Consider the following 56433-nt stretch of genomic DNA (forward strand, 5'->3'; position numbering starts at 1 on the left):
ATACTCTTGCGAGTAGGGGGCTTTTTTTTCTATCTTGATAATCCATAATATGTTTGAACTTAAATGAGTTGGGTGATTTATTTAGGGGTATTTTTACTAATCAAACGTGACACATGGCTCATCAATTCTTTAACAAAATCCTTTTTGTTAATATTAATATTCACAGTCTTAAATTCATCGTAATTGTTTGTAGAATAGCCGTAAGAAGTAGAGTGTTCTTTAAATGTAATATTAATTATAAGTGTATCATCATTAACGTCCACTAAGTTTTTATACTTAGTATTTATTTTTTTCTCTACAGTCCGATGCAAAATACTTCCTTGGTGGAATAATTTACATCTGATATTGTATATAATGAATCCATCAAATTGATTTATGTTTTGAATAACATCATCGTCAATATCTTTAATAGGAAGATTCTGATATTTAAATACATTTTCGTCATACCACTTTATATATCTTTTGCCTACAACACCTTTTATTTTTTTTGTTTCTTTTCGAAGGTAGGAATAGTGATACTGTCCCATTAGATCTGGTATTGAAAGACTGCAAAAGAAAGCTGCGTCAATTGCTCCTTTTGCAAGAGCATCTTCAATAATGGATGCTAAATTTTTTATAGATTCTAATATCTCAATGTCTGTAGAAGTCTTGGCTTTTTTCATAATAGTCTCCTTATTTTACTCTCAAAGTATCACCAGGATAAAGCATAAAATTATTTGGATCAATGCCATTTAGTTCATAAAGCTCTTCGACAGAAATCCCAACACGTGCAGCTATTTGGGGAGGCCCTTCGCCTTTTTGAACGGTCGTGTATTTTTCAACAGGTTGAGCCGGAACGCTGCTTTCAGGCACTGTTTCTTCAGAGCTTGCAGGAACCTCAACAGGTTGGACACTTTCTTCTGAATAAGCAGCCACACTTTCAGATGAAAAAACTTCGGATTCTGTAGAATTAGAAGCGAAAGGTGATTTGGTTAATTCAAGAGATGCTGCCTTTGCGTATTTCTCAACTAGGTCTTGAGAGAGCTGGCCATTAAACTGCATCAGGACCAATTCATCCTCATTAACTGCAGTATAGGAGAATAGCATTGCTGAGTCTTTTCCAAGGTCATCATAATACTGTTTAGTCGCTTTCAAGTCATCTAAATTATCAAAAGTCAGCAAGCGAGCATTACGTTGATCATCTTCATTGTCAGTTTCAACTAATGAAAATATCTTTGCACTTGTGGCTGACATAGGCGCAATACCAAAGTCGTCCTTCGTCATGTCCCGTGGATTGTAAACCACAAGCGATTGCTGCGTGAATGCTTCAATTATATCGTCTAAATTTGCAGCAGCTGATTCTGATGAGACGGTGGTTTGTTCTGTAGATGATGAACTTGATTCAACTTCTTTCTTTTTCGTGTAAGGTTTCAAAACAAGTTTTTCTGCTCCTGAATCGTCATCATTCTTTTTTTCATCAGGAGTAAAGATTATATTCTCATCCTCTTTTGAAACAGTATAATAAACAAAATCTTCATCATCTACTGAATCTTGTATTCTGATTGTGTCTTCTTCTAAAACATATTCAAGCTTATAATCCAAATGATCTATGATTTGTTTCGCAAATTCTTCACCTAATTTTTCCCATTCATCTTTAGCACTAGATGACATGCTATCAGTATCAACAGATACAGACATTACATGATCAGAGAAAGATACGATCATATTTGGATATTCTTTGTTTGAAGATTCTGTAATCCAATCATTTGCCTTAAAGTCTTCAGTGGTGATTTTTTGGCCACAAGCGGTCAGCAACAAAAACGTAAATAAAACCCAAATTCCCACACTAATCTTTTTCATGTTTATCCCCCTAAACCTATTTGAAAATATCCCATATACTAAACGTTGTTTTTTTATAAATCTTTGCTTTTGTTGATTTTATAGGTGATTTAGCAAATCCCATTCCTTTCTTTCCATAACCGGGGATTACCGCTTTTTTGATTTTCCGTTTGGCTTTCCCAGTAGTTCTAGCCTTAAAACTTTTCTTAACGCTTGGTTTTCTAAGACCTACTTTCATTTTTTACCCTCTTTTCATATTTTTATTTTATTGTATCAAAAAAGCCCTATCATAAGATAGAACTTTTTTTCTGTGGAGGCTATACTGTTCTTGCACGATATAAGGTAGTCAATTATTTTGAAGAGCTAGGCCCGACCACCGAGTTATTATTTAGTGATTCAAATTCTATCATGATTTTTGTCTTACCAATCACTGAATATTTCCGAATTACGAATTGTTTCCTACTATTATATTCACCAGCAACCACAATTCTCATTCCCTCATCGACATCTGCCAGAAAGTTCAAGCTGTGAACAGCAATCAAACAATTTGCGCCATCAAGGGAGAAACGCAATAAAGGGGTCTTGCTCATCTTCAATACTCGTATCTTTGATACAGTTCCTTTCAACGACTCCATAAAAATCGCCTCCATAACGTTGTATATAATAGTGACAATCCATCTTTCTTAAAGCAACAGCAACATAAAACTCGATACATTTTGCGCCAAATAAACACTCTTGCGACTCAGAGATAGAGTCAGGAAATTCGTTTATAAAATCAGAATAGGATAGGTATCCTTGTTCGTACTGGTTGATCACATTCACTGAACATCAAACCATTTCTTCTCATAGTAAAATTCAATATTTCTGATTTCTTCGTACTCGATCAGCGTAGTATCAATGTAGATCCCTAATTCATTATGACCAGATAGGAAACCTATCACGTCCGGCATGAACTTGCCTAATTGAGTGTAGTTAAGTTGCACAGCAAGTCGCTTTCTCTTCAAAAGAGCCTCTTGTAAGAACTCACCGATTTGTTGTTCGTCCATTTCAGGTTTAGGTGGGCAATTATATGCCAGCTCTTTGTTGACTCGATCGATATCAGCTACATGCTCTGAAAGGAAGAAGCCTACCCATTTTAATTTTTTACGATCCTCATAAGGTTTAATCATCCCCATAAATATCACTCCTCACGAAAATTATACGAACGTTTGTTCGATTTGTAAAGCGAACAGAAATATAAAATTGTTGATCCGGAAAATAGTTTTCATTTTCCTCGCCTTTATTCCGCCCAGCATATAAGTAACGATACACATTATTAATGAAGCATAGGTATTTATGGGGATTTAGTGAATTGATGAAAGCAATAAGATTAAGGATAAATAGGGAATAGGAAGGAAGTATAGATACTATTAAATAACGCAATGATATAAGAAGCCTTCATGGCAGTTCTGAAAATGGATGAGGACGAACCGAAGAAATAATCTGTTTTGACGGATGTCAGTAAGAGGAATAAAATGAAAGTACCTTCGAGAGAAGGTGCTTTTTTTGAATAAAAGGAAAATCTAAAATGACCGAAGGGACATTCATCGGTTGTTTAGTAGATAGTTTCAATCGATTGATGCGTGGCTTTTGATAGATTGAAGATCGGAGATGATTTGCGCATGAAGGTGTTGTATTTTAATGAATTCGGTGATTCAACTGTTTTAACATATGGGGATTTGCCTGATCCCATCATTCACGAAAATGAGCTAATGGTAGAGATGATGTATATTGGGTTGAATTATGCTGATATTTATCGGAGAAAGGGTAACTATCATATTGAATCCCGAGACCCTCTTATTAATGGCTATGAAGGGGTAGGGAGGATTATTCAAAAAGGAACATCTGTCTCCAAGTTTCAGCTAGGGGAAACGATTCTTTTTGTGGATGTTCATTTTGCTAATGCAGAATTGGTGGCTGTTCCTGAGGAAAATGCTATCCGTATTCCATCAGGCATACCACCTAAATTAGCAGCCAGTATTGGTCTGCAAGGGTTGACAGCTGATTTTTTAGCTCATGATCTTGGCAATAATGTGAATCATAGTAAGGTCTTCGTCCATGGGATAAGTGGTGGCGTCGGACAAATTTTATCGCAATTATTAACCGCAGATGGTCTAGAAGTGTATGGCGTCACTTCTACGGAAGAAAAGCGGCAACTGGCTTTAGACCAAGGCGCAAAACAAGTTTTTTTAAGAAATACAGAATGGCAAGATACCTACACTTCTTTCTTTGATACCGTTTATGATGGCATTGGGCATACATTAGCCGAAAGTGTCGACTTGCTCAAAAATAGAGGGAATGTTGTCTTTTTTGGCATGGCCGGCGGAAATCCGCCAGCGATCGACTTTATTCCCTTGCTATCTAAATCAAAAAGTATTTTGACAGGAGATCTCTGGGATTACTTGACAAGTTTTCAAGAGCGGGAGAGAAGAAGCTCTCGATTGTTTGACTACTTTAGCAAGGATCAAATGAAAATCAGTCAACCAACCATTTTTTCATTAGCTGACGGAAAAGCTGCCCATGATTATTTAGAATCTGGAAAAAGTATCGGTAAAATTCTGCTGCAACCATAAGAAGGTAAAAAACTAGATTTTTTATTGCAAACGATACACCGAATGTTTGATGTTTCACTAAGGCATTTTTTTATATAATCTATAGTTCTCTTTTGATACATCTTTAAGGATAAAAATAAATGTAAAATGAATAGAATATTGCAAGAAACTAATAGTTTCTATCTATTCAGTGAGAATAAGATAAAACTTTGTGATACACAGTACATTTAATTTGAAAATATTTAATTACAGCAGTAAGATAAATATATCAAATACTTAAGGAGTGATATCTATGACAAACTATGAAGAAAAGGAAGCAAAAGCATTGGTAAAGATTGCAGAGGTTCTTGATAAGTTAGATGAAAATTTAGCTGAATTAGACACACTAGATGCAGACGCCAAAAAACATAGTATGAAGAAATGGATCGTTGAGAAAAAAGCGATTCATGAAATCAAAAAGATCGCACACGAAGCCGGTAAGTATGAAAAGTACGATGAAAAAGCACTTCAAAAAGAAATTGATGAAGTTGAGAAGTATATGTAATTGAAGAAAAATAAGAAGTTGTCACCATTATTCAGCAATTGAAATCTGAATTGATAAAAGCCAGATTTCAATTGAAGATTTAGAATTGACAATGATCTCACTAAGCCCATGCTCTTATGAGTGCGGGCTTGTTTGCTGTACATATGATTAACTGATTAACCACGCCAAGGTGAATAGGCATGAAAGATCATGATCTACAACGACAAGATAAAACATTAGTTAAAGGGGGACGGGGAAAAATCCAAAAACAAAGAAAGTCTGTTTTTTCGTATTTTTCATCGACTTTCTCTATTTTTTTAGATAAGCTTTTGGCTTATTCTAAATTTATGAGCGGTATCATAGTAAGAAGTTAACAAAACGTTTAGACCATCTGAAAAACATCTTTGCAGAAAATAGTGACGAGAGGTTTATGGCTGATGAGCAATTCGATTGTCTATTACAACATAGTAGAAAGTTCTTTATTGAAGATAAAATGATAAACTATACAAAAGAAACGGGTGATTACATGGAACCAACATTTTTCATTTCGAAAAATACTTCTGTCACGTCAAAACAGCTGGAAAATGAAGTGATTGGACATGCTTGCGAGATCTTGCAACGTGACATTTTAACCGTTGTGACAGACACGAGGAAGGCAAATAAAATTGAATTGGTTTTACTTGATGAAAAAAATGAAACGGATGCTTTTCATATACTTTTCGTATCGCCAGATAAAGTAAAAGTGTGTGCTGAAACACCGTTAGGATTAATGTATGGGGTTCTTGAAATCTCACATAAAATTTTAGATGTTCAACCTTTTTGGTATTTCATGGAGATTCCCCCAATAAAAAAACCGTTTATTGAATGGACAGATTTTGACTTAACATTGCCTGATTTTGCAACGGACTATCGGGGCTGGTTCGTCAATGATGAGTTGCTGCTGGATCAATGGGAAGATAATGGTTCAAATGAATATGTATGGGAACGGATTTATGAAACATTGTTACGTTTAGGCGGAAATGTCATCATCCCTGGAACAGATAAGAACAGTCATAGACATCGAGAAAGTGCGCAAGCGATGGGGTTGATCTATACACATCATCATGCCGAGCCACTAGGCGCAGAGATGTTTGCTAGAAGGTATCCTGGTTTGAAGGCTTCATACGAGGAACATTTTGAGTTATTTCAGGAATTATGGAAAAAAGCCTTACACGAGCAAAAGGGTACCAACGTTATTTACACACTCGGTTTTCGTGGACAAGGGGATTGTCCTTTTTGGGCAGAAGATCTTGATCGACAGTGGTCAGCAGCGGAAAAAGCAGCAGTGATCAACGAAATCGTTCATCTGCAATATCATATGGTTAAAGAAGACGATCCTCATGCAGTATGTTCAATGAACATTTATGGGGAGATGACGGAATTATTTAATCTTGGATTACTTGAGCTTCCAGATGATGTGATTGAGATTTGGGCGGATAATGGTTATGGCAAAATGGTTTCTCGTAGACAAGAAAATCACGATCCACGAGATGAAGTGTTAACAAACACATCAAAACCAAATCAATCAAGAGGAATCTATTATCACGTTGCCTTTCATGATTTACAAGCATCTAATTTTTTGACGATCTTGCCTAATAGCCCAGAATTTGTTTCTAGAGAGTTAATGGCGGTTAGAGAAGTCAAGATGGATAAGTTTGTCTTAGTCAATACAGGCAACATAAAACCGCATATTTTATTCTTACAAGAAATAGCGAATTTCTGGCGAGCAGATTATCAGTTACGAACCAATCAAGAGATAATTTCAGAGCATGTAACACAATATTATCAAAATCAGCAAGAAGAGATCCAAGCTGTCTATGAAGCTTACTTTGAAGCGGTTATCCGCTATGGAACATATGAGGATCAAACCGCTGGGGACGAGTTTGCCTGTTATTTGATCCGAAAAATTATTCAATCCTGGCTCAAGCAAGAAACAAAAATTCCGAGGATAGAATGGTTGACGGGTGATAAAAAAATCAAGGAGCAAGTCACAGAAATTTTCTCTATGGTAGGAGAAAAGATAGCAGCCTGGGAGAATCTATTGCTGAGATGTCAGCAAATTACATTATCCCTTCAGGATAAACATGCGCAAAATGCTCGCTTTTTTAATGATATTTACCTCTCAGTAGCCGTTCAATGCAAAACGTTAAAAGCACTGCTCCATTTGTTAGACGCTTATCAGATGCTTGATCGGGAAGAAATGGTCTTTGTATTTGTAAAAGTTTTCGATGTGTTAGAAGAAATTCATCAACTAATTCAAATACTAAAGGAAAATCCAAGTGATACATGGTATGATTTTTATGAAAACGACGGCTATACTAATCTAACATTGACAAAAGAGATGATCAAAAGTCTGTTGTCTTACATTCGCATCATTGGCGATGGTCCAGATCAAGATCAGTGGGAGAGAAAATATATTATGGATCCCACTGAATCAAGAGTTATGTTGCTTTCAAATACTAAAAAAGCGTTGACGGATGAAAAGTTAGCAAGAAAAATCAGAGTAAATTTTAGAAAAGATCCTAATTAATATTAAAATGAGATGAAACGCCATTCAAAAGTAAGACTAAATATCTTACGTTTGAATGGCGTTTCATCTAGTATGCAGTTTTTATTAGAATTCACTAGGCGTATCGTCCAATTCCAGCACCATATTATACCAAGCAACATTTGCATGTTGGGAATCTGACAGTCCTTCTAGTTGATAGCCATGCTTTTTGTAATATGGAATCAATGATTCTAAACAAGTTAAGGTGATTCCTTTTCTGTTTTGAAGACGACATTGTTCTTCGAGGACTGACAGTAGTTTACTGCCAATCTGACAGTTTCTATAATCAGGAGCGACAGATAAGCTCAGAATACTTTGGTAGCCACCAAAAGGCTGATTAGGACAAGTACTTTCAAAGAGATCGTCAGAGAGATAACGTTTAGAAATAATGGGCCCTACAACGTAGCCGATCGGACAATTCTTTTCATTTATAGCAACAATAAAACTGTCACTTATTGTATGTATTCGATTCATCATCGCAGTTTTGGATGCTGCTTCATCAGCTGTAAATCCTGCATTTTCAATCTGCATGATTCGATCAATATCCTCTTCTTTTGGTGGTCTGAAGAAAACGTTCATTCAATCACTCCCATCTTTATTCAAAAATAGTTTATCACATAATGATATATGAAGTTTATATTTGATAGCGATAAAAATTTAGAGACTTAAAATTCCTAGTACAGAATCGTTGTCACACTTTCAATCAAATGAAACAAAAATAAGAATTAGTAGTTGTTAACTGAATGGGTTCTTATAAGAAAAAGTCAAATTAATGATAATAAATCGCAATTCTTCATTTTATTCTAACAAAATGACAATTTTCTTAGGTATTCATCACAAATCTATCACATTTCCAAGCTAAAGTTTGTTATTATCTGAAAATTTTCATCATTCAGATAAAAGCTTCTTCATTATGAGCAAATTTTTTATAGTTAGTTGATAGAAAACAGGACGAGCGTATGTGTTTTCGATCCAAGTTACACGTCAATGCGTCTAATTTCTATAATTGCTGGTATGAAGAAGAGCGCAAAAAAAAATCCTTAAGTTACAGGGGACGAAATGGAGGATAACATGAAAAAAAGGAAAACAAGCTGGGCTCTCTTATTGTTAACAAGTCTGATGGTATTAGGTGCTTGTGGTAGTGGAGGCCAAGACCCAACAGATAGTTCGGGAGGGAATGTGTCAGGGGGAGCTAGTTCTGATTCTAATGTATTAGTGGTCGCATCAGGTGCAGATCCAGTGACATTAGATATCCATCAAACGAACGACCAAGCAACTACCAGGGTAGCAAGACAGATTTACGAAACACTGATCAAACAGACCAACGATCTTGAGTTAGTGCCAGGGTTAGCAACAGAGTGGGAAGAAATTGAAGAGAACCTTTATGAGTTCAAGTTGCGAGAAGATGTTGTCTTTCATAATGGGGAAGCGATGACAGCTTCTGATGTTGCCTACACCCTTCGACGGGCGGTTGACTCACCTTCGATCAGTCATATCATTGGTTCGATCGATCCTGATACGATCGAAGTGATCGATGATCATACGATCCATATCGGGACAAATGGTGCCTTCGGGCCTTTCTTGACTCATTTAGCACATCCTGCGGTTGGAATTTTGAGTGAGAAAGCTGTGGAAGAAGCTGGTGAAGATTATGGTATCAGCAGCGTTGTGGGAACAGGTCCCTTTGAATTTGTTGAATGGGCAACCGGTAGTCACGTGACGTTGGATCGATTTGACGATCACTGGGATGAGCCAGCGGGAATGGAAAGAATTGAGTTCCGGACAATTACAGATTCAAGTGTTCGTTTGATTGAACTAGAGTCAGGAACCGTCGATATTGTTTATGATATCGCTCCTTCTGATAATGAAAAGGTTGAAGAAAACGATGAATTGACTTTATTAGCGACAGAAAATTTAGGAACGGAATACTTAGGTTTCAACGTTCGAAATGATACACCATTGCAAGAAGTAGGGGTACGTCGCGCGATTGCCCATGCTATCGATGTCGAATCGATTATCCAAACGGTTCATATGGGGATCGGGACTCAAATGAGTGGACCGATCAACGAATTGGTTTTTGGATATAATGAAAACTTGGAAGCTACTCCTTATGACGTTGAATTAGCAAAAGAACTATTAGCAGAAGCTGGTTATCCAGATGGCGGGTTCTCCCTTTCGTTGTATGTCGGTGATAACAATCAAGAACGAATCCGTGTCTCGCAGGTTGTTTCCGCTGCTTTAGAAGAATTAGGTATCACTGTTGAGGTCAACCAAATGGAGTGGGGAGCATTTTTAGATGCTGCAGCAGCTGGTGAACCAGATATGTTCTTACTAGGTTGGACAACGATCACAACAGATGCTGACTATGGATTGTATCCACTGTTCCATTCAAGTAGCTTTGGCGAAGCTGGAAATCGTACGTTCTATCATAATGAACGGGTAGATGAATTACTTGATGCAGCTCGTAGCACTTCTGACCAAGAGGAACGCTTGGCCTATTATCACGAGGCGCAAGAGATTATCAATGATGAGATGCCATGGGTTTACTTACAAACCAGAGAAAATGTTTCAGGTATCCGCAACTGGGTGCAAGGGTTCGAACATCATCCAACTGGAAGTTACTTCTTAGATACGGTGTCAAAAAACTAAATTGGATTGAGAGTATAAAATAAAGAGCCGCAATGGCTCTTTATTTTGAGGAGATGAATAGATGTTCCAATATATTGTAAAACGAATTCTGTGGTTGTTTCCTATCCTGCTAGGCGTCTCTTTTATTGTATTTACGATTATGTATCTATCACCTGGAGACCCTGTAACGATGGTGTTGGGGGAAGGAGCGACTCCTGAACAATATGAGGCCATGCGTGTGCAAATGGGGCTTGACCGTAGTTTTATCGAACAATTTTTTCATTATATAAAAAATGTTGTTGTCGAATTTGATCTTGGGAGATCGTATGTTTCTGGCCGGGTGGTCATGGATGAAATCCTAGTCCGTTTGCCCAACACAATCAAATTATCAGTATGGAGTGTGTTATTTGCCTCGCTGATTGGTATTCCACTGGGAGTGATCTCTGCTTCGAGACCTTATTCCAAGGTTGATAATTTCGTGATGTTTCTTTCACTAGTTGGGGTTTCTATGCCAACCTTTTGGCAGGCACTCCTTTTAATTATTCTTTTTACTTCTACCCTGGGCTGGTTGCCAGCATCTGGTTTTGATACTTGGCAGCAAATGATCATGCCAGTATTTGCATTGGCTTCCTCGTCAATTGGCACGATCGCCCGGATCACAAGGTCGAGTATGATGGACGTTTTAGACCAAGATTATATTCGCACGGCAAAAGCCAAAGGAGTAAATGGTTCAAAGGTGACGTTCCATCATGCCTTAAGAAATGCCTTGATTCCCGTAGTGACAGTCATTGGTTTGCAGTTTGGGGCTTTATTAGGTGGGGCTGTATTGACCGAAACTGTTTTTAGTATCAATGGGATCGGGACATTGATGGTGAATGCGATCCGTACAAGAGACACAATGATCGTCCAAGGCGGCGTTTTATTTATTGCATTTATTTTTACGATGGTTAATCTATGTGTCGATATTCTCTATGCATATATCGATCCGCGAATTAAAACCTCATATGATTAAGGGAGGAACTCATGTTTTCTAGAAAAAAGGCTATAGCGAAAACGCAAGCACTTGCAGGCGTACCAGAAGGATCGAAACAAGAGATTTGGCTTTCCTTAAAAGCAAATCGCCGAGCAATGTTTGGGTTACTATTTATCACGTTACTGACGATTACTGCGATTTTTGCAGACTTTATAGCTCCCTATGGTATGCGGGAGCAAAATCTAGCCAATGCATTGCAATTTCCAAGTCGTTCTCATTGGTTTGGGACAGATGACTTGGGACGTGACGTATTGTCTCGTTTGATTTACGGCACGAGAATATCACTGACTGTAGGCGTTTGTGCGGTGTTACTGGCACTCTTTTTTGGTGGCATCTTAGGTGTCTTATCCGGTTATTTCAGAGGGTGGATCGATACGCTGATTATGCGTTTTTGTGACATCTTACTATCCATCCCTTCTATTTTATTGGCAATCGCCATCGTGGCTTCTTTGGGATCCAGCCTGCCGAACATGATCTTGGCGATCGGGTTGGCGAATATCCCCATTTTTGCTCGTATTATTCGGGCAAGTGTGATGGCGGTCAAAGAGAAGCAATTTATTGAAGCTGGAAAAGCGCTGGGCGCAAATAATGGATTGCTGATTTTCAAACACATCTTGCCAAATATCCTTTCACCAGTCATCGTGCATTCATCAATGGGCGTTGCCACAGCAATTTTATCTGCTGTTGGCTTAGGATTTATTGGCTTAGGTATGGAGGCTTCCGTTGCGGAATGGGGAACGATGTTAAATTTTGGACGAGGCTATATCCGAACACATCCCTACCTGACGATTTATCCAGGGATCGCGATCATGTTGACCATTTTATCCTTCAATTTGATCGGTGACGGAATCCGAGATGCCATCGATCCGAAGATGAGAGAGAGGTAAGCAGTTATGGACACGATCATGCGCGTCAAGAATCTAGAAAAGTATTTTCCTGTGAAGAAGAAAAACTTTTTTGGGGTGGGAAAAGACTATGTGAAAGCAAATAAAGATCTTACGATCGATATATATGAAGGAGAAACATTAGGCATCGTCGGTGAAAGTGGCTGTGGAAAATCGACCTTTGGACGCACGATTATTCAGCTCCAACGACAAACCGGAGGCTCGACCCTTTACTATGGAGAGACGATCGAAGATTTCATGCCTCGTTACGTAAAAAAAGTCTATCAACAACTGCCACAAATGATGAAACAGTTTACTGATTCTGTCAATGAGCTCCGGTCGATCGAATCAAAACTCGCTACCGATTCAGCTGCTGATGTAGAAGCAACAACGGAACGGTTGCGTCTAAAGAAAATCGCTTTTGAAAATGAATATGGCAATACTCTACGATTAGTCGGAGGCTTGATTTTGCATGATGATCTACAAAAGGTCAGTAAGCTTCTTTCGTCTCGTTACGAAGCTGCAGCAAAAGTTGCCGCTAGCAAGCGAGCGTTAACATTTAATCAGCAAAAACAAGCGATGAATGGGGCAGTGGATCAATCAGAGCTCATAAATTTGGAAAAAATGATCGCTGAACAACAAAATGACTTAGCAGCTATTGATAAGCAAGTCGCACAACTAAAAAAAGATGTCATGAACAAAAAAGATTTTTCATACTATGAAGAGCAGCTTGATTCTGGCATCGATCTAGCTGCTTTGACTCAAAAGGAATCAAGAGTTTTACGAAAAGACCTGCAAATTATCTTTCAGGACCCTTACTCCTCACTAGATCCACGGTTAACAGTGGGTGATATTATTGGAGAAGGTTTGTTGATACACAAATTTTTTGCTAGTAAAAAGGACCCAAACTATGAAACCTATATTCTTGATATCATGGAAAAATGTGGGTTAAGGAAAGAATTTATTCATCGCTATCCGCATCAATTTTCTGGTGGACAACGACAACGAATCGGGATTGCTCGTGCCTTAGCTTTAAAGCCCAGATTCATTGTTTGCGATGAAGCTGTTTCAGCGTTAGATGTTTCGATTCAGTCACAGATCATCAATTTGCTTCATGATTTGCGGGAAGAACTCAATTTGACTTACTTGTTTATCACCCATGATCTTGGAGTCGTAAAATTTATTTCTGATCGGATCGGTGTGATGTATTTTGGGCATCTTGTAGAATTAGCTTCAGCTGAGACGATTTTTTCTAACCCGATCCATCCGTACACACGGCAATTATTAAATGCCATTCCAACGCTAGACGAAGAGTATCGCCCATGGCCTATTGATGAAACCCATCCTGATTTGGCATTCAACTATTCAAAAGAAACTGATGCTGATCCAGATTGGGTAGAAGTCGAGCCGAATCATTTTGTGAAGTGTACGCGAAAATAGTTTTTTTAGAACATAGGAATTGAAACATGGTTGATGAGTCAATCACTCGAACCTTAAGCATGATACGATTGGTTTAATGGGAAAAAATCAAAAGGAGGTCCAGATGGATTTACTAGAAGTTGATAATCTGCATACGTATTTTGATACGAAACGGGGCACTGTCAAAGCTGTCAAAGGCGTTACTTTTTCATTAAAAAGAGGGAAGACATTAGGAATCGTTGGAGAAAGTGGGAGTGGCAAAAGCCAAACAGCCATGTCGATCCTTCAACTTTTTCAGCGAAATCAATATATAGCGGAAGGGCAGATCCGTTTTGATGGAAAAAATATCCTCGAATTAAGCAAAAAAGAGCTTTTAAAAATTCGTGGAAATGATATTTCAATGATCTTTCAAGAGCCTATGACAAGTTTGAATCCGGTATTTACAATCAAAGCACAACTGACAGAAGCCTTGAAACTTCATCAGCACGTCGACAATAAGACGGCGACTTTACGGGCATATGAGCTGTTAGAAGCTGTCAAGATCACAGATCCTAAACGAGTAGCCAAGCAATATCCTCATCAGTTATCTGGAGGAATGAGTCAGCGGGTAATGATCGCAATGGCATTAGCCTGCAATCCGAAGCTATTGATTGCCGATGAACCGACTACCGCACTCGATGTGATCATCCAAGCAGAAATCCTTAAGTTAATGAATGAGTTAAAAGACAAGCTGGATACAAGTATTTTATTTATTACCCATGATTTGGGTGTCATTAGTAAAATGGCCGATGATGTGATCGTGATGCATGGGGGAAAAATCGTCGAGAGTGCCCCAATCAATGAGATATTCAAAAATGCTTACCATCCGTACACAAGGCGCTTACTTGCTGCATTTTTAAGAACCGACATTCGAAACAAGAAAACAGCGCCTGATGACTTTTACAGTAAGGAAAACAATGTCTTTGATTTCACCACATTTAAAACAGAAGAAACAGCGGACCCGGATTGGGTTCAGGTAGGAACAAATCATTTTGTCGCTGCTAATTTGAGAAAAATCGATAACTAAATGAAAAAGTCGTAAAACAAAATGAATTAACTGCTTATCTCGGCTCTTCAGTATATAAGCTTGAAAGAGAATGATATAACTGAAAATTTAGATCTCTTCGACATTTAGTGTTGGTAGAGAAAGACACAACTGAAAATTTAGTAAAAACCAGTTAGGCATAGTGCTTAACTGGTTTTAACGTCGATACTAAAAAAGCTTTGAACGAAGTAAAATCTTGCTCGAAAATAAAACAGGAAATGATATCATGCGTATAGTAAATTTCTCTCTTAAAAGTTTGCAAAATTGAGTTCAACAAGAGAATATCTGTTTTAAATCATGTTTCAACACTAGAAAATATCTATTAAATAATTGCATTTCGGATATGTTTACCCAAGAGGCAAAATCAGAATCCGTATACTGATTAAACTCTCAAAGATTCTACTCAATTACAGTCTTTTCAACGATCTCAAATACTAGGTGCTGCTGGAGTATATTTATGTTCTATTACAAGTATCGAATGAGAAATAGTATTGACTAGAATCATACAGTGAGGCACATTTTGCTCATTGAGCTTTTATTAAGTTAGAAGGTAGTTTATTCAAAAGGCAGGCCTGTCTTTTTTACCTTCTCAATAACTTTTAGGACTTCTGCATGGGAAGAATCATTTTTGAAAAAATAGAATAGGTTGCTTTAGTGGTAACTTGACTTTATGTTGTATTAAAAATGCAGCTTTCTTCTTGTACCAGGAGTAATGCCATATGTTTCTTTAAATTTTTGGTAAAAGAAATTAATATTCTCAAAGCCGACTTGCTGCGAAATATCAACGATATCCATGTCGGTTGAAAGTAAAAAACGATCTGCTGCCAAGATACGTTGATTGATTACAAGTTTTTTGTAAGAATAGCCGGTATGTTTTTTTAAAAGATTGGACAGATAATTGGGATTAAGGTTGAATTGTTCCGATAATTCTGTCAAAGTCAAATTTGCGTAATTTTTCTCGATGTATTTCAAAATTGGAACAATCGGGCTCTTTCGATATTGATCGGAACGATCCGTATAAGAATCTTGATAGATATTCACAAGATCCGAAATGATCAAACTCAACAATCCTTCACAAATGTCGGTATATGCTGTGGAACGATCAAACCATTCGCATAACAACTCTTTAAAAAAGAACTGTAGACGTGTCCTTGTTTCTGAAGCAAAATGAATAAATCGATCATGTTTCATTCCATGAGTGATGGCTTCAATAAAGAATGAAGTCAAAACGCTGTCCGAGGAAAAACGGTTGAAGAAATTTGCAGTTAAATAGTACTTGGGAATAATCAAATTAATGAGAATATCATCTTCGCCAAGCGGTTCAATCTTGTGAACAGTATTTGCATCCATCAGCAAAATTTGCCCTTCATACAGAAAATGTGGTTCATTGTTAATGATCTGCTGACATTTTCCAGCATACATATAGTTAAATTCAATCCAATCATGACAGTGAATAGGATAATTCTGAAAACGAGAATGTCGTTTTATAAAAAACGGCTGATCTTTAGTAATCATCTGTGAATCTGTCAGTTCCATACAAAGAACTTCTTGATCGTTAACAACTACTTTTTTAAAATCTGAATAGTCGGGTTTTAAATTGCCGTCACGGTAAGCTTCTTCATGAGAAGAAACTTCACGGATCAAGTTGTCTAGCGCTAAATGGTCCATCGTTTTACTCCTTTTTTTCGATTTTAACAATCCGTTATCGTGTAGTCAAATCTGTGTTTTTGTTAAAAAGAAAACGTTTATTGATATTCGCGTCAGTAGAATAATTTGTTATATTGAAAACAAGTTGAAATTGAAGGCGCTATCAAATAAACAATAAATGATTGGAAGGAAATATTATGAAAGAAAAAATCACAGGTTATTTCGATAAATTAAGTCCTTTTTTTGATAAATTAGGCAACAATGCTTATTTAAAATCGATCTCCGGTGCGATGATGGGGACACTAGGTCCTATTTTGATCGGCTCGATCGCTGTTTTACTTCTAGTATTACCTAATAGTCTTCCAGCACTTTCATTTTTAGCTGGTTTCGCAAATGTTTTTAGCAAACTAAATCAAATAACTATTAGCTCGATGGCTGTTTATGTCGTGGTATTAATGGCTTATCATTTAGTGAAAAATCTACGTCCGTCAGAAGATGGTATTTCCGCTGCTATTATCGCATTGCTTAGTTTCTTTATCATTACCCCTCTAGGTACAACGACGGATGAAGTCAGCGCGATTCCAGCTACTTGGCTAAGTGCACAAGGAGTATTTTCCGCAATGATCGTTGGTTTGGTAAGTGGAAGAGTATATATTTGGCTGAAAGACAAAGGTTGGACGATCAAAATGCCAGCAGGTGTACCTCCTATGGTAACAAAAGTATTTGAATCAATTTTGCCTACGGTTCTTATCAGTGTGCTCTTCATTGTATTAAATTCACTCTTTGAAGCAACCAGCTTCGGCAACATGCATCAGTTTGTTTACAGTATCATACAAGAACCGCTTCAAGGGATCGGAGGATCAATCAGTGCAGTCATTCTGATCTCACTGATTCAACAGTTTTTGTGGTTTTTCGGTATTCATGGAACAAATGTCGTTATGCCGATCGTTCAAGCCCTGTGGATGGCAATGGACGTCGAGAACTTAAACGCTGTTGCGGCAGGCCAAACACCGCCAAACATTACTGGCTATGCATTCTTTATGATCATAACTTGGAGCGGTATGGGCTTAGGATTAGCATTATTAATGCTGCGAGCGAAAAGCAAGCAGTATCGAGAAACAGGGAAAGTCGCAATTGTTCCAGCTCTTTTCGGAATCACTGAACCATTGATTTTTGGTACGCCTTTGGTATTAAACTTTAAATTAGCGGTACCATTCATTACCAATAATAGCATTGCTTTAATTTTAGCTTATGTTTTAACACGTTTTGGATTTGTCGCTCGTTTTACTGGTGTTACTGCCATTTTCGGTTTACCAATTGGGTTCCATGCAGCTGTTCAAGGGAAACTATCGATTATCATTCTACAGTTGTTCATTCAACTGATTTTGTCACCGATATTATGGTATCCGTGGTTTAAAAAGCTGGATAAAGAAACCTATCAATTGGAACAAGCCGCATTGAAGGAGAAAGTGTAAACTCGATGAAGAAAGCGGTTAGTGTCGCTTTCTTCTTTTTACATGTGGCACTAAAAGAGAAAAGAGGAGCACAATGAAGTATACCAATCCAATTATCAAAGGATTTCATCCTGATCCGAGTATCTGTTTCGATGGGAAATCCTACTATATAGTCTGTTCAAGTTTTGAATTTTTTCCTTGTCTGCCGATTTTTGAAAGCCAGGATCTGCTCAATTGGCATTTTAAGCAGTATGCGATTGATTGTCCGGATCATATCAATCTGAAAGAAATCAGCAACTCGATGGGCCTTTTTACCCCAACGATCCGCTTCTTTGAGGAAACATATTTTCTAGTATGTACAAATGTCACCCAAGGGAATTTCATCTGCCATACGAAAAACCTTGACCATGGTTGGTCTGATCCAATCTGGATCGATTGTCCTTTTGGGATCGATCCCTCAATTTCATTTATTAATGGCCGATTTTTCTTACAACTTGCTGCATCAATGAAAGGGAAAAACAGCATTCTACAATTTGAAATCGATCCTTACAGCGGGAAAATGCTGACAGATCCGGTAGAAATTAGCCAAGGTTGCGGTGGACGCGACGCAGAAGCACCGCATCTATTCAAGAAAGACGAATGGTACTATCTTGTATTGGCAGAAGGTGGCACAAGAGAAGGCCATATGGTAACGGTTCAAAGAAGCAAATCAATCAATGGTCCGTATGAAGGAGCTAATACGAATCCTATCCTCTCTAATAGAGATATCAAATCGAGGCTTCAAGCCGTAGGGCACGCAGATTTCTTTCAAGACAAAAAAGGTTCTTGGTGGCTGACAGCTCTTGCGACTAGGCCCAACCGTCATTTCACACTGCTTGGTCGTGAAACGATTTTATTACCTGTAGAGTGGATAGATGGTTGGCCAGTTGTCAATCAGACAGGGAATGCATCGGTTGAAGTTGAAACAGATCGTTTTTCAAAAAGCGTTAAGCAGCGGAATGAACTAGTACCTTTTCTCTGCAAGAAGTTGCAGAGTCTACGTTTGCCAATTGATTATACGTATGATACTGATTTGATCATTGATAACTTACCGACTCGTTTAGGAACTTCTAAGGACGAGCCCATTGCCTTTTTGTCCTTATGTCAAGCTGATACTACCTGCTGCTTTGAAACCACTTTGATGGTCGACGAATGTCAGGAGGGGACTTTTGGTATAGCAATCTACAAGGATGACCTGCATTTTTGCCAATTTGGATTGCGAAAAACAAAACACCAAATAGAACTTTTTGGCAGGAAAAACATCTTTGATTTACTTCTGTATCGATCCAATAATTTAAAAGATAGAGAGCGGTTGACTCTGAAATTGTCTGGAGACAGCAACAGCTACCACCTGCTGATTTTAGATGAAACGAATACAGTAGTGTTCAAAGATCAAATCGCTGTACGTCATTTTACAAATGAATGTTCTGGCTCAAAATTTACCGGTGTCCAGTTAGGAGTCTTTGCAGAAGCAGTTACAGGAAAGACTCGATTCATCACACCAGAGCTAAGATATCAATAGAAAAAACTATGCGAGGAGTAATAATATGAAAAATCAAACACTGGTACAATTAGTCAACCAACTGACCTTAGACGAAAAAATCGGCCAATTGGTGCAGTTATCTGGAGAATTCTTTCACGGAAGCGATTTGTCTTTGGGTCCTCAGCAAAAACTTGGCATCGAACAACAAACCATCGATGTTGTCGGTTCGGTATTGAACGTCACAGGTGCCCAAGTAACTCGAAAGATTCAAACAGACTACTTAAGAAAAAGTCGACACAAAATCCCACTATTGTTCATGGCAGATATCATCTATGGATACCGAACAGTCTTTCCCATCCCTCTGGGATTGGGAGCAACATGGAATCCAACATTGATTCAAAGCGCCTATCAAGCCGCAGCACAAGAAGCAAGAGCGGCTGGCGCACACGTAACATATGCACCAATGGTCGACTTAGTACGCGATGCTCGATGGGGGCGATGCTTGGAGTCGACAGGAGAGGATCCGCTGCTAAATGCTGATTTTGCGAAAGCAATGGTAGAAGGCATTCAGCAAGAAAAAGGGGGAACACTGCTCGGAATCGCTGCCTGTGTTAAACATTTTGCTGCTTATGGTGCAGCAGAAGGCGGACGCGATTATAATACAGTTGATATGAGCGAACGCAAACTGCGTCAAGACTACTTAAGCGGCTATAAAGCGGCTGTCGAGGCTGGATGCAAAATAGTCATGACTTCTTTTAACACGTATGATGGTATTCCCGCTACTGCTAATCAATTTTTGATCAAACAAATTTTAAGAGAAGAATGGCAGTTTGATGGAGTCGTTATTTCGGATTATGCAGCTGTTCAAGAATTAATTCCTCATGGGATTGCTGCGGATGATCGAGAAGCGGCCAAATTAGCGATCGAAGCAACAAATGACATCGATATGAAAACCCGATGTTATGCGAAAGAGCTTCGTCCGCTGCTGGAAAGTGGTGCGATCGATCAGCGGTTGATCGATGACGCTGTGTATCGTGTCTTGAAACTTAAAGAGGATTTAGGGCTGTTTGAAGATCCTTTCCGCGGCAGTTCAGAAGAAGTAGAGGCTCAAATACTTTTATCCGAAGAGAACCGGAAACTTGCACGAAAAGTTGCCTCCGAAGCGATCGTTTTATTGCAGAATAAGCAAGAGCTACTTCCCCTTACTCCAAATAAAGAGAAAATATTACTCGTTGGTCCCTATGGTGACAACCAAGCAATGATTGGTTTATGGGCAGTACACGGAAAAACAGAGGATGTCACAACATTAAAAACGGCGCTCCAAAATGCAGTTACGGAGAAGTATGTTCATTTCGAACCAGGTTGCCCGCTTTTAGAAGACGATTCTATCCTCGGAGACTTTGGCTTTACTGCCAGCGGCTCCTCAATATCAGCTGCAGAGCAAGAGCTTTGGTTGGAACAAGCACTGAAAGCGGGAGCCGAGGCCGATGTGATTCTTTTTGCTATGGGGGAACACAGTTTACAAAGTGGGGAAGCTGGCAGTCGAACGGACATTCATTTGCCCGCTGTTCAAAGAGCATTCATAAAAAAAATGACCGCTCTTGGCAAAAAAAATATCCTGATCAATTTCAGTGGTCGTCCACTGTTTCTCAAAGAAGAAACCAAACAAATGGATGCAATTTTACAGGCGTGGTTTCCTGGCACAGAAGGAGCTCAAGCAATCGTTGACATACTTTTTGGAAAGGTCAATCCTTCTGGTCGTTTAAGTATGAGCTTCCCAGAAGATGTAGGGCAGCTGCCACTTTACTACAATCACTTCAATACTGGAAGACCATTGAACAGCAAGACACATACAGGACGTTTCGTTTCGAAGTATCTGGATTGCTCAAACGAGCCGCTCTTTCCATTTGGTTATGGGTTGAGTTTTGGGGAAGCATCATACCATTCGTTAAAATTGAGTGATTCAACCATGAATGAAACGTTGGAAGCTGAAATTACGATCCGCAACAATTCTGCTTACTCAAGATTGGAGACAGTCCAGCTTTATATCAGAGATCACGTTGGATCGGCAGTTAGGCCAGTGAAAGAATTAAAAAAATATAAAAAAATTCCGTTGTCTCCATACGAAGAAATAACCGTTTTGTTCACGATAACTAAAGAAGATCTTTTTTACTATCAAAAAGATCTGACTTTTGGCGTCGAACCTGGATTGTTTACTTTGTTTATTGGGAAAAATTCTGCAGAAGGTGAAGCAGCGACTTTCGAACTTCTATGAATATATGGTCATTTTCTGACACGAAACGCTTTCTGATCCTTTAACTACTTCTAACATTTCAAACAAGGTACTGTTTTCATTAGGTATTACCTTGTAAAAATATAGATCACAAGGAAAAATGAAAGATAAGACAGGGGAGAGCCGTAAAGCTACGCTTAATGTTTTAAGGCTTCTTATAATGTGCTGATTCTGTGAGAGAAAGGGAAAGGAAACCCTAAAAATCTTTTTTTGCCTTGCCTTAAAGTCCACTTCAAGAATTATACTGGAACTACCATTTTGGTGGAAAAGGAAAGGAGCAATTCAATGAACAAATGGACAAAAGGACTTTTTCTGACAATGCTTTTTCTAGCAGGATGCAGCAGTGATTCAATGAATGACGAGCCAGACATCGGTACAACGGAAACAAGTACTAGTGACACCGTTGCGCAACAAATGAGAGAAACAGGGATTGATGGGGATGCCGATATTTTGATCGCCTACTTCACAAGACCAGAAAATTTAGAGCATGAACCAACGGTCGAAGCAGTTTCTGGAAGTAGTTTTAATGTAATCGATGACACCTTAGTAGGAGATGTCCAGGTGATAGCAGAAGTGATCACTGAACAGACCGACGGTGCGTTGTTCTCGATTCAAACAGAAGTAGGTTACCCTAACATTTACGATGAACATACAGCTTTTGCCACTAGAGAGGTGGAAGAAGATACCAGACCAACGTTGAAGGCTGACGTTGCCCAAATGACTGAAGTGGATGTTCTCTTTATCGGCTTTCCCGTTTGGTGGAACCGTGCCCCAAGAGCCGTTTTAACATTTCTTGAAACCTATGATCTTACGGAGAAACAAATCATTCCTTTTGCAACCCATGGGGGAAGTGGATTGACCAATAGTCAAAACGAACTTCAAACGTTGTATCCAGCGTATGACTTTCTTGAAGGCTTTGCAGCAAGAGCGGGAAGTGTTGAAGACGCTGAACCGAATCTGTTGAATTGGCTCGATGAACTAGGATATTAGCAAAATTCAAGTTTAGTAGCCGTTTCTCAATTGGCTACATGTTCATGATGTACCACAAACCGAAATAATCATAATATAATTATGGTAAACTAATGCAGTTGATTTATGAATCATTTGGGGATGCGCTGATGGATTAGGAGCAAGAGCTTCCACTTATTCCCGAGAAGAGTCAATTTTTCCAATTTATTCGTTCTAGGTTGACTACAATCGTGTTATTTAGGATAAGAAAGGTAGATCATGACCAAAGAGACGATCAAAAGAATCACACCAATAACCGACAATGGCAATACAGGACCATTCCACGGACGTTTATTCAGCAACGCACGCACTCTAAAGATGAATCCTGCAAGTCCGAGTAAAGCGATCGCTACACAAAATAAAAGAATTGATAAATTTAACATCATATTCCTACAAATCATTGTATGAGGACTCATACCAAGATACTCATATATCCTACGCCAAAAGCCGTAAAAAGCAAGCAGCTGACAAAACTGTTCGTTTAAGCGAACAGTTTTTACATGTTGTTGACGAATCTTTTTACAATTCTGCAATTTCCTACGCTTTTTTAGCTAGACTCGCTGGAACAGTGATTCTTTGTTATCATAAGAATTGATAAGGAGACTGGAGAGGGAGGTTCTCTTTTGTTTCGAACACCTTGAATGCAAAAGAAAAAAATGAGGAGGAGATTTTGTGGAAATTCGGTTATTAAAATATTTCTACACGATTGCGGAGGAAGGGACGATTTCTCAAGCTGCAGAAGTGCTCCACATCACACAACCGACATTGAGTCGACAATTAAAAGAATTAGAAGACGAGTTAGGGACGGCACTATTCACTCGTGATAATCGTAAAATGGTTTTAACGGAAGCGGGGCGTTTTTTAAAAAGCCGTGCAGAAGAGATTTTGAGTTTGACAGACCAGACAATGCAAGCGTTTGAAGATCGTAAAAAACATTTGTTTAGCGGTCACTTCACGATTGGCTGTGTGGAAGCAGATAATTCCGATACGCTTTCCTTGATGTTGGAAGAATTTATCAATGATTATCCTGATGTTCGCTTTCATATTCATAGTGGTACAGGAGATGACATCAGCAATCGCCTGGAGAAAGGCTTGTTGGATCTAGCGATCTTGATCGAACCGATTGAAATCGAGAAGTACGAAAAAATCGTTCTTCCACGAAAAGAAACATGGGGCTTTTTGACATCGGCTGATTCTTTTCTTGCGCATAAAGAAGAGATTACACTCGAAGACATCAAAGGTGTGCCTTTATTGATCTCGAAGCGTCCAGAAGTACAACAAATGTTCAGTCAATGGTCGAAGACACCAGTGGAAGAGTTGCCGATCGTGGGTACCTACAATTTAATATTCAATGTCTTTTCCTTAGTAGAAAACCATGTTGGTTCGGCACTGACTGTTAGTGGCGCTGTTGGTCAGCGAAGGAATGAGGCAATCAAGTTTCTGCCTTTAGTACCACAAATCGAGACCAGCTGTGTATTGGTTTGGAAAAAGAATCGTGTACTGTCGCCAGTCGTTATCGAGTTTATTCGACGATTTCGCGATTCCTTTCAATAATCTCAGTGTAAACATCAAAAGAAGCGGTGATATCCGCTTCTTTTTTGTATATCAAAACCAGCTATGCTTTGTAAGCATAAGGTCTTGTGTGAAAAAGCATTAGCCAATCCAACTCGATTGGCTTACCATTAAATCTATCAGGAAACAAAGAGTAGGAGGTGACACAATGGCGGCAATACTTGTTTGTTCACGAGCTGGTGAAAATCTGATTGAGGGACAGCTCAAAAAACTGGGTATAGGAAATACGCAGATTCTAGCAGAGAAGCTGTCAGAGCAGCTGCAATGCCCCCTTTATCCCCTTGCCCCTGTGGAACCTTATCCTGAAAGCTATCAGGTGATGGTCGAACAAGCACAAAAAGAAAAAGCTACTAATGATTTTCCTCGCTATCAAACAGTACCGTCTGCGTTTTTTAAAGAACGGGTACTATTTGTTGGATTTCCCAACTGGTGGGGGACCTATCCGATGATCGTGGCGAGTTTTTTAAAAGACCATCATTTCGATGGGAAGATTATTTTCCCCTTTTGTACTCATGAAGGCTCAGGATTCGGCAATAGCCTAGAAGACTTTAAAAAAACTTGTCCTGAAGCCCTCATATATCCTGGATTAGCCATCCGTGGTTCACGAGTGAATAAGGCGAATACTGCCATTCAAAATTGGGTGAGCCAGCATTTTATCACAATAGAAGAAGGAGTCGATCGATATGGTAAAGAAACAAACTGCAGGAAGAGATAATCTAGGGTCATTTGCGCCGAAATTTGCGCAATTAAATGATGATGTGTTATTTGGTGAAGTTTGGTCACGTGAGGCAGAATTGGCTCCTCATACGAGAAGCTTATTAACGATATCTGCCTTGATTTCGGGTGGGAATTTTGAACAATTGACTGCCCATCTGACGATTGGCAAGGAAAACGGGATCACAGCAGAAGAAATCGCTGAGGTGATCACTCATCTGGCTTTCTATGTTGGCTGGCCCAAAGCTTGGTCTGCTTTTAACATCGCCAAAACGGTTTATCAAGAAGAGCTAGCTGAATTGGAGGAAAAATAAATGTCAGAACTCGATGCAGCAAAAGAAGCTGGAATCTTTTCATTAGGTAACACAAATGACGCCTATGCACAATATTTTAACGGTCAGAGTTACTTGAATCCTTTAGTAGCTGATCCAGCGATTCCAGTCAACGTTGGCAATGTGACCTTTGAACCAGGTTGCCGCAACAATTGGCATCGGCATATCGATGGTGGGTATCAATTGTTGTTGGTGACTTCAGGAGAAGGCTGGTACCAAGAAGCAGGCAAGAAACCGCAAAAACTTACTGTTGGTGATGTCGTAGTCATTAAGGAAGGGGTCAAACATTGGCATGGTGCAGCAAAAAATAGTTGGTTTGCCCATGTAGCGATTACTGCTGGTGCTTCAGAATGGTTAGAAGCAGTCAGTGATGAAGAATACGATCAATTGCCCGATGCATAAGCGATGATAAGGCAGCCGTACTGGAAGGCGTGTAACAAATCTTATGGGGTCTCACCTGACTGGGGCAGCCAATAGTGTGGCGAGTCAAAAGAGATCGGAGTGATCAATGTGAATGAATGTACGGTCGAGCCGATGATTCAACCTTTGTAAATAGGAGAGAAAAAAGAAGCGTCCACTTGCACAGCTAACGTGCGAATGGACGCTTCTTTTTGTTTAGCCAAGATAAAATTCAATCAACGTTTTTGCAATCAATTTTGTCATGGAATGACCTTTAGTAAAGCTTGATGCTAAATAGATCGTCCTTGATAAGGGGAAATCTGCTAGTTCACGTAAAACGAAAGGTGCCTGATCTTCATAGCCCCAAGTAATTTTAGGAAAGAACGTGATTCCTAGTCTTTTCGCTCTAGCAGATTACTTTTCTCGGGATTGTTCCAATGAGACCAAAAAAAGACTCCACATGCTGTTGGTGATCATCGCTACGCTGGACGATACGTGTATTTTATACCGCAGCAATCAAGAGGTACTGTCACTAGTTCAGCAACTCGCACAAAAAGCCAATCAGCAAGCGTTGCCGAACCCAGCATTTTCTGACTAGCAGCCTTCTGCCAGTCAGAAAATGTGTCTCCAGGCGGCAGTGCTGATCTGTTGGCTGCCAGCTTCTTTTTATTGTCCATCAACTCGGTTTTACCCGTAAACGAAGGAAAGACCGTTTACCAATAACTCTTTTCCTTAGAAGAAAGGCAACGATTCTTCTAAGAATTTTTTGTTTCATTTTTTCGCTCGATTAAGAAAAATAAAATCTCTTGCTATTTGCATAGTTTAATGATTAGATAATTCTTAGGCACTACTGAAATGCTTCGTTGCTCCATTGCAACGAATAAAGGAGTTACAGATGAAATACTATAATGCTTTTCTTCAAAATCTTGTGTTGCGGCGCTGGACGGTCCTGTTTATGCTTGCGGGCATTCTTTTTTTGTTTCGCAGTCTGATGACCATTCTTTTGCTGACCTTTATCTTTACGTATCTGATTTATCGGCTGGTTCTTTTGCTCCATCGAAAAAGTCATCTGCCCATTAAGCTTACGAGCATCCTGACTTACAGCTTGATTGTTTTTATTCTTTATTTAGTAGCAACAAATTATGTACCCATCATCATCAAACAATCCGTCCAATTAGTCAATTCCGTTGCTGATTTCTACCAACGGACAGACTCCAATAATGAATTGATCGAATATGTCTTGAATTTATTGCAAACCAGCGAATACATCCAGAAATTACAAAGCGGCGTTCTAGTCGTGATTAATTATCTGTATAATTTCGGTGAGTTGGCGTTGACTGTGCTGATCTCCTTTCTGCTTAGTTTCTTCTTTATGATCGATAACAAAAAGACCGTTGCGTTTTCTCGGCTATTTTTGCAAGGACGAGGGGCGTGGTTCTTTGAAGATGTTTACTATTTAGGGGCTAAGTTCACGCGGGCTTTCGGAAATGTGATTGAGACGCAGTTGGTGATCGCCTTAGTCAATACAGCGATCACTGTTTTCGCCTTAGCGGTGATGGGCTTTCCGCAGCTGTTGAGTTTGGCGTTGATGATTTTCTTTCTCAGCTTGATTCCTGTTGCTGGTGTGATCATCTCGTGTATTCCATTGACGTTTATTGCCTATTCTATCGGCGGATTTAATGACGTGATCTACATTTTATTCATCATAGTGTTTGTTCATGCGTTGGAATCCTATATCTTAAATCCCCGCTTGATGGCTAATAAAACAGAGATCCCGATGTTTTACACGTTTATTCTCCTGTATCTTAGCGAACATCTCTTTGGCTTGTGGGGCTTGATCATCGGGATCCCATTGTTCACTTTCTTTTTAGATTTAATGAATGTGAAAGAGATTCCGCGATTGCGTAAAAAAACCGATGACACCTTGCAGGACCAATAAAAATGATTGCTGTAAAGGATGGCAATTGATAGAAAAAACCATCTCTGCCGATGAAAGGCGAGATGGCTTTTTTATTTCGCAGCAATTTTTTTCGTAAAGGAGACAAAGCAGATTGCTGAAGAGGGGCTTTGAAACATCCCTGTTGCTGAATACCCTAACGAGTGATAAAAGTGAACCAGCTTAGGTTCTTGCAGGATCGTATTCAAACGTAACGTATCTGTTTGAACAAGCCTTTCAATCAAGGTCATTGCTTGTCTACCAATCCCGCGGTTCTCGTAGGAGGGAAGAAGGGCGATGGAAGATAGCTTCGTCGTATGTTCCTGCTCAACCGTCAGTTTTATAAAGCCCACGGTTTTCTGAGCGGTCATGATTAAATAATAAGTGGTATTCGACGCAGAAAACTTTGCGTTTAGCTTCTCGAAACTTTGTAAATAGGGAGAAGTTTCTTTGTCTTGATAACGGAGAAAGAGGGATTTGAAGGCCGTTTTTTGTATCAAGTAGATTGAAAGCAGATCGGAAAGCTTCGCTTCTTTAAGCTGAATGAGCATGCACACCTCCATAAAAAATCAGACATCATTTATTGAAAGACATTGATTCGGCTTAGCAGATCCTGATGGAAAAGCCATCGATTAGCAGTCTTTCATTGGCTCGTTTCTGTTTTGATCCTTCCCTCAACCACAGGTTCACAAACGAAGAGATCCGCTGGGGTTCGTGCCGTCGTTGTTTTATTGAAAAAGATCATTTATCGATGTCACTAAGTCGTCATAGGTTTGACCGGTAGCGATTGCATAAACGGAAAGCAAAAAGACGAGTGCTGCTGCCAACACGTAAAAAATACGGAGGCGATAGCCGTCACCTGTCCGACGATTTTTTACAAAAGTAAAAACCGTCACAGCTAGATAAGCGAAGGTCAATAAACAAATAAGATACGTTATAATTTCTGGAGTCATAAGCGTTTTCCTTTCTTTTTTTATTTGTATAAAAATATACTCAATAAATATAATATAACCATTTCAATAGCGTCAAAGAAAGCGCTCAATTTTTGACAAAAAAACTGACCGAGTGGCAACCACTGGTCAGTTCTATTCAAAAACGATGGGGCATGATCTTAATTGTCTTTTTTTTCCGCATCTAGTAAGCTTCTTAGTTCATCAGCTAAAGCGATACAGGCAATACTATCCGTTAAGGACATCAGGGGATTCTCGAGTTGTCCTTGTGCAAGGGCGGTATGAACTGCTTGAATCTCCGAATGGAAATCATCGATCTCGTACCCAATATCATAGACCGTGTCTTCTTGGTCAATCTTCACGGTAAAAGAAGCGGGGCGATGGAAGTTGGGGATCGTGATTTTCCCTTTTGTTCCTTGTAACTCCGCCACCGTCTCTTTTGTTTGGTCAAATCCAGTCTCAATCACTGCAACAAAGTCTTCACTGACAAAGCGTGCTTCAACGTAGGTATCAACCCCAGTTTCATAAAGGCTGTAATCGATCAATTCGGCAGTTAAATTTTCTGGTGAAAAATCTTGGATAAAGGCTAAGTTATAGATCCCCATATCCAGTAAAGCGCCCCCTTGTTTTGGCAGATAATGGTAAGAACTGCCTTCGACTGGTAAATGGCGGCGAAAAGTAGTCGTGACACTTGTTAATTCACCGATATGACCACCATCCACAAGTTCTTTTAGTTTGCGATACGCTGGGGTGAAGCGTGGCTTCATGGCTTCCATAAAGAAGGCTTCGTGTGCTTGGGCTTGTTTTTGTACATCGCGCATTTCTTGTGCAGTCAAGGTTGCTGGTTTTTCACATAAAACAGCTTTTTTCGCTTGAAAGGCTCTGATGATCCATTCATAGTGATACAAATGCGGCAAAGCAATATAAATGACATCGATAGTTGGATCATCTAATAGGTTTTGGTAGTCATCAAAGACGGCGTCACACGGAAATTTTGCTTGAAACGCTTGCGCTTTTTCCATCGTACGACAAGCAACCCCATAAAGCTGGGCGTCTTGAAAATTTTCTAAACTAGCAGCAAAGCGATTGGCGATATTTCCGGCACCAATAATTCCCCAATTGATCATTTTATTTCCCTCTTTTCTTCAGTGACGGGTATTCTGAGAGAATCCCTGATTCCAAAACAGTTTGTTTTTTTCTTAACTCGACAATATTTTTTTGGTATTCTTTGGCATACAGCAATGCAAACAGTGAATCTAAAATATACTCAAAGGCGACCTGTGAAGAAAAGGTGCCGACTTTGAGAAAATCACGTTCATCATGAGAAGCGATGATCGCATGGGTCGCTAATGGGATGATTTTCGCATGGGCGTTGCCAGAAATCACGATCACTGGTACCCCGACATCACGAAAGTGCTGCATGATTTTTTCGTATTGCGTATTTTTCCCACGGTAGGTAATAAACACGGCACAATCATTTTTTGTGACGTTCGATGCATTCCACGCATCATCCCCATATTCATCAGCTAGGATCAGATACTTATTGATTTTGACCAACTTATTTTGAAAACTTCTTGCCCGGATCTGAGAATCGCCGCGAGCAAATAAGAAAATCCGTTGCGCAGCATCCAATGATTGCACCACTGCTTCCATCGTTTCTGGGGCAACCTGAGCGTGGGTTTTGTGAATCGAGTTGATCGTTAGATCGGCCATTTTTTTCAAAATATCAGGTGTTTGATCCTTAGGCGAAAAAGGAAAATTCGCGTCAACAAAGGTTGGGTTGAACATCTGATTATGGGCAATTTCAGCCAGACCTAAGCGAAAACTTTTAAATCCTTCATATCCCATCTTTTTGGCTAGACGAATGACGGAAGAGTGGGATGTGTATGTATGCTTGGCGATGACTTCAATCGTCAACGAAGGCACATCATTGATATTTTGCAAAATATATTCGGCAATCCGTTTCTCCGTATTGGTCAATCCTTCTTGAAGCCGTAATTTATCTCCTAATAACATCAAACCACCTCTTTCTAATCATAGCCTAGGATAAAGAAAACCAAAAGCAAAAACTGTACCTTTTTGTCAATTTGGTAAAAATGTTCAGAACCACTCAGCAGTTTGCGAAAAAGTCTGGTCAAAAGAACCTGTTTTTGGCAAAAGACTTCTCATTCCGAAGGATATCAGCAATAATCAAGCTATCAATTCATAGGAGGCGTCATAATGTTAACTATCGCATATCTCGGAAACGGAAAAAGCACCAATCGCTACCATCTGCCTTTTTCAACCAAGCTGCAGGATAAGATCAAAGTAAAGACGATCTATTCACCAAGCGGCAAGCTGACCTGGCCAACACTAGAAGGTGTTCATTACACCTCTGACTTAGAGGATATCTACCGTGATCCTGAAATTCAATTAGTTGTGGTCACGACCCCCAGTCATTTGCATTATGAATTAGGCAAGGATGTCTTGCTTCATGGGAAAAATGTCTTGATCGAAAAACCTTTTACGGAAACTTCGGCACAAGCAAAGGAATTGTTCGCACTGGCGCAGGAGAAAGGCTTGTTTGTGCAATGCTATCAAAATCGCCGCTTTGATTCCGATTTTTTGACTACGCAAAAAGTGATCGAAAGCGGCGTGCTCGGAGATCTCTTAGAAGTAGAGATGCATTATGATTATTTTCGTCCAGAGATTCCACGGTCAGTGACCGAATTTTCCCTGAATACTAGCTACTTGTACGGACACGCTTGTCATACACTGGACCAAGTGATCTCCTATTTTGGACAACCAGACGATGTCCATTATGAGGTTCGGCAATTGCTTGGAAAAAATCGCATGAATGATTACTTCGATTTGGATCTGTTTTATGGTCGAATGAAAGTCTCAGTCAAATCTAGTTACTTCCGATTAAAAGAGCGGCCTAGTTTTGTCGTTTATGGCGAAAACGGCGTTTTTGTAAAACAAACCAAGGATCGACAAGAAGAGCATCTAAAACAGTTTTATCTCCCAGATCATGCCGATTTTGGGATCGATTTGCCAGAGCACTATGGCACACTAACTTATATGGATGCTAACGGGAACTACCATGAAGAAAAAGTCATCTCTGAAATTGGTGATTATAGCCGTGTGTATGAGGGCGTCTATGAAACGATCATCCATGGCAAAGAGAAAATCGTGAAAGACGAAGAAACGATTTTACAAATCGAAATGCTAGAAACAGGCATCAATCAAGTGATTACTGAGTCATAAGGCAGGGTGATTATGGGGCTTTTGACAAACAAAGCGCCTGAAGGCATCAACTGACTCAACGTAAAGGAGTAGATCCGAATCGAACCTTCAGAAATCCTGCAAGAAGAACAGCAGCTGCAGTTTGCTCATTTTGACAATGACCTCGCATTGCGGTTGGTTATTGCCATCGATCAGTACGTTAAAAGGAACTACCCGAAGCCGGTAGGGATAAAAGTTGTTCATCAGGGCTTGCCGATCATTCGATTTTTAATGGCAGGGCGAAAAGAGAGCCCTTGGCTTGAAAGAAAAGAACGAACGGTACTAGAAAGCGGGCATAGTTCACTGTACGTCTATGCGCAAAAAGATAGAGATATACAATTTGCTAAATGGGCACAAGACGAACATTATGCAATTTGTGGTGGTGGTTTTCCAATTATCGAAGACAGAAAAGTCACGGGTGCTATCTGTGTGTCAGGTTTGGCTCATTTAGAGGATCATAAAGTGATCACCGAAGTATTGAAACAAATGATTTAAGAAGATAGAAAAGGGGAAGCAAGATGAACTTAGCGATTTTAGGGGCAGGCATGATCGTCCATGATTTTTTAACGGTGGCAGGGGATGTCCCACAACTTGAACTGTCCGCTATTTTTGGGACAGAAAATGATTTAGAAAAAATGAATCACTTAAAACAGCAATACGGGATTCAAACCGTCTACACAGAGTTAGGGGCATGTTTGGCGGATCCATCCGTTGACACCGTGTATGTCGCACTGCCCAATCATTTGCATTATTCCTTTGCCAAAGAAGCAATCCTCGCTGGCAAACACGTCATTTGTGAAAAGCCATTTACGTTGCAGACACGAGAATTAGTAGAATTAGCAGAATTGGCTGCTGCCCACAAGGTGCTTTTGATCGAAGCCATCACAAATCAGTACTTAGCCAACTATCAAGGAATAAAAGCGCAGCTTGAAACATTGGGAGAGCTGAAAGTGATTGAATGCAACTATTCGCAGTATTCTTCTCGTTATGATTTATTCAAAGAGGGAACCGTTTTACCTGCATTTAACCCGAAAATGGGTGGTGGGGCATTGATGGATATCAATATCTATAATATTCATTTTGTCGTCGGGCTTTTAGGAAAACCAAAAAGTGTCCGCTATTTTGCTAATGTCGAACAGGGGATCGATACTTCTGGCATGCTGTTTTTAGACTATGAACAAACAAAAGTCGTTTGTATCGGCGCCAAAGATTCGACAGCGACGATTCGTTCAACGATCCAAGGGACGAAAGGATCGATCATCGTCAATGGGCCGACGAATACGCTTGCCAGCTATGACGTTGAACCGGTCCATGGGGCAAAAAGCCATCAGGATCGCAGCGTTCACGGACATCGTATGTTTGAAGAATTTGTCCGTTTTGCACAAGCCATTCACGAAAATGATCAGGCCTTTGTCAAGGAACGTCTTGCCCATAGCAAGCTGGTGATGGAAGTCGTGGAAAAAGCATTGGCAGATGCCCAGATCGTATTAGGATAATCGCATCAATGAGGAAAGACACCAGCTTCTTAGAAAAGTTGCTGGTGTCTTTGTCTGTTGTCTTATTTTTTCTTCTTTAAACTCAATAAGGTTAGTGGGATACCCAAGGTGAGGTAGCCGACAATCGTCATCAAACAGACCACCAGCCAAAAGTTATCTACTACTAGAAATGCAATCAGGCCATATGCCACCAGAATCGAGAGAAAATAAAAAAGAAAGAGCTGAAAAAAACGTTTAAAACTCACAGTCATTCATTCTCCTTTGTCGTTAAACTGACAAGAAAAGTATACCATATCAAATGCAACTTCAAGGGCTGATTGTGATCATTCGCAGGAGCCACAAAAGGCGAATTGTTTTGTCGGCTGACCGTGATTCGCTATACTTGAAGGGAAGAGAAAGCGCAGGAATATTTTTTTTAGGAGAAGGAGGAGACAGATGAAAAAGGTGGATGTACTGATTATCGGAGCGGGTCCAGCTGGAACGGCTGCTGCCTACGGGTTAAAAGCCAAAGGTAAGACAGTGGCGATCGTTGAAGCCGATTTATGGGGTGGCACTTGTCCCAATCGCGGGTGTGATCCGAAAAAACTACTGATGCGAGGTGTAGAAGTCAAAACAGAGGCGAAACGTATGCAAGGCAATGGTGTTCAAGGACAGGTAGCCATTGATTGGCCGGCACTGATGGCGTTTAAGCGTTCGTATACCGATCGGGTGCCAGAGTCAACCAAACAAGGGTTACTAGCAGAAGGGATCACTACTTACTACGGACAAGCCGCTTTTCGTGATGCCCATACGGTCGTCGTGGACGCAGAAGAGATTCAAGCAGAAAAAATAATTATTGCGACAGGACAGCGTCCAGCCGTACTGCCCATCGTCGGCAAGGAGCATTTACAAAGCAGTACTGATTTTCTTTCCTTTGAAAAGATGCCAGCAACGATTGCTTTCATAGGTGCTGGGTATATTACCTTCGAATTGGTAATGATCGCTCAAGCAGCAGGTGCTGAAGTTTATGTGATCCATCATAATGACCAGCCGCTAAAAGGATTTGATGCTGAATTGACCGCAGAAATGGTTCGTTCAATGCAGGACCAAGGCGTTTCGTTCCACTTTAAGCAGAACACGCAGCGAATCACGAAAGAACAAAACCACTATACGATCCAGACACAAGCATTGTCTCTACCCGTAGAAGCAGTGATTGGTGCCACGGGACGCAGACCCAATAGCGATCAGCTGCAACTGGAAAAGGCAGGAGTAGAAACGTCAAAACAAGGGATCGTAGTAAATGAGTTTTTGCAGACTAGTCAAAGACACATCTATGCAATCGGGGATGTGCTAGCGAAAAAGCAGCCCAAACTGACGCCTGTTGCCAGCTTTGAAGCCGCCTATCTTGTCGATCATATAGATGACCAGAAAACACCCATCCGCTATCCGCTGATCCCTACGCTAGTTTTTGGTGCGGAAAAACTAGCAAGAATCGGGATCAGTGAGCAAGAGATTGCCGATCATGCCTCAGAGTATCATAGCGAGGTGATGGATCTTTCTTCTTGGTATACCTATCGACGAATCAATGATCAAAATGCAAAAATCAAATTGGTTTATGACACATCTGATACCATCGTTGCTGTCACGATTGTTTCTGCATTGGCCGATGAGTTGATCAACCACTTCGTTTTTGTGTTGGAGAATCAGCTATCGAAAGAAGCGCTGGCCCAAATGATTTTTGCCTACCCAACACCTGCTAGCGATTTGTCCTATTTTCTATAAATAATCAAACAAGCCTGCACTAGTTTCCGCTAGCACAGGCTCTAAATTATTATGTCCGTATTGACTATAGTCCGTGAACCTTAAATGAACCTTAAAGTTAGGCTGGGTTTCATTTTAGGCAATGTCTTTGTTTTCTAGTAACCCTAGGCTTAGGCTTTTTTTGACAGTCGGCGGACAGCAGCAATCAGTAAGATCGCCGACAAGAAGAGCCCGACCAAATAGATGATGAAAATAGAATCTGGCTCATAGTGCCGATAATTGAATATTTTTACCATAAAAAAGAGAAACGGGATCGCTGCAATAAGGGTTGTAACGAAACGTTTCCGCCATTGTATGAAAAACGATCCAATCACTAGAAAAAGACAAAACGGGATCCAAAAGACCAAATGTCCGATAAGTTCGATTTTTCACACCTCCTAGCAAGTAAAATCATCATAACGTTTCTTCCTAAAAAGCAAGCGTGAAGGAAAAAATAATCCCATTAGGCATGTATGAAATTATGAGTGGAGTCTTCTGAAAAGTTCACAAGAAATCTGAGAATTTCAAAATGAAATGAAAAAACGAACGGTTAGAAATATCCCAATTGTCCGAGACGAAAAATACCTCTTGCAGCATTCATTTTGACTTGAATCCTGCAAGGGGTACTCTTTTGTAGAAAATCTGGTGCTTTATTCAATAGATTTAAAAGAAATGCTTAGGAAGGAGCAGCAGTCCTTTTTTATGGCAAAATGTTCTTACTATAAAAAAGGGAAATGACCATACCTATATCCAACAGATCCTTATAATAAAATCCTTTCAGTGGGCCAATGTGTAAGAAAAATCCGAGAATCATTAATACAAACAGCAGCAGGAAAAGCAGGTTGAAAGCGGTCATCAAGCGAAAACTGAAATGCCAATTACTCAGGAAATACTGATATTTCGCTGCTCGGTAAACTTTGTTTTGAATCGGAATTTTCTTGAGTGCAGGGATCGATTCGTGATAGGACGTAAATAATTCGTAGTCTTTTTTCGTCAGTACTTCTGAGAAAATGTGCGTCCCTGCCTGAAAGTCGAAATAGCCCCAATGGAATTGTTCTTTATCCTCTGGTGATTCGTGCTTCATCAGCTTTCTTGGCTTGATCGTGAACGCCTTGATGGTCTCATAGGGGTAACTGAAATAGGTGTTACTTTCTAAATAGTCGATGATGACCAGAAAAAGCATGCGGGTTTCTGTGAAAACTAACAAACGATTGCCGCGGGTATCATGAAAGATGTCACGGTATGCTTTTGCTTTCTCGGTTGTTGCATAGGCATAGGCGCCAAGCCCTTGATTGGCGAAGGCGAGGTTTCCATCTGGCGTCAAAGGCAGATAGCCAAGAATCGTTTCGTCTTTTGCTAAAAGCGTCCGAAGCTCCTCTAATAGATCTTGCAAGAAAACATATTGTTTGGACAGCTCGAAGGTTGCTGCTTTTTCTTGTTCAGATATTTTTGTCAGTGAATTGTTTTCATTTAAGACTAACTGTTTAAAATCCATCGATAGTCATCCTTTCTTTTAAGCGTTTGCGGCCACGGGAAAGACGATTGTAGATCGCTGAGACATTTAAGTCCGTCTGCTCTGCGATGGTTTCGGGTGACTCTTGGTAAAAATAGTAGAGCAGAAAAATCCTTTGATCGAGGGCTTCAAGGTCTTCAATAAAGCCCAAAAAGGTTTCCTTTGTCAAAGGTGATTCTTCAATAGCTAGTTCCTGCTCATCAACAGGTTTTTCTTCCAGTGAGCGCTTGTTCAACTTCCGCTTGTGGTCAATCGCACGACTACGACTGATCAAAAGCAGCCAAGTAATCAAGCGGCTTCTTTCTGGTTGGTACGCAGCAATCTTTTGCCAAACCTCGTAAAACACTTCGTTCGCTACATCTTGGCGCTCGCTCATTTCATGCGGTTGGGAGAGGACACTATGAATCGTCCTCAGCATGCTATCACCATAAACAGCTAACAGTTCTTCTAAGCCGGCATAGTCTTTCTTTTTGATTCGTTCAATGATTTCTTCATCCTGCACCTTCTTCACCCCTTCACACTATATACGAAGAAAGTTTGCCTTTTCTATCAGAAAAAGAAAAAAACCTCTGTTAACGAGGTTCATGTTCTGTGGCCAGAAGATCTGTTGCCAAGCGCTGGGCCAAATATTCCCAAAGAATGCCGCCAAAAAAAGCGCCTATCATATAAAGAATGACTGCTTGCAGCTGCAATGGATTATTTGCTAGCCAGAAAGAAAATAGCGAGCCGATGATGAATAGGTAGCTGCCAAAAAGCACTTGCCGCCACGAGCGTTTTTTAACAAACTTGCTAATGAGAAAGGTTGAAAGGACCATCAAGAGAATTTGGATGAATGCCAGCGAAGGCAAAAGTGCAAAGTCAGAAACAACCATTTCCCAAAATTGTTGAATCAAGAAAAAGAAAGCAAAGAGAATGAGCCCGCTTGATAATGTACTAAGCCGCAAGGAAGATATTTTTTTTCGCATTGGTTTACTCCTTGAAAGGTTTTCTTTATTATAGCAAATTTTTAGTTAAATAATGTAAAAAGATGAACGAGAAGGTCTGCAAAAAAACTTCTCCTAAATGTGCGCTCTTTTAGTATACTTGAAAGAAACGAGTGGATGGACTCGATACATAAGGAGGATTTCATGCCAACGATTCTTTTTGCGCCTGCGGTATTCAACTTGGCTGAAACGACAAGGATGATCGAAGTCGCTAAACAAATGCAAGGAAATCACCACTGCGAGTTCTTTGGTTTTTCAAAAACCTTTGCTTCACTTATCACTGAAAGTGGCTTTACGTACCATTTGCTGACGCCGACTCTGACAGAAAAACAAGAGGAACAGATCATAAAATTAGATCAACTACGCTCAATCAACAATCCCTTCACCAAAGAGATGGTTGCCGCGCGTATCCTGAGCGAACAAAAGCTGATCGACAAACTTGCTCCTCAGGTCATTGTAACTGGATCGAATGTCACGATCTTTCTATCTGCTCGCAGCAAACAGATTCCCTTAGTCTACGTAAAACCCTATGCGATGAGTGATCCCTTTTTTCGATCAGATAGCGCGTTTATCCCTTCTAGTTTGCGTTTCTTCGGACCGTTAAGGAAACCACTTTGGTATTGGACAAGAAAACAATTGGTAAAATCCCGCTGGATGCCCCGAGCATTCAAACACGCTGCCCAAACAGAAAAACTTTTTATGCCTGAAACGAGCTTACGAATGATGGACGCTGATTTAAATCTCATCACCACTCCTGATTTATTTTTAACGAAAGAGCAGCTGCCAGAAAACTATCAAATCGTTGGACCGATTTTTGCGAAGCTCGGGTCTTCTTTACCAGACGAAGTGTTGACTTTTATTCAACAAAAGCGGCGGGAAAGAAAACGAATCGTTTATTTTGCGATGGGCAGTTCGGGGAATCCGCGCATGGTGCGAAAAATCTTAGCTTTCTTGCAAAACCGTCCGGAACTAGCGATCATTGCTCCAGTTACGCATTTACTCAAGGAGAAACACAACGACTCAGAGAATCTGTTCTTGACCGAATATCTGCCAAGTCATCTATTGCATGAGCATATCGATTTTTCTTTTATTCATGGTGGGGAAGGGACTGTTCAAACAGCTTGTGCATCTGGGAAGCCGTTTATCGGAATTGGGATGCACTATGAGCAATGGTGCAATATTCAGTACTGCGTGGCGTATGGCAATGCAATCGCACTGACAAAACCATTAACTGAGAAAAAGCTGGATGCTGCCCTGACTGAGGTTGGAGCTCCGAAGATTTGCCAACAAGCCTATCAGTTAAAGAAGGATTTCCCGACAAATGGTCCTCAGAAAGCGATGCAGGAGATTGAACACTTTTTAGAAAAAAACAATTTTCCTATTAAAAAGAGCGATTATCATTGAGATAATCACTCTTTTTTTAATAGAGATCTACTAGCATCAGCAAGCCTGGGACCCACGTAGTGAAGATACCACAAGCGATCGAAAAATAATGAATCTTACGACCGAAGTTTACCTTCACGATCGTATCCAAAAAGCCGCAAAACCATAACGCTCCCCATGTTAACCAAATCAATGCAAAGAGGGGATCTTGCTCCCATTGCCAAGAGACCCAAGCAAAAGGCAAGGTATTGATGGCTACGAATAGCGCAAAAATCCCATAAATACGTAAATCTAAATCAAAAAGGTAAATGATCCCTACCAACAAATACGTGAAGGCAAAGAGAAAGCCAGTGCCTGCTTCATAATAAGCGCCTTGAAGCATATAAATTAGATTGATAATAAAAGATAACGAACCTGTAAAAAGATTGATCAAAGCAAGTGAGCGGTAGTCAATGTGAAGTAAGCTGCCCCAGCCGTTGATTATCAAAGTAATTCCTACAAAAAATAAACCGATCCCTAACATAAAATCCTCCTTTAATTAAATTTAGAATAACAAATTCTAAGAAAAAATAATAGCTCTATTTGTTTTTAGGTCAATAAAAAGGAAAATAATTTTGAAATTTAATATTTTTTGCTGCTAAATTTGATAAAATCAATACCAAAGAGCGCTGCTAGCCGATGCTTTTCTCGTTAAGGGGAAAATTTCAGCGTATAAAAAGAACTTTTATTTGTTGGAAGAAGGGGAAAAGAGACAGATCAATAGATTTTCAGTGTATTGATCGGACAAAAAGCAGACCAGGCAGCAGTTTATCAGTTTTTACGAATTTGCAGCAGTGAAGACTGTTTTGCGGAAAGGAGGACTTATGCCTAGAAAAGATCGAATCTTACTTTTCATTGATGAATATATGCAAGCTCAAGGTTGCGCACCTACCATACGAGAAATCTGTGCCAATGAAGAAATAAAAACGACCTCTTTGGTTTATCGTCATTTGCTGCGTCTCGAAAAAAGAGGCCTAATTTACCGAGCTTATCGCTTTAAGTCACGTTCGGTTCGTTTTACAGACGAAGGGAAGGCCTATGTCAAAGCGTTGCGACAAGCACTTTTAGCAGACGAAAAACAAACGCATGGCAATGAAGAATAACTTAACACCAAAATAAAAAAGCCTCTAGGCTTTTTTATTTTGGTGCACGGTAGCCAGCAGCTTCCGCTTCAGCGATCGTTTTGAACCATTCTTTCGGATTCGTCGTATCATCATAGTATTTAGATCCTGGCAAATGATAGATGCCGCTTCTTGATCCTTTGATCAAACCATTTCCTTGTTGATCGACATATTCTTTCTGTTTCTCCTCTGTTTCACTGCTTTGAGAAGTGGCTATTGTCGTGTTGTTCTCACTACTTGTCGCATTCTCCTGTTGCGTCATATCTTCGTTTGAAATCTCGCTGCTGCCATCCGCATAGTTGATCGTGACACCATCTTGGATGTTGAAGATATAATAGTTGAATTGGATCGTATCGTCGCCAATAGATTGGGCTTGCATCTGTACCCCACGGGCAACCAGCTCGTCATCACGATAGATTGGAGTGACAGAATATCGAACATAATGGTTTTTGTCTTGCTTGAGATAGTAGTTGATATCCATTTCTAAGCGCAACATCTCTGGATTGTTCAATTGACTAGTTCCCGTGATCAAATTCTTCCAGTTTGCATTTTCGCCAGCTAAAGCAAACCCAATCAAATGCGTCCGATTATATAAATATTTCCCATTGGGGAGCTGTTTATTACGCCAGCCTGTCGGTTTCACGCTGGAGATATCGCCACGTTTTTCCGTAGGCATTAAGGATTGATTCAACATTGCTTCAGCCGAAGTCGCTCGATTGAGGTGGTCAAGGTCGCCGTATGCTTCCCAGGCACCATTTTCAAGTGAAAGGTCGTCTTCTGAAAACTCAGGGATGTTTTGATTGACTTCAATTGTTTGGGTGCCTTGGTAGGTTAGCTGTGCCAATTCGTCTGCGCGAATATCTTTAGCAAAAGGGGTGCTTACCTCTGATTGTTGCGTTTCCTGCTTTGGAAATAGGTCATTGTTTTGTAGGAAACCAAAGCCAACTGCTGCGAGTGCGAGAAGCGCAGTGACCGATCCAATCAATGTTTTTTTCTTTGCCATCTCTTTATTGCCTCTCTTTTCATTGATATAGGTTTAGAATAAACGGTGAGTAAAAAAATCACAACTAGTTTATCATACCATTTGCGGGGGATGTTTTACAGCGTCTGCTAGCTTCTTTTGCCTTTTGTTCTTGACAAACTTCAGTCAATTTTCTTTACAAGCGACGTCCTTTAAAAGAATTTTTTCGTCTGCGAGTAATATTTTTCATATTTTAAAAAAACTATGTGATATAATGAATAAAGTTGCTGCTCTATCCCTTTGATGCTTGTTTTAATAACAGTCATCTCCAGCTGCGGAACAAACTTTCAGCTGTCTAGCAGACAACGTTCAAACGAAAGAAAACTGGACAATTTTCTGAACGATTGCCTTTCTTTCTTTGACCAAAATTATAGGAGAAGGAGTGTATCCCATGAACCAGCAAGAAACCATCTTACATTATTTAAATAAGAAAGACTCTGAAAAGTTAAAAGAACTCGTATCAGGAATGGAAGAGCTGCCGCTATTACAATTATTCAGCAACTTATCCGCGGATGAAAAAGTGATCGTTTTCCGACTGTTACCGAAAGACAAAGCCCTTATCCTGTTTGAAGATTTGACACCAGCTACCCAACAACACTTATTACGCTCTTTCACCGATGAACGAGCAACCGAATTTGTGAATGAGATGGCGCCAGATGTTCGTGTACGGCTTTTAGATGAGTTGCCAGCGACCGTAACACAAAAACTTTTACAATCGTTGGCGCCTGATGAACGAGCTGCAACAAACCTCTTACTAGGGTATGAAGCCGAAACTGCGGGTCGCTTGATGACACCGGAATTCATTACATTGAAAAAAGATATGACAGTCAATCAAGCATTGGAAAAAGTGCGAATGCAAGCCAAAGAAAAAGAAACGATCTATACACTTTATGTTACTGATCAAACGAAAACGTTAGAAGGTGTTTTGTCGCTGAAAGATCTCTTAATGGCACAAGGGGATCAACGCATCAGTGAAATCATGTCCCAAAAAGTTATTTATGTGACCACTGACACCGACCAAGAAGAAGCAGCCCGTCTGCTAAATGAACTAGATATCATTGCGCTGCCAGTCGTAGACAAGGAATCAAGAATCGTTGGGATCATTACCGTCGATGACGCGATCGATGTCATCGAGTTGGAAACAACGGAAGACATGTTTAATGCCGCTGGTTTGGTCGATGTCGCCTCCAACGAAGCAGACCGTAGTAATGTTTTGATCAATGGCAGCCTGTGGCAAATCTGGAAAGTCCGCTTGCCATTCTTAGTGATCACTTTAGTGGCTGGACTTTTAGCTGGGGTCGTCATTGATGAATTTGAACAAACGTTAGAGTCGGTGGCAGCCGTTGCGATTTTTATTCCTTTGATCATGGATATGGGTGGAAACGTTGGTACACAATCCTCTACTGTATTTGTTCGGGGGATGTCGTTAGGGCATATTGATCTTTCAACCTTCACCAGACATTTCTTTAAAGAAGTTTGGATCGGTTTGAGTCTAGGCTTGATCGTCGGGATCATCTCAGGAACCGCTGCTTCACTTTGGCAAGGAATCCCGATGTTAGGGGTCGCTGTTGGGATTTCATTAGTTTTTGCTATGACCTTAGCGGCAGCACTTGGCTTTTTAGTCCCGTTTGTACTTATTAAACTAAACATCGACCAAGCAGCCGGTTCGGCACCGATCATCACCTCGATCAAAGATATTGCTGGCTTGTTTATCTACTTCGTTTCAGTAAATGTTCTTTTGGGTCATTTGCTTTAGCATACTGTCCGTTCCAGTGGTATAATAAAGCGACATCACATGATGAGCACAACATAGAAAGGGGAAATGTCCTATGACAAATCAAATGAAGCAACATCAACTCGGAGGTTTCTCTTTTTAAGTGCGGCCTCCTAATTAACTGGAGGGAAATCATGGAAAAACAAGGAATCGTGGTCTTTCAGGCTAAGGATATCGCAAAAGTCCGCCTGACCACAGGTGAAGAATGTTTAGCAACCGTTTCAGGAAAATTTCGTCAACAGGCACGAGCGCCAAAGGATTATCCTATTGTTGGTGATTTTGTCCAAGGGCAGGTGTATGATCAAGATCATTTCTTGATTGATGCTTTGCTCCCACGAAAGAGTTTTTTACAACGAAAAGTAGCCGGAAATCGGACGGATGAACAAGGGATCGCTGCGAACATCGACACGGTTTTTATTGCAACTAGCGCTAATGAAGAATTTAATTTCGCTCGGTTAGAGCGCTTTGTCACGATCGCTTGGGACAGTGGCGCTAACCCAGTGATTCTCTTGACCAAAGCCGATCAAGTCACAGCTGATAAAAAAGCAGAGCTGCTGCAAGCATTAAACGATGCTTTTGGTGTGAAAGCATTCGCTACTTCTATTTATGAACCGAACGAATTGTTGACAGAAGCCTACTTTTCAGACGGAAAAATCAGTGCATTTATCGGTTCGTCAGGCGTTGGGAAGTCCAGCTTATTAAATCAGCTCATGGAACAAGCCGTTCAAAAAACCAATGACATACGAGAGGATAGTCGAGGACGACACACGACGACGAGTCGCCAGTTGTTCACACTGCCCTCTGGCGCAATGATCATCGATACTCCTGGCATGCGGGAAGTTGGCATCAGTACCGTTCGGTCAGCTTCGATCGAGCAATCCTTTGAAGCGATCAGTCAATATGCTGAAGGTTGTTTCTTCAGAGACTGTCAGCATGAAACAGAACCGAAATGTGCGGTAAAAGCAGCTATTGCTGCCGGTGAGCTTTCAGAAGCAGCCTTCGCTCGCTATCGCAAAATGGAAAAAGAGCTGGCGTATTTGAAACGAAAAGAACAGATCAAAGAAATGAAAAAGTAATAGTTAGCACTCCTTTCTATAAGAGGAGTGCTTTTTTGTACGTGTCAAGAGCGCCTTGTTGAGTAAAGAAGAGGAGAGCCGCAGCCAACGTTCTTGTGTTTTCACGAAAAGGCGGCCAATTCCAAAGGGCACTACATGCTAAGTGGTTGAACTAAACTAAGAGCGCCTGCCTGGTTACAAGCTGTCGTCCAGAAAGGCAGGATAAAAAAACACAGTGGGGTGTTGTCCCACTGTGTTTTGAGCAATGATTTGCCCCTGCCAAGGTATTTCTAGTATAAAGCGTTGATTCTTAAATAGCAACTCGAAAAAAAACGCCTCATTCAGCAGAGCGCAGAATTTTCGTCATGGCTTTTCCTTTCGCTAATTCATCGATCAGTTTATCTAGGTAACGAATTTCTTGAACTATTGGCTCTTCGATCTCTTCTACCCGAATCCCGCAAATCACACCAGTAATCTGTTTTCGTGCAGGATTGAGCTGAGGGGCTTGCTTAAAAAAGCGTTCAAAAGAAACATCATCAGCCATCTGTTGGAGTGTTTCTTGGTCATACCCAGTCAGCCAGGTAATAATCTGATCTACTTCTTCTTTTGTCCGATTTTTCCGTTCTGCTTTGGCAATATACAGAGGATAGACTTTCGCAAAACTCATTTGGGTAATCTTTTGATTTTTCATGATAAACTCCTTTAGTCTTTACACAAAGTATACTTCATTTTTTTCTTTTTGCCGAGATTTTCAACGTTTGTTGTGTGCCAAAATAGGCGAGGGGACTAAAGGATGATTTTTTCTTCTTGTTCACGAAACCCCAATACCTTTTGTCGTGACTCGCCATCCCAATAGAGCAAGTCCAAATTCTTATGCAGCATTAGCTGTGTATATAATTCTTTCAGAGTCAGAGCAGGCTTTTTGGGTTCGAAAAATAAAATCAATTGGTTATGACTATCTTGTGCGATCGTCGTAAAAGGAATCAGGTTTTCTTTGTAAGTTAAATAAATTCCTTGGTAATCTGCAGCACTCGACGACGTTGTCAGTGCTGTCAAGAGGTCTCTTGCTCTCATAGTGAACCCGCCTTTACTGTTTTTTGTCGATAGGCATCGATATCCAACATGATTTTTGTTTTGCCGTACACCGTATACTTTTGCACCACGAATTGGTGGCGCTTATTCCAATAGCCACCCACAGTTAGAAACATGCCCTCATCAACATCCCCTAAAAAATTCAAACTGTGCTTCGCAATCAAACAGTTGGTGGTTCCTAGTGTAAAGCGGACCAAAGGGGAGGGGGCAAAGGAGACGATCCTTATTTTTGAGACAGCGCCTTTTTGTGTTTGCATCAGGTATTCCTCCTTTAGTAAGTAGTAAAAAGTGGATCATTCGTTGAGATCAAACCATTTTTTCTCTTCATAAAAAGCAACATGACGAATCTCATCATAATGGATTTTTTCTGTGGTTTCTCCCGTCAAATAAATGCCCAATGTGTCGTATCCGCTGATTTTTCCGACAATATCTGGGGGATAGCCGCCTTCTTCATTGACTTCTTCTCGTTGGATCGCCACAGTTACGTTCTTTTTCATCGCTTCGAATAAGCATTGATTGATTTCTTCCGTTGTGAGTGACGGCTTAGGCGGACAATCAAACGTGCGTGTCGGCTCTTCTTCAATTTCAGTTGTATGCTCAGATAAAAAGAATCCTTGCCACTTTAGCTTTTTCCGATCTTCATATGGTTGCAGCATACCCATAGCAATCACCTCTTATCTATATAATACAAACATACGTTCTCTTTTGTAAAGCGAACAGATTTTTAAATTTCTGATTCTTCTATGAAACATCTAAAAAGTGCATCAAACAAGGGGATAGTGGCGGGTATCGTTTTTTTTATACTATATATGTTATAATTTATCCTGAAGGAATAATGAACGTTTTAGAAAATAGCTGGCGAAAAAGGAGAATAGTATGTCTGGATTAATCGTGGTCCTGCTTACGATCTACTTTGCAAGTAGGAAAGATAAAGAACAGTGGCTTTTTGATCGCAAACGATTGACTATTCTGGCGCTTATGTTTGTGATCGTCGGCATAAGTTGGGGCTTAAATGACAAAATAATGAAGGATTCTCTGAACCAAAATATTAGAAGTGATTTACTGTTTAATTATTCGTTCCCCTTATTGATATGTATGCTAGGTCTATTTATCAAAGAAATACCACGGTGGGGACGGATCGTGACTTTGTCATTTGGCTTTATGATTTTCGGGTATTTAGCTATGCACTATTTGATAGGGTTTCACAACCCGTATTGGGAAAATCTACAGCTAAGTCCATTGTATTGGCTACCAAGTGACTAGCCATAAATGGAAACGAAAAAAAGCACTCCCTTTATTGAGTGCTTTTTTCGGCTAAATCACTGCAGCAAGATGTTTCTTTTCAAAAAAATGGGTTGGACCTAAGTAGCAAAGGGTTCATATAAGGAGAAGCTACGACTGTTGAAATCAAACCGATTGATTCTTGACTAAACCGTGTCTTTTGATCATTGCCAAAGTAAAATATGCGACGAGCGTTCCTGCAATCCCAAAAAGTAAATCGATTCGATCAGGGGTGTTCATAAAGCCAAAGACAGTCTCGCTCAATAGATTGGCAATGAGTAAGAGCAGGGTCAATAGCGTGACGACTTTAAATGGCGCACCTACGAGAAGCCAAAAGTACCCCAGTAAGCCAATAATCAAACTAATCGAAAAATTGGAGATATGAAGATAAAAGTCAGGATACATCGAAGTAAATAAAGAAATATCCAAGTACTTTGATAAGTAGAGGAAGAGGGCTGTGAACACGAAAAGCAAGTAGAGGAGTGACGCCCAGATTTTTGGTAAAAAGACTAGCTTTAATTGCTTCTTCTTTTTCATTTTTATTCTCCTTTTAGAATTGTCAGCTTATACGGATGGAATTGCTTTTATCGGGTGTTAATTACACAAATGGAAAAAACAAGCTACAAACCAGGCAAATCAGTAGTCTGCAACTCATTAATGGTAAATTATGGTTAGGTATAGGGATAGAAATTATTTTGCTCATATCATTCAGCATGATTATGTATTTCATCCTGACGAGTGGCAATTTGAAGCAAAACCCGTTCAGCAGTCGACGAAAAGGAAAAATAAGCTTGTGGATAGCTGCTGGTTTGATTTTACTTGCCATGGTTCTAGTATTCCAAGGAATGATCAACGGCGCTTTATTCAGACTTTTTTAGCAAAATATGGACGTTTATGGCGACCTATGAACATTACAATTATATTAAATAACGAAATACCCTAAGTTATCTACATGATTTTAGGGTTCTTTTTTATCGAATCATGTAATAGATATTTGTTGGCATTTGCAACGTCTAAGTACTTGTGTCAGAATTTTAAAACGGATTGGCTATATATGGATAAAGTTCTAGGTAAAAGCTCAAAGATTTTCAAAATGATTATAGCATACAATCAAACCGATTGGTTCGTGAGTCAAGGCTGATAGCTTGAATCTGTATTTGCTGAGATAAAAAAGACGAATCCGTATGTAACTTGCTACAAGACAGTTAACAATGAACAAACTGTTGATCAGCAAATCATAAAAAAGAATCTGAAGAAACTTGTAAAATAAGAAATCTTAGTTTTAGTTGAATTTTAAGTGAATTAGTGACAATTTCCTGATAAAAGTCATTCGGAGGGAGGTAAAATGATGCAAAATTGACTTGAACTGTCTAAAATATCACGAACTCTTTTCCGAATATAACTTTGTATAATATATATTATGTAAACTAAAATATAAAATTTTTCGAACACCGTATTTAACTGGTAATTTTACGGCTCTCCTCCCTCTTATTTAGGATTATTTCCTTCAAATTCACCTAATTGACAGCATAATCCAAAAAAATGGTCATTTGAGCGATAGTTTTTGTTTTTGTTGGTTCTACGAGTGAAACAACATGCAACTGACAAATTATCTCTGAACCTTTGTCTGTATTTGATCTTGTTGATTCTTGATTCTTTGAATTCAAGCTTTGGTTTGCAGCTGCTGGCCAAACTCAATGAATCAGTCAATTAATCGTTGTTCACGATCTTATCAGTAATGGTTCGCACTTAACCCAGCAAATTTGTGCTAACTAATAGCCTAATGGGAATCTTGATCACAGGCAAACCAGCAACGATAAACAAGAAACGTTTCGTTGCGTTCAGTTTTCACCTAAACGGATCAGATTCCCATAGCGAGTCCTAATCAAGGGTGCACAGTCATCTAAGTACAAGTTTCGTTTTGTTGCTGCCAATAAAGCAATGACAGCTACGGAAAGTTTCAAACTATGTAATACAGGATCGCCGAAAAGACAATGATCAAAATGACCAAGACAACGATTAGTTGATTTAAACGTCGAATAAGCAGGTTTTTCTTGTTTTTTTCAAATTCTTTTCCTTCATTTCGATAATATTCTCTATCTTTTGTTCCCACGAGCGCCAACTCCTTTTCCCTGATTTTATCACTATCCTGAAAACAATGGGTGCAATCAAGGTGTTTTGTACAATAAATGGCAGTATTTTGTTAGAGCCTACAATCGTATGCGTATAGCGACTAAATAAGACGACTGACGAGTTCCAAGTGATTCATAACGGCAGCTTTCCGAATAACGCCCATACCAGGAAACGACCTTTGCTGATAGGCAGCAACTAATAGCTGCAGCCCAGCTGTTTGCGTAGGATACTCTTCCTCATGCTGTAACAAAGCTTCCATGACTTCGAAAAACTTTTCTTTCTGACTTGGTAATTCTTCCTCAGAAAATAAGTGAACGATTCGCAAGTCTTGCTCTGCTGTCGGATAGATCCAATGCAAAACCAACCGTTTTGAGGGATAACTGTGCTCATAATAAATTTTGCTATCGACAGAAAAATCACTAAATCCCGCATAGCCCAATTTATGATAAAGATGATGGGTTTTTGAAAATCCTTCCTCCGGACATTCTGTATAAAAACTATTTTTAGGTAAACGGGTAAACGGATCTTCCATCAGTAGTTTCGGGCCGTTGATTTTATTTAACAAACGAAACTCTTTGCTTACCAGCACCGGCAGCGTATTTTCCCGCCAATCACTAGCGAGTGCTTGGTCCGCTTGATGAATGATCCAAAGATCAGGCTTTTCTTCCACTGTCTCAATGGGGCGATCTACGATCATTGCTTTAGGGGCAGTAACATTTTGCAACTCTGCTAACCCCTCTGCCGTCAGAAAAGCCCCCGCCTGTGGATTGCGAACCAGATAAAAAGGATGCTGCTTCCTTTGAAACAGGTCAATGGTCGTCCAAAACGTTTTTGATTGCTTGACTGGTTCAATGATCGGCTGGATCGCGTCTGACAAACAATCTTGTTCCAACAGTGCTTTCAACGCCAATAAATCAAATTGTTTGCCACGAATATACGGGAAGTACATCTTCTTCTCTCCTTCTTACTCGCCTGATAAAAAACGTTTTTCCAGCGCTTCATAGGCTGCTCTCGTAGCGGCCAATTCTTCTTTCAAGGCTTCGATCGCTTGCAGCTGAGTATCTTCAATAAATCGATCATAGTAATTGACTCCACCACCGAACAAGTCATACTCAGGCTGACGTTTCTTCAGTTCTTGGTACAAACGTTCTGTTGAAAATACCCGCAATCCTCGAGCAGTCTGTTTTGCTTTGCCGACTTCTCGCGCTTGTGCCGAAATCAACCGAAACAATAAGGCATTTTCTGGAACCTGCAGCTCTTGCCGTTGGGGCTTCTTTTCGACACTGAAATACCCTTTGCTGCCCGTTTCTTTTTCAAGAAATGCATGATAGACCAGAACACCAATTGTAGGTGCAATCTGATCTTTGACTTTCTCATACAATGCCTTGGGTAAGACAAAATAATTATAATTCCCAATAAAGGATAGTTTTGCTTTTGAGCGAAAATCTGCCAAACTAACTTTGAGTTCGTAGCAACGCCATTCAAAGGTATTTTCAGCCGTCAAGCGACAACTCAAAGTATCCACGATGCCGTGATCATCTGGCATGACTACCTCTTCTACCACAATATCACTGTTTTCACGACAATAATAATAAAGTGCCTCTTCCATTTCTAAAGTTAAGGATGTCTTCACAAATTCACGACCTTTGTCTTGTTTCACCTATTATAAAACATATGTTCGCATTTTGGAAGAGGGAAATAAAAGCAGCCTATCATCCCCTCACCCATTCGGGCATCCGTTAACGAGAATCTCTTCAACCGTCCTCTTTGTACCGCGGAATCGTAACAAAAAAAGCAGCAAGAGCACACCAAGTTGAGCGATTAATAGACCTTTAAAGGGAAATTCAAAAGTAAAGCCTGCGGGAAGATGAAAGAAATGGAAAAAATCCTGCAGTGCTTTTTGACTAAGCCACAGACCGCTGACAAGCCCTACCAAACTAATAACAATGCTTTGAATACCTACAAAGAAAAGCTCTTCAAAGGTGACCAACAACGGAGACTGTCCTAACAACAACCGAATACCCAGAGATTGCTGCTCCTCCCCCATCAAATGAAAACGATACATGTGATTGCAGTGCCATAAAAAGGCGGCGATCAAGCCTACAGTTAGAACGCCTAGTACGAAGCGTAGCAACTGCAAAAAGAAAAGCCAACTGGCATACGTGAGATCCATCTGATTCTCACTGCTATTTGTTTCATATTGTAGCCATTGATGAAAAAACACTAGCCAATGCTCTGCAAAGATGGCGATGATCAGTAGAATAATCGCCAATACACCACTCATCAGCAAACTGCGCCTACGAAGAGCCGCGTGCCAGCCGAATTGACAAGGATAGTAGAAGTACCGCCATTTGTTCATGATATCTCTCCTTTTGGCGTCTATTTTACAGAATTTTCCAAATTTAGACAAATATCATCTTGTTTACATAATATAATTATGATCAAAAAAAGAGTGCGGCATGCAGTCCACACTCTTTTCCCTTTCGCTATCGACGTTTACAGATACCTTGTCAGTAGCTGCAACAAACGCTGCGGAAATTCTGTTAGATTGGAAAGATCAATAAAGCGTTCTTCCCCATAAATCGCTTTGATCACCTCTTTGTCTTGCCCAATAGCAGCTGCAAGAAACAGCACCCCTTGTCGTTCATAGTCAGCGATCACCTGCTGAATATCTTCTTTGGCTTTTACCCCTGTATAATCAGGAAGAGCTTTTGGCTGGCCATCACTGATATTCAAGAGTAATTTAGTGGTTGCCGGCTGATGAGCGAGCTTTTCAGCTAGCACGCGCAAGACAGCTCCATCACGGTTATTTTGCCGAGGCTTCATTGTCATGAGTTTCTCTGGCACAAATTCAAAGCCTTCATTGAATTCTTTGTATGCAAAAAGCGAGGTTTTTTCAAGAGCGGTCACGTCCGCTGTATCGCCATAGATCATCAATGGCAAAGACAAACGTTCGGCAAAAGCATTCACCGCTAAGACCGCCTGTTGGGCATACAATATCCGATCTTCTCGAATCATCGAACCTGATTCATCGATGCGCAAAGCAAGAGCTAAGGAAGGCTGTTCGTGAGGTGGATTCTTCTTGTCAAAGGTCCGAAAATCCTGATACGCAACCTTGCTGGCATCAAAGCGTGTACCGCTGTACTTACCTTTACTGTATGCCGAAGCTTGTTCGTTTTCCAATACTTCTTGGGTTTGCTTGATCAATGACTCTACGATCGGCAGCAACGGCTGCAAACGCTGTTGGGCTTCAGTCGCTTTTTCTAAATCGACGGGTGGTCGATGAACGATCAGCCCTTCTTTGGCATGGATCGATTCTTTCAATGCTTGTCGTGCTGCCTTTGATGCCGCGGTTTTCTTTTCTTTCTCCTGGGCTTCATACGCTTCGATCGACAAAGAATGAGAAGCAGGAGCTGCCTCTTGTGTCTCACTCCCAGCTTTTGCTTGGCCATCATGACTATTGCGTTCTAGTTCTTCTGAAAACGTCGCCTCAGTTGCTGCGCTTTTCGCTTCTTGTTTGTCAGAATCACTGGTTTCCATCGTTTCCGCCTCAGTTTCTTGATTGGCGGTCTCAAGGACTTGCTCATTTTTTAAGACGGGTGTGCCTTCTTCCACTACATTGCGTTGGTCAGCCTCTTCGCTGCTGATTCTGCGTCCTTTGATTTGTTCTTTAAAGGCATTTAGCGGTTGTCCAGAAAACAAAAGCCGCAATCGCGCCAATAACCCTGAAGCTTCTAGCGCCTGTTGTAAAAGAGAAAGCTCATTTGGATCGGTAGTGATTTTGTAGAGCACTTTGCTATCAATTGCTGTAAAGGGATCTTGTCCTTGTTTGACTGCATTTAACCAATAAAAATAAGAACGCATACCCGCCACCCCTTTGATGGCGTTGGCTTTGGCGGTCACGTCTAGTAAGCGGATGATTTCAGCCATTTTCTGTGCAGTCGTTTTGTCCGGATAATTGGTTTTGGCAATGCCTCGCTGCACCATGACTGCTAGCTCAGGTAAATCCATTTTTTCAGCATGCTGCATCCGATCTCGCAAGGATTCGTTCAAGGGGCGGTTGCCTTGGTAATTCCGATTCGTTGTGATGATCACCACACAGTCAGGGTGTCGTCGAACAAAGCCAGTCGGGATATTCAGCATCCCGTTTTGTTCAAGGGCCGAGTTTAGTGCCACTAGTACCGAAGCATCACGAATGACCGTTGGTTCTTGAATCTCAAGCAAATAGCCTTTTTCCAGCGCCCGAACGATTTCGGAGGGATAAAATTTGTATTGAATCGTCGGTTGCTGATCACTGGTTTCAATCCGTTCGATCAGTTCCGCAAATTTCGCCCGTGCCCGCTCACGAGTCAAGGAAAAATGCCGCTGGATCAAAGTCAAGACATCTTCAAAACAATCACTTTTATAAATCGCATCCAGCAAGTCCTTGTCCTCTTCTTGGTCGGTGTTGATCACTGGTAATAAAGCACCAAATACATCTGACTTATCCATATCCGCAAAGCAGGTGATTTTGGTGTAGGGCAGTTGCAGGTCGGCAGAAAGTGCCTTTGCCAACTGGGTCTTACCAGACCCAGCATCGCCTTCCAGCAACACATTGAAGATCTTCATCTCTGGATCCGCCCAATTCAACGCGATCTCTGAAGCAATTCGTAGTTCTTCAGCACTGGTCTGATGACTTTGTGGTTTTTTCCAAATCATGGTTTGTTCTAATTTGCTAAAAGCGCGTCCTTTCGTTACGACAAAAGACGGTTGATTTCGTGTCATGGCAATCTGCTCCTTTTCTTAATAACCTAGCTCATCTAAAAGCCGCTTTAGGATTTTGAAGCGTTCGCCGTATAGCTCGCCATCTTTTTGTAAGGAATCATAAAAAAGCAGAATGTCTTCATCGATTTTAGGATTTTCGGTGTCTACTTCTACGGTCATACGATTTCCTTGCAGGCCAATGATCTCGATCAACGGATTTTCAGGATCGTAAAACTTTTCATGGCGATAGGCCTCTTGAAAATACAAACTAGATTGCGCCACTAAGATTGCTAGATCTAAGATTCTAGTGAGGGGTAGTTCTTCTGACTGACGAGACCATTTTTCACCTGTATGGCGCCAAACCTTGCCTGATATATCGACTTTTCCGCGATCATTCCATTGTGCTAATCCGAGGGAAAGGCCTTTTGCATCTGTATGTAACGCATTTTTTCCGTCAACAGTATCATAGTCTTCCACTTTAATGACGGGCTTATGTTTCAAGTTTTCTGGTATTTTCATTATTCTCACTCCTTGTTTAGTAAATTAGTAATTTACTAGATAGAGTAAGTATAATGAGGAAGCTGGTTTGGAACAAGCAAAAGGTCTTTTCTAGTAGCTAGGGACAGATGCTTATAGAAAAAGCACTTGATAAGAAGCATCTAAAAACAAACGCTCTTAAAAAATGCTTTTTTATGACGCATTACTTCACTAACTCAATTGATTGAAAAAAAGGCGTAACGCTTGTTTTCTCTGATATGTAAGCTGCGCTTTAGGAATGCCTTGGATCGCCCCTTCAATGCCGTAGAGCATATGCAAGCAAGCGTCCGCATCGCATTGGTGGCGGATAGCTAGAAAAACCTCTTCGGCCGTTTTTGTGCGTAGTTGTTCAGGGGTATTGATGCCGATACGAACCAGGTGATCCGCTAAAACCTGACCTACGTTTGGTAATTTTTGCAGTTCATTCATAGGTTTCTCCTTTTTGATTGTGGTCATCTTGCCCCTCTTTCTCTTGACGAACCAACGCATAGAGCTTCATATCGAACAGCTGCTGGTTTTTCTCCGCATGCTTTCGCAAAACGCCTTCTAACGTAAAACCTGCCTTTTCCAACACACGACAAGAGGAATGATTCTTCGCAAAAGATTCAGCAGAAATACGAACGATAGTTGATGTAGTAAATACATAGTCACATAGTTGCTGAACGGCTTGCGTCATCAAGCCTTTTCCCCAATACTCTTGTGCAATAGAGTAGCCAATCTCAGCCGTTCTATAATGGATATTTTCTTTGCGAACAGCACGGATACTGCCGACTGCTCGGTCATCCACAGTGATCGCAAAGGCAAATTCTGCTTCCTCCACAGATCGAATATAGGCTTGTGCATCTGCGACCGTATAGGGGAATGGCAACCCATCTCGTAAATAATCGTGGATGGGTTGATTATTTAACGCATGGGCTAAATCTTGCGCATCGCTCATTTGCCACCTTCTTAAGGAACACTTCATAGCAATTCCTCCTTTGTCAGTCCTTCATTTTGATCCTATTGTACGAGTTTGTGTGATTTTTTACAAGCGAATCTCAAAAAAGCAGAAAAAAGAACCAGCTAGACAAACGTCTAACAGGTTCTAACATACAATGTCTTGAAAAGATAAAGGCGTGAATGAACATAGAAAAATAATAATTATTGCGCTGAAATAGCGATCCCAATGGCTTTTTCTCCTAAATGCGTGCCGATAACTGGTCCGAAGTGACCAATCTCAATTTCTGCATTTGGGTATTTCGCTTGTAGCTTCGCTTTTTCTTCTTTCGCTACTTCTAAATTGTTGGCGTGGATTACATAAAATTTAACAGGCAATGCGATTTCTTGCTCCCGTTGACCAATGATATCTTCTGCGCGATTGAATGCTTTTTTACTGGAACGAATGCGCTCGTAAAGCACAATTTTTCCTTGATCAAAGGTCAAGATCGGTTTGATTTTTAATAATCCGCCAATCAAGGCTGCCCCATTGGTTAAGCGACCGCCGCGAACCAAGTTATTCAAGTCGTCCACGATCAAATAGGCATAGGTATTGTCTCTGATAGTGTCCAGATGGGAAATGATCTCTTCGACGGTTTTGCCTTGACTTGATAGATCAAGAGCGGTTTCTACCATGTGACCCATCGGCATACTTGTGATTTTCGAATCGTAAGGAATGATTTGAACACCTTCGATTTCATCGGTGATTCCATACAGCGTTCCGATAAATCCAGAGATCCCGCTTGATAAGTGGATACTAATGATCGTGTCGTAACCGCGATCTTTCAATGACTCATATAAGGCTAACACTTCTCCTAATACCGGTTGAGAAGTGGTTGGGAATTCTTTGCTGTTTTTCAGCAAAGCGTAATACTCATCAGCTTCAATGTCGATACCCTCATTGTAGACTTTTCCATCTAAAATAACAGGAATCGGTATGATAAACAAATCTTCATGGTTTTTGATCCGTTCCGGCAGATAAGCTGTACTGTCAGTAACAACGGCTAATTTCATTCTTTTTCCTCGTTTCAACAAATTTCAAACGTCATTAATAATATAGCATAAATTTACTTACTTTCAAATGGTTTTCAGAACTTTTCATTCTGCTTACTCATTAAGAAAATTCCTGATCGCTTGTTGATTGGTTTCAAGATTGACGACTAACACACTTCCAGCACTCGCACTTGAACCGTATTGCCAAGAGTCAGCGACTGGGACAGTCAAGCTGTCGACTCCTCCCGCCCCTCGAGCAATCGAGAAGGTATTTTTTAATAGGAAAGACATTGGCAGGTTGGTGGAAGCATAGCCTAAGACTTTTCCTGCTGCATAAGGCAATTTTAAAATAGCTAAAGGATTTTTCATTTCGCTAAAGATCGCATCCATTACTTGCTGCTGTCGTCTTACACGACCGAAGTCACCTTCTTCGTCCATCCGAAAGCGTGCGTATTGCAACAGCTCAAGCCCATTCATTTGTTGTTGCCCTTGTTTGATGGCAACTTCAAGATTTTTACTCATATCTTTTTCCGCGTTGATAGCAACACCTGAGGGAAACAGTGTGTCGATCACTTTTTCAAAGGAACGAAAGTCAACTTTTGCATAATAGTTGGTTTCTAGCCCGAAATTCTCCGCTAACGTTTGTCTGACTAAATCAGCACCACCAAAGGCATACGCCGCGTTGATCTTGTTTTCGCCATAACCGGGAATCGTAACTAAAGTATCCCGCATAAAGGAAAGCAGCTTCGGTTGCTTACTGGGACCATCTAATTGCAAAACCATAATAGTGTCTGCGCGTCCAGCTTCTCCTTCACGACTATCACTACCAATGAGCAATATATTACTAGCACCATTAG

60 protein-coding genes and 3 pseudogenes (1 of these 63 only partly in view) are annotated in these 56433 nt (G+C 40.3%); 29 read left to right on the plus strand and 34 right to left on the minus strand.

The window, feature by feature from the left end; genetic code table 11:
• Positions 1–77 precede the first annotated feature (77 nt).
• The 5 genes and pseudogenes from ECA1_RS05410 to ECA1_RS05430 form a co-directional block, all read right to left on the minus strand.
• The gene (locus ECA1_RS05410; protein ID WP_060791891.1) at positions 78–662 is read right to left on the minus strand and encodes a hypothetical protein; all 585 of its coding nucleotides are present in this window, start codon (positions 660–662) and stop codon (positions 78–80) included.
• A 10-nt stretch (positions 663–672) separates the two neighbouring features.
• Positions 673–819: pseudogene (locus tag ECA1_RS18010) on the minus strand (LysM peptidoglycan-binding domain-containing protein); the annotation flags it as partial.
• A 1036-nt stretch (positions 820–1855) separates the two neighbouring features.
• Entirely contained in the window at positions 1856–2056 is a 201-nt protein-coding gene (locus ECA1_RS05420) for a hypothetical protein (RefSeq protein WP_060791892.1), read from the minus strand.
• A gap of 112 nt (positions 2057–2168) precedes the next feature.
• Entirely contained in the window at positions 2169–2453 is a 285-nt protein-coding gene (locus ECA1_RS05425; protein WP_060791893.1) for a hypothetical protein, read from the minus strand.
• Positions 2454–2636: 183 nt separating this feature from the next.
• On the minus strand, positions 2637–2993 hold the full coding sequence (locus tag ECA1_RS05430) for a hypothetical protein (protein WP_060791894.1): 357 nt from the start codon (positions 2991–2993) through the stop codon (positions 2637–2639).
• Between the two features lie 486 nt (positions 2994–3479).
• Between ECA1_RS05430 and ECA1_RS05435 the strand changes: the two genes are divergently transcribed.
• The 4 genes from ECA1_RS05435 (at position 3480) to ECA1_RS05445 (ending at position 7501) form a co-directional block, all read left to right on the plus strand.
• Complete coding sequence (locus tag ECA1_RS05435) at positions 3480–4430, plus strand: zinc-binding dehydrogenase (protein ID WP_060791895.1); 951 nt, start codon at positions 3480–3482, stop codon at positions 4428–4430.
• Between the two features lie 271 nt (positions 4431–4701).
• Positions 4702–4953 carry a hypothetical protein gene (locus ECA1_RS05440; RefSeq protein WP_015509648.1) on the plus strand — a complete coding sequence of 84 codons (252 nt, stop codon included), beginning with the start codon at positions 4702–4704 and terminating at the stop codon, positions 4951–4953.
• Positions 4954–5132: 179 nt separating this feature from the next.
• Positions 5133–5306 carry a hypothetical protein gene (locus ECA1_RS17435; RefSeq protein WP_155642940.1) on the plus strand — a complete coding sequence of 58 codons (174 nt, stop codon included), beginning with the start codon at positions 5133–5135 and terminating at the stop codon, positions 5304–5306.
• A 152-nt stretch (positions 5307–5458) separates the two neighbouring features.
• Entirely contained in the window at positions 5459–7501 is a 2043-nt protein-coding gene (locus ECA1_RS05445) for a glycosyl hydrolase 115 family protein (protein WP_060791992.1), read from the plus strand.
• Positions 7502–7585: 84 nt separating this feature from the next.
• On the opposite strand, the gene ECA1_RS05450 is transcribed toward ECA1_RS05445, so the two are convergent.
• Positions 7586–8098, minus strand: a complete 513-nt coding sequence (locus ECA1_RS05450; RefSeq protein ID WP_060791896.1) for a GNAT family N-acetyltransferase — start codon at positions 8096–8098, stop codon at positions 7586–7588.
• 492 nt (positions 8099–8590) lie between these two features.
• Between ECA1_RS05450 and ECA1_RS05455 the strand changes: the two genes are divergently transcribed.
• The 5 genes from ECA1_RS05455 to ECA1_RS05475 all read left to right on the plus strand — a co-directional run bounded on the left by ECA1_RS05455 (position 8591) and on the right by ECA1_RS05475 (position 14549).
• Positions 8591–10168 carry an ABC transporter substrate-binding protein gene (locus tag ECA1_RS05455; protein ID WP_060791897.1) on the plus strand — a complete coding sequence of 526 codons (1578 nt, stop codon included), beginning with the start codon at positions 8591–8593 and terminating at the stop codon, positions 10166–10168.
• Between the two features lie 61 nt (positions 10169–10229).
• Positions 10230–11159 (plus strand): ABC transporter permease, encoded by a 930-nt coding sequence (locus ECA1_RS05460; RefSeq protein WP_015509667.1) that lies wholly within the window; start codon positions 10230–10232, stop codon positions 11157–11159.
• An 11-nt stretch (positions 11160–11170) separates the two neighbouring features.
• Positions 11171–12067 carry an ABC transporter permease gene (locus ECA1_RS05465; protein ID WP_060791898.1) on the plus strand — a complete coding sequence of 299 codons (897 nt, stop codon included), beginning with the start codon at positions 11171–11173 and terminating at the stop codon, positions 12065–12067.
• 6 nt (positions 12068–12073) lie between these two features.
• Positions 12074–13504: an ATP-binding cassette domain-containing protein gene (locus ECA1_RS17990; protein WP_060791899.1), complete on the plus strand. Its 1431-nt coding sequence runs from the start codon at positions 12074–12076 to the stop codon at positions 13502–13504.
• A 103-nt stretch (positions 13505–13607) separates the two neighbouring features.
• Positions 13608–14549, plus strand: coding sequence for an ABC transporter ATP-binding protein (locus tag ECA1_RS05475; RefSeq protein ID WP_060791900.1), 942 nt, complete (start codon positions 13608–13610; stop codon positions 14547–14549).
• Positions 14550–15245: 696 nt separating this feature from the next.
• Here ECA1_RS05475 and ECA1_RS05480 read toward each other — a convergent pair.
• Positions 15246–16235 carry an AraC family transcriptional regulator gene (locus ECA1_RS05480; protein WP_060791901.1) on the minus strand — a complete coding sequence of 330 codons (990 nt, stop codon included), beginning with the start codon at positions 16233–16235 and terminating at the stop codon, positions 15246–15248.
• Between the two features lie 176 nt (positions 16236–16411).
• Between ECA1_RS05480 and ECA1_RS05485 the strand changes: the two genes are divergently transcribed.
• From ECA1_RS05485 to ECA1_RS05500, 4 genes are all read left to right on the plus strand, one after another.
• A complete protein-coding gene (locus ECA1_RS05485; RefSeq protein WP_060791902.1) occupies positions 16412–17689 on the plus strand; it encodes a PTS sugar transporter subunit IIC in 1278 nt (425 codons plus the stop codon).
• A 73-nt stretch (positions 17690–17762) separates the two neighbouring features.
• Complete coding sequence (locus ECA1_RS05490) at positions 17763–19229, plus strand: glycoside hydrolase family 43 protein (protein ID WP_060791903.1); 1467 nt, start codon at positions 17763–17765, stop codon at positions 19227–19229.
• Positions 19222–21465, plus strand: coding sequence for a beta-glucosidase BglX (gene bglX, locus ECA1_RS05495; protein ID WP_255209319.1), 2244 nt, complete (start codon positions 19222–19224; stop codon positions 21463–21465). The genes ECA1_RS05490 and bglX overlap by 8 nt, the downstream gene beginning before the upstream one ends.
• Positions 21466–21768: 303 nt before the next feature.
• Positions 21769–22473 (plus strand): flavodoxin, encoded by a 705-nt coding sequence (locus ECA1_RS05500; RefSeq protein ID WP_060791905.1) that lies wholly within the window; start codon positions 21769–21771, stop codon positions 22471–22473.
• A gap of 212 nt (positions 22474–22685) precedes the next feature.
• On the opposite strand, the gene ECA1_RS17010 is transcribed toward ECA1_RS05500, so the two are convergent.
• Positions 22686–22874 (minus strand): hypothetical protein, encoded by a 189-nt coding sequence (locus tag ECA1_RS17010; protein WP_034868570.1) that lies wholly within the window; start codon positions 22872–22874, stop codon positions 22686–22688.
• 289 nt (positions 22875–23163) lie between these two features.
• Here ECA1_RS17010 and ECA1_RS05510 point away from each other — a divergent pair, with 289 nt between their 5' ends.
• From ECA1_RS05510 to ECA1_RS05525, 4 genes are all read left to right on the plus strand, one after another.
• The gene (locus ECA1_RS05510) at positions 23164–24045 is read left to right on the plus strand and encodes a LysR family transcriptional regulator (RefSeq protein WP_060791907.1); all 882 of its coding nucleotides are present in this window, start codon (positions 23164–23166) and stop codon (positions 24043–24045) included.
• Positions 24046–24211: 166 nt separating this feature from the next.
• A complete protein-coding gene (locus ECA1_RS05515) occupies positions 24212–24778 on the plus strand; it encodes a flavodoxin (protein WP_060791908.1) in 567 nt (188 codons plus the stop codon).
• The gene (locus ECA1_RS05520; protein WP_060791909.1) at positions 24747–25091 is read left to right on the plus strand and encodes a carboxymuconolactone decarboxylase family protein; all 345 of its coding nucleotides are present in this window, start codon (positions 24747–24749) and stop codon (positions 25089–25091) included. The genes ECA1_RS05515 and ECA1_RS05520 overlap by 32 nt, the downstream gene beginning before the upstream one ends.
• Positions 25092–25511: a cupin domain-containing protein gene (locus ECA1_RS05525; RefSeq protein WP_016609368.1), complete on the plus strand. Its 420-nt coding sequence runs from the start codon at positions 25092–25094 to the stop codon at positions 25509–25511.
• A gap of 213 nt (positions 25512–25724) precedes the next feature.
• On the opposite strand, the pseudogene ECA1_RS18015 reads toward ECA1_RS05525, so the two are convergent.
• A pseudogene (locus ECA1_RS18015) lies at positions 25725–25904 on the minus strand (LysR family transcriptional regulator); the annotation flags it as partial.
• 64 nt (positions 25905–25968) lie between these two features.
• Between ECA1_RS18015 and ECA1_RS17795 the strand changes: the two are divergent.
• The 3 genes from ECA1_RS17795 (at position 25969) to ECA1_RS05535 (ending at position 27447) form a co-directional block, all read left to right on the plus strand.
• Positions 25969–26106: a triphosphoribosyl-dephospho-CoA synthase gene (locus ECA1_RS17795; protein WP_255209317.1), complete on the plus strand. Its 138-nt coding sequence runs from the start codon at positions 25969–25971 to the stop codon at positions 26104–26106.
• A 23-nt stretch (positions 26107–26129) separates the two neighbouring features.
• On the plus strand, positions 26130–26231 hold the full coding sequence (locus tag ECA1_RS18100; RefSeq protein WP_255209318.1) for a triphosphoribosyl-dephospho-CoA synthase: 102 nt from the start codon (positions 26130–26132) through the stop codon (positions 26229–26231).
• A gap of 172 nt (positions 26232–26403) precedes the next feature.
• Complete coding sequence (locus ECA1_RS05535; protein WP_060791910.1) at positions 26404–27447, plus strand: AI-2E family transporter; 1044 nt, start codon at positions 26404–26406, stop codon at positions 27445–27447.
• A gap of 71 nt (positions 27448–27518) precedes the next feature.
• Here ECA1_RS05535 and ECA1_RS05540 read toward each other — a convergent pair whose 3' ends face one another.
• The 4 genes and pseudogenes from ECA1_RS05540 to ECA1_RS05555 all read right to left on the minus strand — a co-directional run bounded on the left by ECA1_RS05540 (position 27519) and on the right by ECA1_RS05555 (position 30410).
• Positions 27519–27995 carry a GNAT family N-acetyltransferase gene (locus ECA1_RS05540; RefSeq protein ID WP_060791911.1) on the minus strand — a complete coding sequence of 159 codons (477 nt, stop codon included), beginning with the start codon at positions 27993–27995 and terminating at the stop codon, positions 27519–27521.
• 177 nt (positions 27996–28172) lie between these two features.
• Positions 28173–28397 carry a hypothetical protein gene (locus tag ECA1_RS05545; protein ID WP_005226057.1) on the minus strand — a complete coding sequence of 75 codons (225 nt, stop codon included), beginning with the start codon at positions 28395–28397 and terminating at the stop codon, positions 28173–28175.
• A gap of 158 nt (positions 28398–28555) precedes the next feature.
• Entirely contained in the window at positions 28556–29521 is a 966-nt protein-coding gene (locus ECA1_RS05550; protein ID WP_060791912.1) for a Gfo/Idh/MocA family protein, read from the minus strand.
• A pseudogene (locus ECA1_RS05555) lies at positions 29518–30410 on the minus strand (MurR/RpiR family transcriptional regulator). Before ECA1_RS05555 ends, ECA1_RS05550 begins: the two are co-directional and overlap by 4 nt.
• Before the next feature lie 204 nt (positions 30411–30614).
• Here ECA1_RS05555 and ECA1_RS05560 point away from each other — a divergent pair.
• The 3 genes from ECA1_RS05560 (at position 30615) to ECA1_RS05570 (ending at position 33154) form a co-directional block, all read left to right on the plus strand.
• A complete protein-coding gene (locus ECA1_RS05560; protein ID WP_005226060.1) occupies positions 30615–31640 on the plus strand; it encodes a Gfo/Idh/MocA family oxidoreductase in 1026 nt (341 codons plus the stop codon).
• Positions 31641–31754: 114 nt separating this feature from the next.
• Positions 31755–32153: a heme-binding protein gene (locus tag ECA1_RS05565; protein WP_080542651.1), complete on the plus strand. Its 399-nt coding sequence runs from the start codon at positions 31755–31757 to the stop codon at positions 32151–32153.
• 23 nt (positions 32154–32176) lie between these two features.
• A complete protein-coding gene (locus ECA1_RS05570) occupies positions 32177–33154 on the plus strand; it encodes a Gfo/Idh/MocA family protein (protein ID WP_060791914.1) in 978 nt (325 codons plus the stop codon).
• Between the two features lie 62 nt (positions 33155–33216).
• On the opposite strand, the gene ECA1_RS05575 is transcribed toward ECA1_RS05570, so the two are convergent.
• Positions 33217–33405: a hypothetical protein gene (locus ECA1_RS05575; RefSeq protein ID WP_060791915.1), complete on the minus strand. Its 189-nt coding sequence runs from the start codon at positions 33403–33405 to the stop codon at positions 33217–33219.
• A gap of 184 nt (positions 33406–33589) precedes the next feature.
• On the opposite strand from ECA1_RS05575, the gene ECA1_RS05580 reads away from it, so the two are divergent.
• Positions 33590–34915: a dihydrolipoyl dehydrogenase family protein gene (locus ECA1_RS05580; RefSeq protein ID WP_060791916.1), complete on the plus strand. Its 1326-nt coding sequence runs from the start codon at positions 33590–33592 to the stop codon at positions 34913–34915.
• Between the two features lie 243 nt (positions 34916–35158).
• Here ECA1_RS05580 and ECA1_RS17690 read toward each other — a convergent pair whose 3' ends face one another.
• The 4 genes from ECA1_RS17690 to ECA1_RS05600 form a co-directional block, all read right to left on the minus strand.
• On the minus strand, positions 35159–35326 hold the full coding sequence (locus tag ECA1_RS17690; RefSeq protein WP_172462573.1) for a hypothetical protein: 168 nt from the start codon (positions 35324–35326) through the stop codon (positions 35159–35161).
• 307 nt (positions 35327–35633) lie between these two features.
• On the minus strand, positions 35634–36428 hold the full coding sequence (locus tag ECA1_RS05590) for a hypothetical protein (protein ID WP_016609351.1): 795 nt from the start codon (positions 36426–36428) through the stop codon (positions 35634–35636).
• Complete coding sequence (locus ECA1_RS05595; RefSeq protein ID WP_060791918.1) at positions 36418–36957, minus strand: sigma-70 family RNA polymerase sigma factor; 540 nt, start codon at positions 36955–36957, stop codon at positions 36418–36420. Before ECA1_RS05595 ends, ECA1_RS05590 begins: the two co-directional genes overlap by 11 nt.
• A gap of 61 nt (positions 36958–37018) precedes the next feature.
• Positions 37019–37411, minus strand: a complete 393-nt coding sequence (locus ECA1_RS05600; RefSeq protein ID WP_060791919.1) for a hypothetical protein — start codon at positions 37409–37411, stop codon at positions 37019–37021.
• A gap of 162 nt (positions 37412–37573) precedes the next feature.
• Between ECA1_RS05600 and ECA1_RS05605 the strand changes: the two genes are divergently transcribed.
• Positions 37574–38833 (plus strand): glycosyltransferase, encoded by a 1260-nt coding sequence (locus ECA1_RS05605; protein ID WP_060791920.1) that lies wholly within the window; start codon positions 37574–37576, stop codon positions 38831–38833.
• Between the two features lie 16 nt (positions 38834–38849).
• Here the strand turns inward: ECA1_RS05605 and ECA1_RS05610 are convergent, their stop codons facing one another.
• Positions 38850–39335, minus strand: a complete 486-nt coding sequence (locus tag ECA1_RS05610) for an AmiS/UreI family transporter (RefSeq protein ID WP_060791921.1) — start codon at positions 39333–39335, stop codon at positions 38850–38852.
• Between the two features lie 340 nt (positions 39336–39675).
• Here ECA1_RS05610 and ECA1_RS05615 point away from each other — a divergent pair, with 340 nt between their 5' ends.
• Positions 39676–39954 carry a LexA family protein gene (locus ECA1_RS05615; protein ID WP_005226072.1) on the plus strand — a complete coding sequence of 93 codons (279 nt, stop codon included), beginning with the start codon at positions 39676–39678 and terminating at the stop codon, positions 39952–39954.
• A 34-nt stretch (positions 39955–39988) separates the two neighbouring features.
• On the opposite strand, the gene ECA1_RS05620 is transcribed toward ECA1_RS05615, so the two are convergent.
• A complete protein-coding gene (locus ECA1_RS05620; RefSeq protein ID WP_060791922.1) occupies positions 39989–40975 on the minus strand; it encodes a DNA/RNA non-specific endonuclease in 987 nt (328 codons plus the stop codon).
• A 409-nt stretch (positions 40976–41384) separates the two neighbouring features.
• Between ECA1_RS05620 and mgtE the strand changes: the two genes are divergently transcribed.
• The gene (gene mgtE / locus ECA1_RS05625; protein ID WP_015509692.1) at positions 41385–42749 is read left to right on the plus strand and encodes a magnesium transporter; all 1365 of its coding nucleotides are present in this window, start codon (positions 41385–41387) and stop codon (positions 42747–42749) included.
• 152 nt (positions 42750–42901) lie between these two features.
• Entirely contained in the window at positions 42902–43843 is a 942-nt protein-coding gene (rsgA, locus tag ECA1_RS05630; protein WP_060791923.1) for a ribosome small subunit-dependent GTPase A, read from the plus strand.
• A gap of 316 nt (positions 43844–44159) precedes the next feature.
• On the opposite strand, the gene ECA1_RS05635 is transcribed toward rsgA, so the two are convergent.
• The 4 genes from ECA1_RS05635 to ECA1_RS05650 form a co-directional block, all read right to left on the minus strand.
• Positions 44160–44513, minus strand: coding sequence for a DUF2200 domain-containing protein (locus ECA1_RS05635; protein WP_015509694.1), 354 nt, complete (start codon positions 44511–44513; stop codon positions 44160–44162).
• 95 nt (positions 44514–44608) lie between these two features.
• The gene (locus ECA1_RS05640) at positions 44609–44896 is read right to left on the minus strand and encodes a hypothetical protein (protein WP_005226077.1); all 288 of its coding nucleotides are present in this window, start codon (positions 44894–44896) and stop codon (positions 44609–44611) included.
• Positions 44893–45171, minus strand: coding sequence for a hypothetical protein (locus tag ECA1_RS05645; protein WP_010748343.1), 279 nt, complete (start codon positions 45169–45171; stop codon positions 44893–44895). Before ECA1_RS05645 ends, ECA1_RS05640 begins: the two co-directional genes overlap by 4 nt.
• Positions 45172–45207: 36 nt before the next feature.
• Positions 45208–45576, minus strand: coding sequence for a hypothetical protein (locus ECA1_RS05650; protein WP_015509697.1), 369 nt, complete (start codon positions 45574–45576; stop codon positions 45208–45210).
• 214 nt (positions 45577–45790) lie between these two features.
• On the opposite strand from ECA1_RS05650, the gene ECA1_RS05655 reads away from it, so the two are divergent.
• A complete protein-coding gene (locus ECA1_RS05655; protein WP_060791924.1) occupies positions 45791–46177 on the plus strand; it encodes a hypothetical protein in 387 nt (128 codons plus the stop codon).
• 144 nt (positions 46178–46321) lie between these two features.
• On the opposite strand, the gene ECA1_RS05660 is transcribed toward ECA1_RS05655, so the two are convergent.
• The 10 genes from ECA1_RS05660 to ECA1_RS05710 form a co-directional block, all read right to left on the minus strand.
• Entirely contained in the window at positions 46322–46732 is a 411-nt protein-coding gene (locus ECA1_RS05660; RefSeq protein WP_060791925.1) for a hypothetical protein, read from the minus strand.
• A 1696-nt stretch (positions 46733–48428) separates the two neighbouring features.
• Positions 48429–49277 (minus strand): sce7725 family protein, encoded by an 849-nt coding sequence (locus ECA1_RS05670; protein ID WP_010748348.1) that lies wholly within the window; start codon positions 49275–49277, stop codon positions 48429–48431.
• 15 nt (positions 49278–49292) lie between these two features.
• Positions 49293–49961, minus strand: a complete 669-nt coding sequence (locus ECA1_RS05675) for a hypothetical protein (protein WP_060791926.1) — start codon at positions 49959–49961, stop codon at positions 49293–49295.
• Between the two features lie 87 nt (positions 49962–50048).
• On the minus strand, positions 50049–50687 hold the full coding sequence (locus ECA1_RS05680) for a hypothetical protein (protein ID WP_060791927.1): 639 nt from the start codon (positions 50685–50687) through the stop codon (positions 50049–50051).
• 137 nt (positions 50688–50824) lie between these two features.
• Entirely contained in the window at positions 50825–53092 is a 2268-nt protein-coding gene (locus ECA1_RS05685; protein WP_060791928.1) for an AAA family ATPase, read from the minus strand.
• A gap of 18 nt (positions 53093–53110) precedes the next feature.
• Positions 53111–53590 carry a DUF6530 family protein gene (locus tag ECA1_RS05690; RefSeq protein WP_005235941.1) on the minus strand — a complete coding sequence of 160 codons (480 nt, stop codon included), beginning with the start codon at positions 53588–53590 and terminating at the stop codon, positions 53111–53113.
• A gap of 189 nt (positions 53591–53779) precedes the next feature.
• Positions 53780–54037 carry a TfoX/Sxy family protein gene (locus tag ECA1_RS05695; protein WP_060791929.1) on the minus strand — a complete coding sequence of 86 codons (258 nt, stop codon included), beginning with the start codon at positions 54035–54037 and terminating at the stop codon, positions 53780–53782.
• Positions 54030–54572, minus strand: coding sequence for a GNAT family N-acetyltransferase (locus ECA1_RS05700; RefSeq protein ID WP_060791930.1), 543 nt, complete (start codon positions 54570–54572; stop codon positions 54030–54032). Before ECA1_RS05700 ends, ECA1_RS05695 begins: the two co-directional genes overlap by 8 nt.
• A gap of 176 nt (positions 54573–54748) precedes the next feature.
• Positions 54749–55597 (minus strand): DegV family protein, encoded by an 849-nt coding sequence (locus ECA1_RS05705; protein WP_005235946.1) that lies wholly within the window; start codon positions 55595–55597, stop codon positions 54749–54751.
• 93 nt (positions 55598–55690) lie between these two features.
• Positions 55691–56433, minus strand: the 3' portion of a protein-coding gene (locus tag ECA1_RS05710; RefSeq protein ID WP_060791931.1) for an LCP family protein. Its footprint extends 532 nt past the window's final position; the window shows 743 of its 1275 coding nt (coding positions 533–1275); the start codon falls outside the window, past its right edge; the stop codon is at positions 55691–55693.

Source organism: Enterococcus casseliflavus NBRC 100478, from assembly GCF_001544095.1.
GTDB lineage: Bacteria > Bacillota > Bacilli > Lactobacillales > Enterococcaceae > Enterococcus_D > Enterococcus_D casseliflavus.

Coding starts and splice junctions, on each gene's coding strand:
- ECA1_RS05560 (WP_005226060.1), top strand. CDS start 30,615: ATGTTAACTATCGCATATCTCGGAAACGGAAAAAGCACCAATCGCTAC.
- ECA1_RS05465 (WP_060791898.1), top strand. CDS start 11,171: ATGTTTTCTAGAAAAAAGGCTATAGCGAAAACGCAAGCACTTGCAGGC.
- ECA1_RS17435 (WP_155642940.1), top strand. CDS start 5,133: ATGAAAGATCATGATCTACAACGACAAGATAAAACATTAGTTAAAGGG.
- ECA1_RS05475 (WP_060791900.1), top strand. CDS start 13,608: ATGGATTTACTAGAAGTTGATAATCTGCATACGTATTTTGATACGAAA.
- ECA1_RS05455 (WP_060791897.1), top strand. CDS start 8,591: ATGAAAAAAAGGAAAACAAGCTGGGCTCTCTTATTGTTAACAAGTCTG.
- ECA1_RS05425 (WP_060791893.1), bottom strand. CDS start 2,453: ATGGAGTCGTTGAAAGGAACTGTATCAAAGATACGAGTATTGAAGATG.
- ECA1_RS05700 (WP_060791930.1), bottom strand. CDS start 54,572: ATGAAGTGTTCCTTAAGAAGGTGGCAAATGAGCGATGCGCAAGATTTA.
- ECA1_RS05535 (WP_060791910.1), top strand. CDS start 26,404: ATGAAATACTATAATGCTTTTCTTCAAAATCTTGTGTTGCGGCGCTGG.
- ECA1_RS05580 (WP_060791916.1), top strand. CDS start 33,590: ATGAAAAAGGTGGATGTACTGATTATCGGAGCGGGTCCAGCTGGAACG.
- ECA1_RS05515 (WP_060791908.1), top strand. CDS start 24,212: ATGGCGGCAATACTTGTTTGTTCACGAGCTGGTGAAAATCTGATTGAG.
- ECA1_RS17795 (WP_255209317.1), top strand. CDS start 25,969: ATGCTGTTGGTGATCATCGCTACGCTGGACGATACGTGTATTTTATAC.
- ECA1_RS05695 (WP_060791929.1), bottom strand. CDS start 54,037: ATGAATGAACTGCAAAAATTACCAAACGTAGGTCAGGTTTTAGCGGAT.
- ECA1_RS05485 (WP_060791902.1), top strand. CDS start 16,412: ATGAAAGAAAAAATCACAGGTTATTTCGATAAATTAAGTCCTTTTTTT.
- ECA1_RS05575 (WP_060791915.1), bottom strand. CDS start 33,405: ATGACTGTGAGTTTTAAACGTTTTTTTCAGCTCTTTCTTTTTTATTTT.
- ECA1_RS05650 (WP_015509697.1), bottom strand. CDS start 45,576: ATGGGTATGCTGCAACCATATGAAGATCGGAAAAAGCTAAAGTGGCAA.
- ECA1_RS05545 (WP_005226057.1), bottom strand. CDS start 28,397: ATGACTCCAGAAATTATAACGTATCTTATTTGTTTATTGACCTTCGCT.
- ECA1_RS17990 (WP_060791899.1), top strand. CDS start 12,074: ATGGACACGATCATGCGCGTCAAGAATCTAGAAAAGTATTTTCCTGTG.
- ECA1_RS05450 (WP_060791896.1), bottom strand. CDS start 8,098: ATGAACGTTTTCTTCAGACCACCAAAAGAAGAGGATATTGATCGAATC.
- ECA1_RS05635 (WP_015509694.1), bottom strand. CDS start 44,513: ATGAAAAATCAAAAGATTACCCAAATGAGTTTTGCGAAAGTCTATCCT.
- ECA1_RS05410 (WP_060791891.1), bottom strand. CDS start 662: ATGAAAAAAGCCAAGACTTCTACAGACATTGAGATATTAGAATCTATA.
- ECA1_RS05645 (WP_010748343.1), bottom strand. CDS start 45,171: ATGCAAACACAAAAAGGCGCTGTCTCAAAAATAAGGATCGTCTCCTTT.
- ECA1_RS05420 (WP_060791892.1), bottom strand. CDS start 2,056: ATGAAAGTAGGTCTTAGAAAACCAAGCGTTAAGAAAAGTTTTAAGGCT.
- ECA1_RS05500 (WP_060791905.1), top strand. CDS start 21,769: ATGAACAAATGGACAAAAGGACTTTTTCTGACAATGCTTTTTCTAGCA.
- ECA1_RS05570 (WP_060791914.1), top strand. CDS start 32,177: ATGAACTTAGCGATTTTAGGGGCAGGCATGATCGTCCATGATTTTTTA.
- ECA1_RS05620 (WP_060791922.1), bottom strand. CDS start 40,975: ATGGCAAAGAAAAAAACATTGATTGGATCGGTCACTGCGCTTCTCGCA.
- ECA1_RS05600 (WP_060791919.1), bottom strand. CDS start 37,411: ATGCGAAAAAAAATATCTTCCTTGCGGCTTAGTACATTATCAAGCGGG.
- ECA1_RS05460 (WP_015509667.1), top strand. CDS start 10,230: ATGTTCCAATATATTGTAAAACGAATTCTGTGGTTGTTTCCTATCCTG.
- ECA1_RS05435 (WP_060791895.1), top strand. CDS start 3,480: ATGAAGGTGTTGTATTTTAATGAATTCGGTGATTCAACTGTTTTAACA.
- ECA1_RS05490 (WP_060791903.1), top strand. CDS start 17,763: ATGAAGTATACCAATCCAATTATCAAAGGATTTCATCCTGATCCGAGT.
- ECA1_RS05480 (WP_060791901.1), bottom strand. CDS start 16,235: ATGGACCATTTAGCGCTAGACAACTTGATCCGTGAAGTTTCTTCTCAT.
- ECA1_RS05615 (WP_005226072.1), top strand. CDS start 39,676: ATGCCTAGAAAAGATCGAATCTTACTTTTCATTGATGAATATATGCAA.
- ECA1_RS05445 (WP_060791992.1), top strand. CDS start 5,459: ATGGAACCAACATTTTTCATTTCGAAAAATACTTCTGTCACGTCAAAA.
- ECA1_RS05550 (WP_060791912.1), bottom strand. CDS start 29,521: ATGATCAATTGGGGAATTATTGGTGCCGGAAATATCGCCAATCGCTTT.
- ECA1_RS05670 (WP_010748348.1), bottom strand. CDS start 49,277: ATGTACTTCCCGTATATTCGTGGCAAACAATTTGATTTATTGGCGTTG.
- ECA1_RS05520 (WP_060791909.1), top strand. CDS start 24,747: ATGGTAAAGAAACAAACTGCAGGAAGAGATAATCTAGGGTCATTTGCG.
- ECA1_RS05660 (WP_060791925.1), bottom strand. CDS start 46,732: ATGAAAAAGAAGAAGCAATTAAAGCTAGTCTTTTTACCAAAAATCTGG.
- ECA1_RS05610 (WP_060791921.1), bottom strand. CDS start 39,335: ATGTTAGGGATCGGTTTATTTTTTGTAGGAATTACTTTGATAATCAAC.
- ECA1_RS05655 (WP_060791924.1), top strand. CDS start 45,791: ATGTCTGGATTAATCGTGGTCCTGCTTACGATCTACTTTGCAAGTAGG.
- mgtE (WP_015509692.1), top strand. CDS start 41,385: ATGAACCAGCAAGAAACCATCTTACATTATTTAAATAAGAAAGACTCT.
- ECA1_RS05640 (WP_005226077.1), bottom strand. CDS start 44,896: ATGAGAGCAAGAGACCTCTTGACAGCACTGACAACGTCGTCGAGTGCT.
- ECA1_RS05690 (WP_005235941.1), bottom strand. CDS start 53,590: ATGAAAATACCAGAAAACTTGAAACATAAGCCCGTCATTAAAGTGGAA.
- ECA1_RS05440 (WP_015509648.1), top strand. CDS start 4,702: ATGACAAACTATGAAGAAAAGGAAGCAAAAGCATTGGTAAAGATTGCA.
- ECA1_RS05685 (WP_060791928.1), bottom strand. CDS start 53,092: ATGACACGAAATCAACCGTCTTTTGTCGTAACGAAAGGACGCGCTTTT.
- ECA1_RS05590 (WP_016609351.1), bottom strand. CDS start 36,428: ATGGATTTTAAACAGTTAGTCTTAAATGAAAACAATTCACTGACAAAA.
- ECA1_RS05525 (WP_016609368.1), top strand. CDS start 25,092: ATGTCAGAACTCGATGCAGCAAAAGAAGCTGGAATCTTTTCATTAGGT.
- ECA1_RS17010 (WP_034868570.1), bottom strand. CDS start 22,874: ATGTTAAATTTATCAATTCTTTTATTTTGTGTAGCGATCGCTTTACTC.
- ECA1_RS05430 (WP_060791894.1), bottom strand. CDS start 2,993: ATGGGGATGATTAAACCTTATGAGGATCGTAAAAAATTAAAATGGGTA.
- rsgA (WP_060791923.1), top strand. CDS start 42,902: ATGGAAAAACAAGGAATCGTGGTCTTTCAGGCTAAGGATATCGCAAAA.
- ECA1_RS05605 (WP_060791920.1), top strand. CDS start 37,574: ATGCCAACGATTCTTTTTGCGCCTGCGGTATTCAACTTGGCTGAAACG.
- ECA1_RS05705 (WP_005235946.1), bottom strand. CDS start 55,597: ATGAAATTAGCCGTTGTTACTGACAGTACAGCTTATCTGCCGGAACGG.
- ECA1_RS05680 (WP_060791927.1), bottom strand. CDS start 50,687: ATGAACAAATGGCGGTACTTCTACTATCCTTGTCAATTCGGCTGGCAC.
- ECA1_RS05540 (WP_060791911.1), bottom strand. CDS start 27,995: ATGCTCATTCAGCTTAAAGAAGCGAAGCTTTCCGATCTGCTTTCAATC.